45 protein-coding genes and 2 pseudogenes (1 of these 47 running past the window's edge) are annotated in these 57671 nt (G+C 71.7%); 27 read left to right on the plus strand and 20 right to left on the minus strand.

Translation table 11 applies throughout. The features are described 5' to 3' along the window. From PUR53_RS33335 to PUR53_RS33345, 3 genes and pseudogenes are all read left to right on the plus strand, one after another. Positions 1-157 (plus strand): annotated as a pseudogene (locus PUR53_RS33335) (serine hydroxymethyltransferase); the annotation flags it as partial. A 110-nt stretch (positions 158-267) separates the two neighbouring features. Further along, entirely contained in the window at positions 268-1635 is a 1368-nt protein-coding gene (locus PUR53_RS33340) for an L-serine ammonia-lyase (RefSeq protein ID WP_329910738.1), read from the plus strand. Between the two features lie 144 nt (positions 1636-1779). After that, positions 1780-2118, plus strand: a complete 339-nt coding sequence (locus tag PUR53_RS33345; protein ID WP_329910739.1) for a hypothetical protein — start codon at positions 1780-1782, stop codon at positions 2116-2118. A gap of 313 nt (positions 2119-2431) precedes the next feature. On the opposite strand, the gene fumC is transcribed toward PUR53_RS33345, so the two are convergent. Both fumC and PUR53_RS33355 read right to left on the minus strand, forming a co-directional pair. After that, the gene (gene fumC / locus PUR53_RS33350; RefSeq protein ID WP_329910740.1) at positions 2432-3916 is read right to left on the minus strand and encodes a class II fumarate hydratase; all 1485 of its coding nucleotides are present in this window, start codon (positions 3914-3916) and stop codon (positions 2432-2434) included. After that, positions 3913-5586 (minus strand): NAD-dependent malic enzyme, encoded by a 1674-nt coding sequence (locus PUR53_RS33355; protein WP_329910741.1) that lies wholly within the window; start codon positions 5584-5586, stop codon positions 3913-3915. The genes fumC and PUR53_RS33355 overlap by 4 nt, the downstream gene beginning before the upstream one ends. 398 nt (positions 5587-5984) lie before the next feature. On the opposite strand from PUR53_RS33355, the pseudogene PUR53_RS33360 reads away from it, so the two are divergent. Continuing rightward, a pseudogene (locus tag PUR53_RS33360) lies at positions 5985-6235 on the plus strand (IS5/IS1182 family transposase); the annotation flags it as partial. A 396-nt stretch (positions 6236-6631) separates the two neighbouring features. Here PUR53_RS33360 and PUR53_RS33370 read toward each other — a convergent pair. Both PUR53_RS33370 and PUR53_RS33375 read right to left on the minus strand, forming a co-directional pair. Then, the gene (locus PUR53_RS33370; protein WP_329910743.1) at positions 6632-7615 is read right to left on the minus strand and encodes a hypothetical protein; all 984 of its coding nucleotides are present in this window, start codon (positions 7613-7615) and stop codon (positions 6632-6634) included. Between the two features lie 103 nt (positions 7616-7718). Next, positions 7719-8174, minus strand: coding sequence for a peptidase inhibitor family I36 protein (locus PUR53_RS33375; RefSeq protein WP_329897945.1), 456 nt, complete (start codon positions 8172-8174; stop codon positions 7719-7721). A 170-nt stretch (positions 8175-8344) separates the two neighbouring features. Between PUR53_RS33375 and PUR53_RS33380 the strand changes: the two genes are divergently transcribed. Then, the gene (locus PUR53_RS33380; protein WP_329910744.1) at positions 8345-9397 is read left to right on the plus strand and encodes a helix-turn-helix domain-containing protein; all 1053 of its coding nucleotides are present in this window, start codon (positions 8345-8347) and stop codon (positions 9395-9397) included. On the opposite strand, the gene PUR53_RS33385 is transcribed toward PUR53_RS33380, so the two are convergent. From PUR53_RS33385 to PUR53_RS33395, 3 genes are all read right to left on the minus strand, one after another. Next, positions 9374-10084 (minus strand): hypothetical protein, encoded by a 711-nt coding sequence (locus PUR53_RS33385; protein WP_329910745.1) that lies wholly within the window; start codon positions 10082-10084, stop codon positions 9374-9376. The genes PUR53_RS33380 and PUR53_RS33385 overlap by 24 nt on opposite strands. A gap of 109 nt (positions 10085-10193) precedes the next feature. Next, the gene (locus tag PUR53_RS33390) at positions 10194-10646 is read right to left on the minus strand and encodes a DoxX family protein (RefSeq protein WP_329910746.1); all 453 of its coding nucleotides are present in this window, start codon (positions 10644-10646) and stop codon (positions 10194-10196) included. A 127-nt stretch (positions 10647-10773) separates the two neighbouring features. Then, positions 10774-14082, minus strand: a complete 3309-nt coding sequence (locus tag PUR53_RS33395; RefSeq protein WP_329910747.1) for a helix-turn-helix transcriptional regulator — start codon at positions 14080-14082, stop codon at positions 10774-10776. 272 nt (positions 14083-14354) lie between these two features. Here PUR53_RS33395 and PUR53_RS33400 point away from each other — a divergent pair, with 272 nt between their 5' ends. The 3 genes from PUR53_RS33400 (at position 14355) to PUR53_RS33410 (ending at position 17950) form a co-directional block, all read left to right on the plus strand. Further along, positions 14355-15080: a helix-turn-helix transcriptional regulator gene (locus PUR53_RS33400; RefSeq protein WP_443078139.1), complete on the plus strand. Its 726-nt coding sequence runs from the start codon at positions 14355-14357 to the stop codon at positions 15078-15080. A gap of 138 nt (positions 15081-15218) precedes the next feature. Beyond that, complete coding sequence (locus PUR53_RS33405; RefSeq protein WP_329897950.1) at positions 15219-15875, plus strand: DUF4255 domain-containing protein; 657 nt, start codon at positions 15219-15221, stop codon at positions 15873-15875. Further along, positions 15872-17950, plus strand: coding sequence for an ATP-binding protein (locus tag PUR53_RS33410; protein ID WP_329910748.1), 2079 nt, complete (start codon positions 15872-15874; stop codon positions 17948-17950). The genes PUR53_RS33405 and PUR53_RS33410 overlap by 4 nt, the downstream gene beginning before the upstream one ends. 4 nt (positions 17951-17954) lie before the next feature. On the opposite strand, the gene PUR53_RS33415 is transcribed toward PUR53_RS33410, so the two are convergent. The 3 genes from PUR53_RS33415 to PUR53_RS48380 all read right to left on the minus strand — a co-directional run bounded on the left by PUR53_RS33415 (position 17955) and on the right by PUR53_RS48380 (position 23050). Next, positions 17955-19376 carry a ricin-type beta-trefoil lectin domain protein gene (locus PUR53_RS33415; RefSeq protein ID WP_329910749.1) on the minus strand — a complete coding sequence of 474 codons (1422 nt, stop codon included), beginning with the start codon at positions 19374-19376 and terminating at the stop codon, positions 17955-17957. Between the two features lie 96 nt (positions 19377-19472). Beyond that, complete coding sequence (locus PUR53_RS33420; protein WP_329897953.1) at positions 19473-20924, minus strand: hydrolase; 1452 nt, start codon at positions 20922-20924, stop codon at positions 19473-19475. Positions 20925-21025: 101 nt separating this feature from the next. Beyond that, complete coding sequence (locus PUR53_RS48380) at positions 21026-23050, minus strand: eCIS core domain-containing protein (RefSeq protein WP_443080389.1); 2025 nt, start codon at positions 23048-23050, stop codon at positions 21026-21028. A 235-nt stretch (positions 23051-23285) separates the two neighbouring features. On the opposite strand from PUR53_RS48380, the gene PUR53_RS33430 reads away from it, so the two are divergent. The 4 genes from PUR53_RS33430 to PUR53_RS33445 all read left to right on the plus strand — a co-directional run bounded on the left by PUR53_RS33430 (position 23286) and on the right by PUR53_RS33445 (position 26110). Next, positions 23286-24863 (plus strand): phage tail sheath subtilisin-like domain-containing protein, encoded by a 1578-nt coding sequence (locus PUR53_RS33430; protein WP_329897954.1) that lies wholly within the window; start codon positions 23286-23288, stop codon positions 24861-24863. Between the two features lie 76 nt (positions 24864-24939). After that, positions 24940-25383 carry a phage tail protein gene (locus PUR53_RS33435; protein ID WP_033526822.1) on the plus strand — a complete coding sequence of 148 codons (444 nt, stop codon included), beginning with the start codon at positions 24940-24942 and terminating at the stop codon, positions 25381-25383. Beyond that, positions 25383-25955 (plus strand): hypothetical protein, encoded by a 573-nt coding sequence (locus tag PUR53_RS33440; protein WP_329897955.1) that lies wholly within the window; start codon positions 25383-25385, stop codon positions 25953-25955. The genes PUR53_RS33435 and PUR53_RS33440 overlap by 1 nt, the downstream gene beginning before the upstream one ends. Further along, positions 25952-26110, plus strand: a complete 159-nt coding sequence (locus PUR53_RS33445) for a DUF6760 family protein (RefSeq protein WP_086786782.1) — start codon at positions 25952-25954, stop codon at positions 26108-26110. The genes PUR53_RS33440 and PUR53_RS33445 overlap by 4 nt, the downstream gene beginning before the upstream one ends. A gap of 1086 nt (positions 26111-27196) precedes the next feature. On the opposite strand, the gene PUR53_RS33450 is transcribed toward PUR53_RS33445, so the two are convergent. Next, the gene (locus PUR53_RS33450; protein WP_329910750.1) at positions 27197-27562 is read right to left on the minus strand and encodes a hypothetical protein; all 366 of its coding nucleotides are present in this window, start codon (positions 27560-27562) and stop codon (positions 27197-27199) included. 2245 nt (positions 27563-29807) lie between these two features. Here PUR53_RS33450 and PUR53_RS33455 point away from each other — a divergent pair. The 12 genes from PUR53_RS33455 to PUR53_RS33510 all read left to right on the plus strand — a co-directional run bounded on the left by PUR53_RS33455 (position 29808) and on the right by PUR53_RS33510 (position 45880). Beyond that, complete coding sequence (locus PUR53_RS33455) at positions 29808-29963, plus strand: hypothetical protein (protein WP_329894582.1); 156 nt, start codon at positions 29808-29810, stop codon at positions 29961-29963. Positions 29964-30017: 54 nt separating this feature from the next. Then, on the plus strand, positions 30018-30443 hold the full coding sequence (locus PUR53_RS33460; protein WP_037695699.1) for a phage tail protein: 426 nt from the start codon (positions 30018-30020) through the stop codon (positions 30441-30443). A gap of 16 nt (positions 30444-30459) precedes the next feature. Further along, complete coding sequence (locus PUR53_RS33465; protein WP_329894583.1) at positions 30460-31185, plus strand: CIS tube protein; 726 nt, start codon at positions 30460-30462, stop codon at positions 31183-31185. Next, complete coding sequence (locus tag PUR53_RS33470; protein WP_329894584.1) at positions 31185-33086, plus strand: VgrG-related protein; 1902 nt, start codon at positions 31185-31187, stop codon at positions 33084-33086. Before PUR53_RS33465 ends, PUR53_RS33470 begins: the two co-directional genes overlap by 1 nt. Positions 33087-33171: 85 nt before the next feature. Further along, a complete protein-coding gene (locus PUR53_RS33475; protein WP_045563260.1) occupies positions 33172-33642 on the plus strand; it encodes a GPW/gp25 family protein in 471 nt (156 codons plus the stop codon). Further along, positions 33642-35600, plus strand: coding sequence for a putative baseplate assembly protein (locus tag PUR53_RS33480; RefSeq protein WP_329894585.1), 1959 nt, complete (start codon positions 33642-33644; stop codon positions 35598-35600). The genes PUR53_RS33475 and PUR53_RS33480 overlap by 1 nt, the downstream gene beginning before the upstream one ends. Before the next feature lie 133 nt (positions 35601-35733). Continuing rightward, complete coding sequence (locus tag PUR53_RS33485; protein WP_239757381.1) at positions 35734-36291, plus strand: phage tail protein; 558 nt, start codon at positions 35734-35736, stop codon at positions 36289-36291. Further along, positions 36288-37817: an NADase-type glycan-binding domain-containing protein gene (locus PUR53_RS33490; RefSeq protein WP_329910751.1), complete on the plus strand. Its 1530-nt coding sequence runs from the start codon at positions 36288-36290 to the stop codon at positions 37815-37817. The genes PUR53_RS33485 and PUR53_RS33490 overlap by 4 nt, the downstream gene beginning before the upstream one ends. Before the next feature lie 101 nt (positions 37818-37918). Further along, entirely contained in the window at positions 37919-40117 is a 2199-nt protein-coding gene (locus PUR53_RS33495) for an McrB family protein (protein WP_329894587.1), read from the plus strand. A 29-nt stretch (positions 40118-40146) separates the two neighbouring features. Continuing rightward, complete coding sequence (locus tag PUR53_RS33500; protein WP_329894588.1) at positions 40147-41388, plus strand: McrC family protein; 1242 nt, start codon at positions 40147-40149, stop codon at positions 41386-41388. A gap of 25 nt (positions 41389-41413) precedes the next feature. After that, positions 41414-41971 (plus strand): glycoside hydrolase family 25 protein, encoded by a 558-nt coding sequence (locus PUR53_RS33505; RefSeq protein ID WP_329894589.1) that lies wholly within the window; start codon positions 41414-41416, stop codon positions 41969-41971. A gap of 27 nt (positions 41972-41998) precedes the next feature. Then, the gene (locus PUR53_RS33510; RefSeq protein WP_329910752.1) at positions 41999-45880 is read left to right on the plus strand and encodes a P-loop NTPase fold protein; all 3882 of its coding nucleotides are present in this window, start codon (positions 41999-42001) and stop codon (positions 45878-45880) included. Between the two features lie 28 nt (positions 45881-45908). On the opposite strand, the gene PUR53_RS33515 is transcribed toward PUR53_RS33510, so the two are convergent. Continuing rightward, on the minus strand, positions 45909-46571 hold the full coding sequence (locus tag PUR53_RS33515; RefSeq protein WP_329910753.1) for an NADPH-dependent F420 reductase: 663 nt from the start codon (positions 46569-46571) through the stop codon (positions 45909-45911). A gap of 172 nt (positions 46572-46743) precedes the next feature. Beyond that, positions 46744-46956, minus strand: a complete 213-nt coding sequence (locus PUR53_RS33520) for an EF-hand domain-containing protein (RefSeq protein WP_215449095.1) — start codon at positions 46954-46956, stop codon at positions 46744-46746. Positions 46957-47195: 239 nt separating this feature from the next. Between PUR53_RS33520 and PUR53_RS33525 the strand changes: the two genes are divergently transcribed. Next, positions 47196-47846, plus strand: coding sequence for a GNAT family N-acetyltransferase (locus PUR53_RS33525; RefSeq protein WP_329894592.1), 651 nt, complete (start codon positions 47196-47198; stop codon positions 47844-47846). Between the two features lie 27 nt (positions 47847-47873). Here PUR53_RS33525 and PUR53_RS33530 read toward each other — a convergent pair whose 3' ends face one another. From PUR53_RS33530 to PUR53_RS33555, 6 genes are all read right to left on the minus strand, one after another. After that, a complete protein-coding gene (locus PUR53_RS33530; protein ID WP_443078011.1) occupies positions 47874-48491 on the minus strand; it encodes an ADP-ribosyltransferase in 618 nt (205 codons plus the stop codon). A gap of 140 nt (positions 48492-48631) precedes the next feature. Next, positions 48632-49858: a YncE family protein gene (locus tag PUR53_RS33535; RefSeq protein WP_329894594.1), complete on the minus strand. Its 1227-nt coding sequence runs from the start codon at positions 49856-49858 to the stop codon at positions 48632-48634. Positions 49859-49953: 95 nt separating this feature from the next. Next, positions 49954-50457: an ATP-binding protein gene (locus PUR53_RS33540; protein ID WP_217179687.1), complete on the minus strand. Its 504-nt coding sequence runs from the start codon at positions 50455-50457 to the stop codon at positions 49954-49956. Between the two features lie 316 nt (positions 50458-50773). Further along, the gene (locus PUR53_RS33545; protein ID WP_329894595.1) at positions 50774-51541 is read right to left on the minus strand and encodes an enoyl-CoA hydratase/isomerase family protein; all 768 of its coding nucleotides are present in this window, start codon (positions 51539-51541) and stop codon (positions 50774-50776) included. Positions 51542-51625: 84 nt separating this feature from the next. Then, on the minus strand, positions 51626-52885 hold the full coding sequence (locus PUR53_RS33550) for a L,D-transpeptidase (protein WP_443078012.1): 1260 nt from the start codon (positions 52883-52885) through the stop codon (positions 51626-51628). A gap of 193 nt (positions 52886-53078) precedes the next feature. Further along, on the minus strand, positions 53079-54305 hold the full coding sequence (locus tag PUR53_RS33555; protein ID WP_329894597.1) for a L,D-transpeptidase: 1227 nt from the start codon (positions 54303-54305) through the stop codon (positions 53079-53081). Between the two features lie 150 nt (positions 54306-54455). Here PUR53_RS33555 and glgX point away from each other — a divergent pair, with 150 nt between their 5' ends. Next, a complete protein-coding gene (gene glgX / locus PUR53_RS33560) occupies positions 54456-56711 on the plus strand; it encodes a glycogen debranching protein GlgX (protein WP_329910754.1) in 2256 nt (751 codons plus the stop codon). Between the two features lie 58 nt (positions 56712-56769). Here the strand turns inward: glgX and PUR53_RS33565 are convergent, their stop codons facing one another. Continuing rightward, the gene (locus tag PUR53_RS33565) at positions 56770-57357 is read right to left on the minus strand and encodes a hypothetical protein (protein WP_329910755.1); all 588 of its coding nucleotides are present in this window, start codon (positions 57355-57357) and stop codon (positions 56770-56772) included. A gap of 98 nt (positions 57358-57455) precedes the next feature. On the opposite strand from PUR53_RS33565, the gene PUR53_RS33570 reads away from it, so the two are divergent. Continuing rightward, positions 57456-57671, plus strand: the beginning of a protein-coding gene (locus PUR53_RS33570; protein ID WP_329910756.1) for an ABC transporter ATP-binding protein. The gene runs 1911 nt beyond the window's last position; 216 of the gene's 2127 nt are visible here — the first part of the coding sequence; the start codon lies at positions 57456-57458; the stop codon falls past the right edge of the window.

Genomic DNA, 57671 nt, shown 5'->3' on the forward strand with positions numbered 1-57671 from the left:
CGCCCTGGCCACCCGCGGCTTCACCGCCGAGGACTTCACCGAGGTCGCCGACGTCATCGCCGAGGCCCTCAAGCCGGCCTACGACGCCGAGGCCCTCAAGACCCGGGTCAAGGCACTCGCCGACAAGCACCCGCTGTACCCGGGGCTGGGGAAGTAACCCGGGGTTCACCGGTCCGTAGTCCCGCTTTTCCGGGGTACCGCGCACACTGGGGAGTGAGCGCGGTGCCCCACCCCCTGCACAACCCTCCCCCGTTCTGAGGAGTCACCGTGGCCATCTCGGTCTTCGACCTGTTCTCGATCGGCATCGGCCCGTCCAGCTCCCACACGGTCGGCCCGATGCGGGCCGCCCGGATGTTCGCCCGCCGCCTGCGCAACGAGGAACTGCTCCCGGGCGTCGCCTCGGTGCGCGTCGAGCTGTACGGCTCGCTGGGCGCGACCGGCCACGGCCACGGCACCCCCAAGGCGGTGCTACTGGGTCTGGAGGGCGCCTCACCGCGCACGGTGGACGTCGAGTCGGCCGACGGCCGGGTGGAGGCGATCAGGACATCGGGGCGCATCCGCCTCCTCGACGACCACGAGATCCCCTTCGCCTTCGACGAGGACCTGATCCTGCACCGGCGCGAGACGCTGCCCTACCACGCCAACGGCATGACGATGTGGGCCCACGACGCGGACGGCACCGAACTCCTGTCCAAGACCTACTACTCGGTGGGCGGCGGCTTCGTCGTCGACGAGGAGGCGGTCGGAGCGGACCGCATCAAACTCGACGACACGGTCCTGAAGTACCCCTTCCGCACGGGCGACGAACTGCTGCGCCTGACGCGGGAGACGGGCCTGTCCATCTCCGCGCTGATGCTGGAGAACGAGCGGGCCTGGCGCACGGAGGAAGAGATCCGCTCCGGACTCCTGGACATCTGGGGGGTGATGCAGGCCTGCGTCTCCCGGGGCATGACCCGTGAGGGCATCCTCCCCGGCGGTCTGAAGGTCCGCCGTCGGGCTGCCGTCTCTGCCCGTCAACTGCGCGCCGAGGGCGACCCGTTGGCCCACGCGATGGAGTGGATCACGCTCTACGCGATGGCCGTGAACGAGGAGAACGCCGCCGGCGGCCGCGTGGTCACCGCGCCGACGAACGGCGCGGCCGGCATCATCCCCGCCGTCCTGCACTACTACATCAACTTCGTGCCCGGCGCGGACGAGGACGGCGTCGTGCGGTTCCTGCTCGCGGCCGGCGCGATCGGCATGCTCTTCAAGGAGAACGCCTCCATCTCCGGCGCCGAGGTCGGCTGCCAGGGCGAGGTCGGCTCGGCCTGTTCCATGGCGGCGGGCGCGCTGGCGGAGGTGTTGGGCGGCTCCCCCGAACAGGTCGAGAACGCGGCCGAGATCGGCATGGAACACAACCTCGGCCTCACCTGCGACCCCGTCGGCGGCCTCGTCCAGATCCCCTGCATCGAACGCAACGGCATGGCGGCGGTGAAGGCCGTCACGGCGGCCCGGATGGCGATGCGCGGCGACGGCACCCACAAGGTGTCCCTCGACAAGGTCATCAAGACGATGAAGGACACCGGCGCCGACATGAGTGTCAAGTACAAGGAGACGGCACGGGGCGGCTTGGCTGTGAACATCATCGAGTGCTGAGGAAGTAAGCCCTGAACAGCACGTTCCTGTCTTTCAGTGCGGTCAGGGCCTTCCCTGCCTACACGGCGGAAAGTCCCCCGCCGACCGTCGCCAGAACGTATCAAATCGATCCCCTGATCTCACCTGAGGGGTACAGGTCGATACATGAGTGCTTCGGAGAACTCGCGTCTGGAGCAGCGGCCGGCCCTGCTCTCCCCTCGTGATCTGGCGTCCTTGGTGGCGGAGGGAGAGACGGACGAGCTGTCCCGTGGGGGTGTATCGGCGGGCAGACAGCGGTACGCATCGCCGTGCCGCGCCGGAACACGCCGCCCCACGATCTCGTACCCGCCGACCGTGGCGGCGCAGTACGCCTCGACGCCCTTCGCACTCGGCCGCTACCTGCGCCGAGACGGACGCAGCGGTGTCAGCGAACTCCAGCGCATCGCACGCGAGTTGGGCGCCCTCTCCGTCATCCGCCCCGCCGTAGAGGCGGTGCTCGTCTGATGGCCAACCCCACACGCGACACCACCGCCGGCCGCGTCCACAACGACCTGCGTAACCTGGCCCGCCGCACCGGCCGGTCCACGGACGAGATCATGGTCGGGTACGTCACCCGACCAGAGGCCACGTCGAAAACCCTCACTGAGTGGACCGTCAGCCGGGACCAGCGCTCCCCAGCCCGGCCACGGCCTGCTGGTCGGGGAAAGCCCTTTTCCTGGACTTCGACCAGGACCTCAGTGTTTTCCTCCACCAGCGTCGGCTCGCCCTCGACGAGGACGGCAGGGTCTCGGCGAGGGCGACGCGGAGTCCAGCTGCCTCATCCTTGCCGTTGGGTCAAGCCGACCATGGCGGCTGGATCGACGATGCGGTCGAATGCCTCGGCATCGATGTCACCGGAGGCCAATGCCGCCTCGCGCAGAGTGGTTCCCTCTTCGCTGGCCTTGTGGGCGATCGCGGAGGCTTTGTCGTAGCCGATGACGGGAGAGAGGGCGGTGACCAGCATGAGTGACCGGTCGACGTAGTCGTCGATCTGGCCGCGGCTGAGCTGGGTGCTCTCGATGCAGTACTCACGCAGCTTGGTGCACGCGTCAGCGAGGATGGTGGCTGCGTGCAGGAAGTTGTTGATGATCACCGGTCGCATGGCGTTGAGTTCGAAGTTGCCCTGAGAGCCGGCAAAGGCGATGGCGGTGTCCTCGCACAGCACCTGGATGCAGACCATGACCATCGCCTCGCACTGGGTCGGGTTGACCTTGCCCGGCATGATCGAGGAGCCTGGCTCGTTGGCAGGGAGGATCAGCTCACCCAGCCCGCAGCGGGGGCCGGAGGCCAGCCACCGGATGTCATTGGCGATCTTCATCAGTGGCACGGCAAGGGCCCGCAGCCCGGCGGAGGCGCCGGCCATGGCGTCCAGGCCACCCTGGGCGGCGAACTTGTTGGCGGCCGTGGTGAACGGGTAGCCGGTCGCGGAGGCGATCTCGGCAGCGACCTGTGCGCCGAAGCCGGACGGGGCGTTGAGTCCGGTGCCGACCGCTGTGCCGCCCGCGGCGAGCTCGCACAGACCCTGGGCGGAGTCGGTGACGCGGTCGATGGCTTGGGCCAACTGGTGGGCGTAGCCGGACCACTCCTGCCCGACGGTGAGCGGGACCGCATCCTCCAGGTGGGTGCGGCCGATCTTCACCACATCCTGCCACTGCTCGGCCTTGGCCTCGATGGCCTGTCGCAGCGCCTGCACACTGGGCAGCAGGTGCTCGTGGACCGCCTTGACCGCGGCGATGTGCATGGCGGTGGGGAAGGTGTCGTTGGAGGACTGGCCCATGTTGATGTGGTCGTTGGGGTGGATCGGGGACTTGCTGCCCAGCTCGCCACCTGCCAACTGGATCGCCCGGTTGCTGATCACCTCGTTGACGTTCATGTTGGACTGGGTTCCGGACCCTGTCTGCCACACGTAAAGCGGGAAGTGGTCGTCGAGCTTGCCCGCGATGACCTCGTCGGCGACTTTCTCGATCAGGTCGGCCTTCCAGGCCGGCAGCCGACCGCCACGCCCGTTGACGATCGCGGCAGCCTGCTTCACGTAGCCGTAGGCACGGTAGACGGCCTTGGGCATCCGGTCGTCCCCGATGGAGAAGTGAATCAGGGAACGCTGGGTCTGCGCCCCCCAATAGCGGTCGGCGGGAACGTCGATGGTGCCCATGGAATCGGTCTCTTGCCGGGTGCCGGTCGCGTCCAGGCCGACGGGGATGTCGAGGATCTTCGGGGCCTGGTCCTCTCCGGCCTGATCGCCGCCGTTGTGGTGCGCGGTCATGACGTCACTCCGTCCCCGTAAACCGGTTCCCACATGGCCTCCCGGACGGCCTGGCCGGGGTCGGTCGGCTTGACGGTGGCCACGCCCTCGTCGACCGCAGCCTCGACCACGGCCGTCGCGGTGAGCGCCGAGGACTCCCGGAGGTTTTCCACGGGCGGCAGCAGGCAGTCGCCCGGTCCGGTCGGGTGGACCTGGTCGGCGATGGCCTGCGCGGCGGCGAGCAGCATGCCCGCGGTCACCTCGGACGCCCCGGAGACGATGGTGCCCAGGCCCAGCCCCGGGTACAGCAGCGCGTTGTTGGCCTGCCCGATCTCGTAGGTCACGCCGTCGTGCTCCACGGGCGGGACGGGGATACCGGTGGTCACCAGCGCTTTGCCCCCGGACCAGGCGATGACGTCGGCGGGCATGGCCTCGATGCGGGAGGTGGGGTTGGAGAGCGGGAAGATGATCGGCCGCTCGGTGGCTGCGGTCATGGCCTCGACGACCTCGCGGGTGAACGCCCCGTGCACCGTGGATGTCCCCAGCAGGATGGTCGGCTCGGCCCGCCGGACGGTTTCCAACAGCGAGATGGCGCCGTCGTCTTTGGCCCAGTCCGCGACGTCCGCGGGATCGCGTGCGTACGGCTGCTGGTAGTCCCGCAGGTCGGTCATGTCCTGGGTGAGCAGCCCATGCTTGTCGATCAGCCACACCTGTGCGGTGGCCTGACCAGGATCCGCGCCGTCGCGGATCATCGCCTCGCGCAACTGGTCGGCGATGCCCACCCCCGCCGTGCCGGCACCGAAGACGACCAGCTTCTGGTCCCGCATCGGCACGCCACTGACCTTGATGGCCGACAACGCGGCAGCCAGGGTGATGGCACCGGTCCCTTGCATGTCGTCGTTGAAGATCCGGTAAGTGCCGCCGTAGGTGTCGAGGATCCGCCGGGCGTTACTGGGGCCGAAGTCCTCGAAGTGCAGCAACGCGCCAGGGAACATCGACGACACGGTCTCCAGGTACTTCTCGATGAACGCGTCGTAGTCGGCGCCGCGGACCCTGGGGTGCCGGGTGCCCAGGTAAAGCGGGTCGTTCAGCAGCGCCTCACGGTCCGTGCCGACGTCCAGTGACACGGGGATGACACGCCGCGGGTCGACACCGGCCGCCGCGGTGTAGACCGCGAGTTTGCCCACCGAGATCTGGATCCCGCCTACGCCCCAGTCCCCGATACCCAGGATCTCCTCGGCGTCGGTGCACACGATCAGGTCCACGTCCTGAGGCCCGAGCTGAAGCGTGGCGAAGGACTTCTCGATGTCATCCGGCCGGTCGATGGACAGGAAGACGCCTCGCGGGCGGCGGTACTCGGAGGAGTACTTCTCGATCGCCTCGCCGACCGTGGGGTCGTACACGATCGGCAACAGCTCCACGAGGTGATCAGTGAGCACCTTGTAGTACAAGGTCTCGTTACGGTCGTGCAACTGCTCCAAGTACACGTTCTTGGCCAGGTCGGTGTCTTGTGCCTGCAACTGCTGGTAAGCGCGCTTGGCCTGCTGCTCCAGCGTCAACACCCCAGACGGCAACCGCCCGGTCAAGCCCAACTCGTCCCGCTCCGCCTGCGTAAACGCCACGCCCCGGTTACGGAATGGATCCACCAGGCCGCCTGGAGTAGTAGGGGTCCGCACTTTCCTCTCGCTCACAGAGCTCTCCAATTTGCGTGTGCATGGAATTCTGTGTCGGGCCCGAACGGGCCGCCCCAGCCCTGTGCCGACGTGTCGGCGCACCGGTGAGCAGCCTGTGGCCGACCCGCCGGCCGGTTGTTGCTGGAAACCACAGCACCGAATGCCCCAGGCCGCTCCCGGCAAACCGATATAAGTTTCGTAATCGGAAACCGGCCGCACAGTAATTTACCGTGCAGGAGTTTCACGGGATCCTGCCGAATCGGTCTCAAAACTTTCATAATTGACAGTGAGGGTTTTCGACGCGGCCTCTGGTCGGGTGACGTCGGCGGTGTGGGTGAGGGGGTGCGCGACGCACAGGGCTCCCGCGCCGTCGAGGGAGGTGTTCGAAGTCTCAACCCAGCGGCGCAGGAGCCCTGTTGGTACCCTGTCCTGCCGCACTCGACCTGCCGCATGCGCTGGTCGCTCTTGTGTACCTGCGCCGCCACGACAGCCTGGCGCGGATCACGCAACAGCTTCGGGATATCCGCCGGCACCGCCCACGCCGACCACTCGGCCGAGCACCGCCGCCACGGGGTGAACGTTTAGGCCGTCACCGACCCGGCCGGCAAGGCGCCGTGGATCTCGCCCACGCCACCGGGACGCACCCCACGACCTTCATGCCCGGCGCCGGTAGGCGCGGCTTGGCCGCGATGGATGCATGGCTGGACCAAGATCAACTGAGGATTATCCCCGAGAAATCCCCAGGAGCCGAGTGGAACAAGAAAACCCCCTTGAATCCTCAGGTCAAGGACCTGGCAGCCGCTAGCGCCGACATGAGCGTCAAGTACAAGGAGACCGCGCGGGGCGGGCTCGCGGTGAACATCATCGAGTGCTGAGGGGGCGCGTGGTCCTCAGCAGCGCCAACTGCTGGAGGAGACGCGCTGCGTGCTCGGCGGATTCACGAGTGCCGACCCCAGGGACAGGGAGACCTTGGATCCGGTTGGCGGCGCCACGGCTTCGGTGTCGGCTGCGGCCGACCCGGTCGCCGGGCCGCCCAGCGAAACGAGCGCCCCAGGGCTTCCTCTCACTCGGTCAGCTTGCGGGCCTGTGTGGCAGCGGCCTTCCAAATGTCGGCGAGTTGGCGGAGATCGCGTTTGTCGGTGGCGGGCAGGGATTTCGCGTACTGCCTTCTGAGAGAAAGGACGGTGTTCGGGACGTGCGTCTGCCGGGCGCAGGTGCCGTCGTCCGTCGCCACCTCGATCTCCCGCTTTCGCATGTCCTGGGTGGCGCCCCGCTCCCCGTACTCGTCCCTGAGTTTCCGGTACGCGTCCTCGGGATCCTTGTAGGAGTATCCCTTCGCGGCCATGCACTCTTTCCATTTCCGCATGACGGCCGCGTACGCGGGATCCGCTGTCACACGGTCCGTGAGCGAGTTGTTGAGGATCTGCGGAACATGTTCGGAGGCCGCCCAGTCGTCCAGACTTCCGTACAGTTTCTCCCGGCTCACCGCCTCGCACCCTTTACCCGAAAAAGTGATCTTCTGGTCGTCCGGGAGCCGCATCTCACGGCGGTCGGAGGCATTTCCGCGCAGCGCGTGCACATACTTTTCCGCTTCCGCCTCGGGCAACCGGGCCACATAGGCGTCATTCTCCATCCCTGGCGGGAGGGGCTCGCCGCCCTCCCGCTGCTCTCCGGATCCCGGAGAATCCACAAACTGTGCGTAGAGGCCGTACCCTCGGCTCCGCCGCTCGTCCATGCCGAGCAGTTGATCCTCGAAGGACATGGGTGCGGACGCGGATGTCCCGGCCCGGTACGGGAAACCCTTGTCCGCCATGCAGACCGTGATGAGTTCCGATTCGGCCCTGCGCAGCGCGCGTTCGCCCTGGACGTAGGAGCCGGATCGGGTGAGCAGATCGAGCTCGGCCGAGGTGAGGCCGATCGTCCCGCCCTCGTCGTCCGTGGCGTCCGCGGCGTCCGGCGCGGACACTCCACATGCCGTGAGCAGGAGAAATCCCGCCAGCGCGCAGGAAATCGAAACGCCACCACCAGATCTCTGGCCGCGTGCCATCCGGGTGCCCCTCAGTAAGTGGTCGGTGCGGGCTCGCAGGTGAGCAGGGGCTGGTGTCCGTGAATCGGCGCTCCCGGACGCCAGCCCCTCGTGATCGACCGGCTCAGCAGCTCCAGTTGTTGGACGATATGGCGTTGTTCATCGTGGAGCTCAGAGCCGTCTGGCCCGCACCGCGGCCGAGCGTGAGCCGGGACCCGCCGTAGTTCGCGGTGGTCCACAGAACGGCGCTACAGCTGGTCCCGTTGTTGTAGACCGAGGAGGCGCAGTCGTTCCAGGTGCCGGTCGGACAGCTGGAGTGCGAGAACGCGGTCCAGTTCGCGTTCGACCCGGACAGTCTTCCCGGGCCGTCCGAGTAATTGGTGCCGTTCCAGAAGCACACGTTCGTCGCCGTGCATCCGGGCGGTGCCGCGGTGATCGCGTTCTCGCCGGCCGGTGCCGCGGTCGAGACGTAAGCGGTGCTCTTGACCGAATCGCTCGCCGAACTGGCCGTGGCCGTGCCCGCCAGCCCGCCCACCGGCAGAATCACTCCCGCCGCGATGGCCAGAATCCGCTTGGTCACCTTGTTCAATTGATCTTCCCCTCGCAGTGGGCCGATATCCGTGCGTGCCTGATCGAGCCACAATGCGCGTCCACGGCTCGATCCTCGTGTTCCACCATTGCGGAGAAGTTGACACCGAGCCATGCTGTTGCGGCTGACCGCAAAAGCTGAGCTCATCGGGGGAGAACGAGATGCTCCGCATACATTTCAGCGACGCCGATCTGGCCAGAACTCGCTTGTCCGCGACTCCTAATCCGTTCTGGGAGATCGTCGCCAGCCTGCACCGTTTCCAGACCCGGCGGGGCCGCTGGGCCTACGCGGAGTGGTTCCGCACCGTCCGCCACCGGCTGCGGGAGAAGAAACTCGATCGTGCTCTGCACACCGTGCTGCTGCCGCTGCTCCCGAGGGCCTCCTACTTCCCGGATTTCCTCACCCCGTTCGAGGCGTCCGACGGTTTCGACGCCGGGCTGGAGGCCGTTCTGGCCACGCCGGCGAGCCGTGTCCTGGAGGAAATGGACATGCTCGACCGCGTCGTCGGAGCCCCGTCATGGGCCCCGCGATTAGCCGAGGCACGGCCTCGCCAGGAGCTCGTGCGGGTGCTGCGCGCCTACTACGAGGTCGCCGTCGCCCCGTACGGGGAACAGATGCAGTCCCGCATCGAGACCGAGCGGGCGATGCGGTGCCGCGGGCTGCTGGACGGCGGTGTCGAGGGCATGCTGGCCGGTCTCGGCCCCACCATGTGCTGGGAGGCCCCCGTCCTGCGCGTCGACTACCACCCCGCCGTGGACCGCGATCTGCACCTGGACGGCCGCGGCATGCTCTTCGTCCCGTCGTACTTCTGCTGGCAACGCCCGGTCGGTCTCGCCGACCCCGAGCTGCCGCAGGTGCTGATGTACCCGCTGCTGCACGAGCAGCCGTCGGCCTCGTCACCGCAGGTACGGCGCGTCCTGGACGACTCCCCCGAGGCGTCCCTGACCACCCTGCTCGGGCAGACCCGTGCCACCGCCCTGTGGGCCTCGGCGGCCGGGGCCACGACCGGGGAGATCGCACGGGCCGCCGGGGTGTCCGCGTCGTCGGCCAGCCGACACGCCAGCGCGCTGCGGGACGCGGGCCTGATCACCAGCAGTCGGCACGCGACGACGGTGCTGCACACCCTCACCCCGGTCGGCGCGTCCGTGCTCCGCGCCTGTGCGCGCGGGGCGTCGGCGGCTCAGGGCGACTCACGGACAGGCGGGGGGCTCTGACGCGGGCAGGAGAGGCCCGCAGGGGTGTTCGGTCGGCTCGGTGGGGGCCGGCCGGGCGCGCAGGGCGGGGTCGAGCAGGGCGGGGGCGTCCGGGGCGGGGTTTCCGTCGTCGCCGGGGACGGTCGCCGCGAGGAAGTCGGTCTCGATCGGCGTCAGGGCCGCGATCAGGGTGTCGAGCGGGTAGGTGTCGACGAAGCGTGCCCCGGTCGGGGTGACGAGCATGACCGCGTGGGGCTCGTCGCCGGGCATCGGGAGGCCGGGGTGGACGTCGCCGCCCCAGTACAGGACCGGTGCCTCGGTGCCGGGCCGGGCGAGGCGGCCCGCCCCGGCCGGCATCAGCAGCGACGTCAGGGTGCCGGTCTCGTCGCCGTGGTGGTCATAGGGACAGACCTCCAGCGCTTCGTCACGGTGGCGCAGCAGTGTGAAGCCCTGGGCGGCGCGGGGTGCGAGCAGGGCCAGCGGGGTCTTCGTCCGGTCGGTGCGGAGGCCGGCCAGGGCCGACGGACAGTGGGCGGCGACCCCGGTCAGGTCCCAGTCCGGTTCGGCGCCGTCGAGCGCCCAACCCGCGTACATCGCCGACGGGTTCGCGATGACGTCGAGGTCCGGCAGCGGGGTGCGCAGCCAGGTGTCGAAGCCGTCGCGCGACATCGGTGTCCGGGTCGCGAGCATGAACGAACGAGCGCCCATCGGGTGCCTCCTCGCGGCGGCGGGGCAGTGGCGGCAGCGAGGGTCCGTCGCACGATAGCCCCGCTCGCGGGCCCTGTTGCGGGACGCGCCTGTGCGGCGAACGTGGGGGTCAGGGCGCCGTCGCCCGGGGTGGCTCGGCGGCGCGGTGGGTGGGCGCCTCGCGGTTGGTGAGGCCCGCAAGGGAGAGGGCGCCGGGGCCGGCGAAGACCAGGAGGAGGAAGCCCCAGCAGAACAGGACGGGGGCGAGGCCGCCGTTCTGGAGGGGGAAGAGGCCGTCCTTCTGGTGTTCGGTGAAGTAGGCGAAGGCCATGATGCCGGAGCTGAGGAACGCGGCGCCGCGCGTCGCCACGCCGAGGAGGACGAGGATGCCGCAGGCCAGCTCGATGACCCCGGCGTACCAGAAGGGCCAGTCGCCGACCGGGCTCGCCTTGCGGTCCAGGATTCCGAAGACCGTGGCCGCGCCCTCGCTGGCGAACAGCACGCCCAGGACGATGCGGAACAGGCCCAGGACGAGGGGCTGGCGTGACGTCAGCCAGTCGTTCAGGCGCGGCGGGCTGCTCATGGGTACTCCTCGGGTGTGTCGGCTACGCGTGGGTGCTCCCGGTTTTCCTACGCATCCGACGAGCCTCCGGTTCAGGGAACTCGGTGCCGATTTCGGCACGAACGACGGACGAACCCTCCCCGGGCGGTCAGGGGGTGTCCCCGCTGCCGGCGAGGGCCGCGCCGAGTTCTGATCTGCGGCGGATGCCGAGCTTGCGGTAGGTGCTGGTCAGGTGGGTCTCGACGGTGCGGCGGGCCAGGTGGAGGAGCTCTCCTATCTCGGTGTTCGTGCGGTTCTGGGCGGCGAGTTCGGCGATACGGCGCTCGCCGGCGGTCAGGGCGGCCGGGCCGGTGAGGGGAGTCGTGGCGCGGCGGGCCCCGCCCTCGCGCAGCGCCGACTCCGCGATCGCGCGCAGGCGGTGCGCGCCCAGGCGTTCGGCGCGTTCGGCCGCCTCCCGGAAGGCGTCACGGGCCCGCGCCCGTTCCCCGGCGGCGGCGAGCCCCCGCCCCTGGGCCAGGAGCGCCGGTATCAACTCCACCTCGACCGGCGCACCACCGCCCGACTCCGTCGCCGGGCCCTCGTCCGGCACCGCTGCCCCCGGGCCGCCGTCCGACGCCGTGCCCCGGCTTGCGCCAGGCGCGGACCCACCGCCGCCCGGCGCGTTCCGGCCGCCGACCGCCCGTACGGATCTGCCCGCGCCCGGCGTCACGCCCCGGCCTGTGGCCGGCCGTACGGACCAGCCGTCGACCGGCGGGGCGGGCCGGTCGCCGTCCGGCAGTGGAGAGCCGCCTCCGGCCGACGGAGCGGCCCGGCCTCCGATCGACGTGACCGCGGACGGTCCGCCCGGCGCCCAGGCGCCCACGGCTCGCGCGGGGCCCCCGCCCAGTGCCCAGCCCCGCATCGCCGTCACCCTCGCGGGCGGGCCGCCCGACGCCGCGGCACCCCACACCGCCGCACCAAGGCCCGACGGCTCGGCAGCCCACACCGTCGGCGTCGCGTGCGCGGCGGGTCGCCCCGTCACCGCGGACCTCCCCGGGGCTTCGGGCACCGCGCGGGCTTCGTCGTCGATGCCGTGGCGCAGGAGGTGGACCGCCCGGTCGGCCAACTGCAGGCCCCGGCGGCCTCGGGTGGCCGTGGCCAGGGTGGTGAGGGCGCGGCCGACGACGCGGGGGGTGTTCCAGACGGTGGCCAGGGAGAGTTCCCGTTCGGCCAGGGCGAGGGCCTCGTGGGGGCGGCCGAGGGCGAGGTGGCACTCGGCGGCGGCGGTGCGCCAAGGGGTGACGACGGGGCTCGCCACGTCCCGTGCCGTCTGGCGCCGGCCGCATTCCAGGAAGTCGTCGAGGGCGGCCGCCGGGTCGCCGGTGGCGGCGCGGAGGAGGCCACGGGCGTAGAGGAAGCGGTTCAACTCCCAGGTGTCGTGGGTGTTCTGGAGGTCGAAGCCGTCGGCCAGGCGGGCGGCCTCGTCGGCGCGGTCGGTCTCCACGAGGGCGATGACCGCGTGGGCCAGCGCGTTGGCGGACTCGGGGCGGCCGGCGACCGCGCGGGTGACCTCGGGGTCGGCGAGGACCTCCGCGTGGGCGCCGCGCGCGGCGATGATGTCGACGCGGACGTTGCGCAGGGCCAGGTGCATGGGGTGCAGCAGGGAGGTCCGCCGGCCGCCGAGGCCTCGGTGGACCAGCCGTTCGGCCTCGTCGAGCCGGTCGGCCCACTGGGCGACCGCGGCGGCCGTGCCCAGCAGGAAGACCTCGTCCGCCGGGTCGACCGGCTGGGAGAGCAGGGCCCGGACCCGGTCCATCGCGGTGGCCGCCGAGGTCAGCCCGGCGGTGGCCTCATAACGCACCAGAAGGGCCTGCCCGGCGGTGCCGACCAGGTGAGGGGTGGTCTTGGCGGTCTCGCGCAGCCAGCGGTAGACCTCCTGCCGTACGCCCTGGTCGTGGTCGGAGAGCAGCGCGGAGGCAGTCTGCACCGTGCGGATCAGGTCCGGGTGGTCCGTCAGGTGCTCGTCGCGCAGCCCGCGCAGCACGTCGACGGCGACGCGGGCCTCGCCGCGCCGCGCCAGGGCGGTGCCGAGGGCGACCGCCGCCTGGACGCGCTCGCGGGGCGGGCCCGGTCGGCGCATCGCCTCGACGAGCCGGGGGATGCCCGCGCCGGACCGTACGGTGGCGTACTCCAGGGAGCCCAGTTCGGTGAGGACCACGGTGCGGCGGGCGGCCGGCATCGGTTCGTCGAGGGCGCGGCGCAGCAGGGCGAGGGCGTCGTCGCTGCGGTCGGCGCGGACGGCGAGGTCGGCGGCGTCGAGCAGGGCACCGGTTGCCCAGGCCTCGCCCACGGGGCCGCAGCGCAGCAGTTGTCCGGCGACGGCCGCGGTGCTGTCGCCGCGGTGCAGCAGCGCCTCGGCGGCCCGGCGGTGGGCGGTCTGCCGGTCGGCGCCGGCCCAGCCGCCGAGCACGGCGTCCCGCAGCAGCGGGTGGGCGTAGCGCGGTCGGCCCTCGGCGTCGGGGCGCAGCAGACCGAGGCCGGTCATCGCGGTGAGCCAGCCGGGGACGCGGGCGGGGTCGACGTCGGCCGTGCGGGCGAGCAGGTCGGCGTCGACGGGCACGGGGGCGTCCGCGTCGTCCAGCGCGGCGAGTGCGCGGGCGACCTCGACGGTCGCGGGCCCGGCGCTGTCGAGCCACCAGGACACGGCGGCGGCGTAGTTGCCCGGGTAGAGCGCGGCGCAGGTGTCCGGAAGGGCACCCGGGACGGCCCCGGGGTCGGTGGTGCGGACGTCGGACAGCAGGGCGCGCAGCAACAGCGGGTTGCCCGCGCCCGCGCGTAAGCAGGCGTCGACCCATTCCGGCGGGGCACCGGCGTGGGCGGAACGGACCAGTCGTGCGGCGGCGTCCGGGCTCAGCGGGGCAAGGGTGCGGGTGTGCACGAGGGCAGGCGAGAGGGCGTGCGCGAGACCGTCCGCCGGGGGGTCGATGTCGTACTGGCCGCGTTCGGTGACCACCAGGAGGACCGGCAGACGGTCGATGCGGCGGACGGCCTCGACGAGCCAGCGGCGGGAGGCGGTGTCGGCGACGTGCACGTCGTCCACGGCGACGAGGAGGGGGGACTCGGCCGCGTAGGAACGCAGCAGGCGCCACAGCCGGGCGGGCCTGCCCCGGTGCGGCGGGGTGCCCGGCGGGTCCGGCGCCTCGCCCGCGACCTGGTCGAACTCCGGCCCCTGTGCCAGGAGTTGGAACACGGTGTCGAACGGTACGGAGCTGTGCTCGGGCGAGCAGCGGGCCCGCAGGACCCGCATGCCGTTCGCCGCCGCGTGGTCGGCGGCGGACTCCAGGAGCGCGGTGCGGCCGGTGCCGGTGGCGCCCCGGAGCAGCACCAGGCGGCCCGAGCCGGTCCGGGCGCGGGCTGCCTCCGCGGTCAGCAGCTCCATGGCCTCACGGCGTTCGAGAAGCGGTTCCGGCGGGCACATCGCTGTCTCCTTCGTGGAAGGTCGTTTTCCGCTTCCGTAGACGGGGCAGAGGCCGTCGAGGTGCACCGTTCGCGGACGCTCGGCGTGAAAACGCCGTGTCCGGTCCCGTGGTGAGTCCCGAGGCGGTCCCGTGGTCGGTCCCCCGGTGATCTCGTGGTGTATCTCGTGGTCCTCCACGATTGCGCAGCGCACACGACACACAGAAGTGTGAATCGAGCCCATCGGCCACTCCCCTCACAGGAGCGGCGATTTCGTGCATACGGGAGAAACGGTTGCGCAGCACATTCCGGACCACGGACACGGCGACGGCCCTGGCGACGGCCACGGCCGCGACCGCGACCGCGACCGCCGTCGCGTCGGAGCCCCAGGAGACCCGGCGCCGCATCCCGGTCGTGGTCCACACCCTCGACCCGCTCTCCCGCGCCGGCGTGCTCAGCCAGCTGCGGGGGCACCCGGTGATCGACCTCGTGGACGACACCGAGGTACGGCCGGGCACCGTGGCCGTGCTCGTCGGTGACACCCCGGACGAGCCGCTGCTCTCCGCGCTGCGCCGGCTGGTGCGCAGCGAGGGGGCGCGTGCCGTGCTGGTGGTGAGCATGATCCGCGAGACGGAGCTGCTCGACGTCATCGAGTGCGGGGTCGGGGCCATCGTGTGGCGCCACGAGGCGACCGCGCACCGGCTGGCGCAGGCGGTGCTCGCGGCCTCGCGCGGGGACGGCGACCTGCCCGCCGATCTGCTCGGCCGGCTGATCAACCAGGTGGGGACGTTGCAGCGCTCGGTGGCCGGGCGCACCGGGGCGCCGCTGTCCGGCCTGGTACCGAGGGAGATCGACGTCCTGCGGCTGGTGGCCGAGGGGATGGACACCGGCGAGATCGCGAGCAAGCTCTCCTACTCCGAACGCACCGTCAAGAACGTGATGCACGGGCTCACCACCCGGCTGCATCTCCGCAACCGGGCGCACGCGGTGGCCTATGCCCTCCGTGAAGGCTACATCTGATCGAACGGGCAGCCGAACCCGCCCACTTGGGCAGCGCACTCTGCCCGCCCGACGTCCCCGGCGCGTCTACAGGCGCGGTGCCCGCGCGGGGCACGATCGGTGCACAGGCATCATCCGACACCGCAGGAGAGCACGACCGTGATCCACGAGGTGGACGAGGTCCTCAAGGGACTGATCGGCGGTGGTGCCCTGGCCGGCTCCGGCATCGACGTCTCCTTCGAGGCCCCGACCCGCGACTGGGCGGCCCGGCGCAACGCGCCCGCCGTCAACACCTATCTGTACGACATCCGTGAGGACGTCTCGCGCCGCCAGCGCGGCCATATGCCGGTCCGCGACGAGCGCGACATCGTCGTACGCCGACGGCAGCCGCCCCGCTGGTTCCGGCTGTCGTACCTGGTGACGGCCTGGACCAAGCAGCCCCAGGACGAACACCGGCTGCTCTCCGCGGTGCTGGCCAACCTGCTGCCGCGCGAGCTGCTGCCCCCGAGCGAACTCCCGGGCGCGCTCGGCGCGCTGGGGCTGTCCGTGCCGCTCTCGGTGGCGGGGCTGCACACCGAGTCGCGGTCCCTCGCCGAGATCTGGTCCGCGCTGGGCGGCGAGCTGAAGCCGTCCCTCGACCTCGTGGTCACCGCGCCGTTCCCGGCCTTCCCCGAGTACGACGCCGGTCCGCCGGTCACCGAGGGGGCGGCGATCCGGGTGCGCGGCATCGACGGCTCCCTGGAGGGCTCGGAGGAACGCGCCCACCGTCCTGGGCAGTTGGCGTCCGCGCCGGTCACCGGGGAGGAGCGGCGGTGACCGTGCACGTCAGCGCGGACGCCGATGGGCTCCTGAGCCGGCTCGCCCGACTGCGGGAACGCGTGGCCGAGTTGGTGGCCGAGCGCGGTGTGGGTGATCCGACGGCGAACGACCCGCTGCGCGGGCTGTACCTGTCCGAGGAGGGCGTACGGCATCTGCTGGAGCCGTCGGCGGGGCCGCACCCGTCCGTCTTCGCCGACCCGGAACCCGGCCGGGGGGCCGCCGCGGACGATCCGTTGGAGGCGCTCGCGGGGCGGCTGGGGCTGACCGAGCTGGACGCGCGGATCCTGCTCATCGCCCTGGCACCCGATCTGGACCGCTCCTACGAGCAGTTGTACGGGTATCTCAACGACGACGTGAGCAGGCGTCGGGCCACCGTCGGGCTCGCGCTCGACCTGTGCGGGCTGCCCGTGCACCTGGCGCGGGCCCGGGCCCGGTTCATGCCCTCGGCACCGCTGAGCGCGCTCGGGCTGCTGACCGTGGAGGACCCCGAACGCCCCTTCCTCGGACGGGGGTTGCGGGTGCCGGACCGGCTGGTCGCCCATCTGCTCGGCGACGACACGCTGGACGCGTCGCTCGTCGGCCACGTCCGTCCGCTCGGGTCGCCGTCGCCGTCGCCGTCGCCGTCGGTGTCGGTGTCGGCGGTGGCGGTGGCGGTGGATCCGCCCGTGCCCGCGCCCGCGTCCGTGGAGGACGGCGGGTTCACGGCGCGGCTGGCCGCCCGGCTCGCCGCTGCTCCGGTGACCGTGCATCTGCGGGAGCACCGTGAGGGCGACGGCCTGCTGCGCGCGGGAGCCGCCCTGCGCGCGGCCGGGGTGGATGCGCTGCACTTCACGCCCCCGGCGGCCGAGGACGAGCTCGCCGCGCTGCTGCCCCGCCTGCTGCGCGAGGCCCGGCTGCGCGGGTGCGCGGTCGTGGTGTCGCCGTTGCCGGAGAAGCCGGGGCCGTTGTTCCGGGCGTTGACGGCGGCCGACGTGACCGTGCTGTTCGTGGGCCCGCAGCCGTACGACCCGCAGTGGTGCGACCGTGATCCGCTGGTCCTCGACGTGCCCCGGCCGCCCGCGGGCGCGGTGGACGCCTGGTCGGCGGCGCTCGGCGCCGGGGCGGACGGGCCGGGTTTCGACCTGGCGGCCACGGTGGCCCCGTACCGGCTCGGCGGTGACCGGATCGAGCGGGCGGCGCGTGCGGCCGTGGACCTCGCGGCGTTCGACGGCACCGAGGTGACCGCGGCCCATCTGCGGCTCGCGGCGCGCCTGCAGTCCGCCTCCGGGCTGGAGCGGCACGCCCGCCGGATCCGCCCCGACGTCGGCTGGGACGACCTCGTGCTGCCCGACAAGCCCCTCGCCCAGCTGCGCGAACTCGCCCTGCGCGCCCGGCATCGCGACCGGGTGCTCGGCGACTGGCGGCTGAGCGCCGGGGGCGGCCGGGGCCGTGGCGTGCTCGGGCTGTTCGCGGGCGAGTCGGGTACCGGCAAGACGCTGTCGGCGGAGGTCGTGGCGGCCGAACTCGGCCTGGACCTCTATGTCGTACAGCTCTCCTCGATCGTCGACAAGTTCGTGGGCGAGACCGAGAAGAACCTGGAGCGGATCTTCAGCGAGGCCGACCGCACCGACGCCGTGCTGCTCTTCGACGAGGCGGACGCGGTGTTCGGCAAGCGCTCGGAGGTCAAGGACGCGCACGACAAGTACGCCAACATGGAGAGCGCCTATCTGCTCCAGCGGCTGGAGTCCTTCGACGGGATCGCCCTGCTGACCACGAATCTGCGGGCCAACATCGACGAGGCGTTCACCCGGCGGCTGGATCTGGTGGTCGACTTCCCGTTCCCGGACGCCGCCCAGCGGCTGGCCCTGTGGCGGCACAGCCTGGCCGCCGTGCCCCGCGCGGACGACACGGATCCGGCGGCGGTCGCCCGCGACTTCGAGCTGGCCGGCGGTTCCATCCGCAGCGCGGTCGTCACCGCCGCCTACGCCGCGGCCGGACGCGGCGGGCCCGTCACCTCCGCCGATCTGCGGGAGGGCGCGGAGCGCGAGTACCGCAAGGCCGGCCGGCTGGTGCCGGGCGAGGGCAACTGGTAGGTGGCTACTTCACGCGCCACTTCTGGTTGGGGGTGCCCGCGCACGTCCACAGCTGGAGGTCCGCGCCGTTGCCGGTGCCGTTGTCCTTCACGTCGACGCACTTGTCGGCCTGCGGGTTGACCAGGTCGCCGTGGACACTGAGCACGAACTGCTGCGCGGGGTTGCCGCTGCACCTGGCCAGCTGGATGACCGCGCCGTCGTCCCGGGAGCCCCACGCCACGTCCATGCACAGGCCGAGGGAGCGGACGGTGCCGTCGCCCCGGAAGTCCCACTTCTGGTTGGCCGAGCCGGCGCAGTCCCAGATCTGGAGGGGGGTGCCGTCCTTGCCCTTGCCGTTCTGCGCGTCCTTGACGTCGACGCAGCGGTTCGAGCCCTGGCCGATGATCGCGAACCCCTTGGCGGCGGACGGCTTCTTCTTCGGCGTCTCCTTGGTGTCCGGTGCCTGGTCCGACCCGGAGCCCGATCCGCCGGAACCGGAACCGGAACCGGAACCGGAGCCGGAGCCCCCGCCCGAACCGGAGCCGGAACCCGGGTCCTCCTCCTCGGGCTGCTCCTCCCGCGCGGGCGCCTCGGGTGTCTCGGAGGGCAGCGGCGCCGCGGAGACGGTGGGCGCGGGGGCCATCGCGGACGGGCTGGCGCTCGGCAGGGCCGTCGTACCGGCCTGCTGGAGGTCGCTCGCGGCGCTGACGACCCTGGGCTGGTAGGCGAACCACAGGGTCACGAAGGTGATCGCCAGCGCCACGGCCACCCCGAGGCAGGTGGCGAGCCAGCCCGGCAGGAACCCCCGCTGGACATAGGTGCCGTCGACGGACTGCGGCGCCACACCCGCCCGTTGGACGGCGAGGGCGTACGGTCTCTCCTCCTTGGACCCGAACCAGATGATCTGCCGGGGCTTCAGCGTGGCCTTCACGAACGCCGCACGGCCGGGCTCGATCTGCACATTGCTCGGATGGATGTCGTACGACAGCTGATCGCCGTTGTCACTGCCGCTGACGGCGGCGGTGACCTTCGTGTTGCCGAGGTTGTCGATGGCGAGCTGCGGGCGGCCCCGCAGGCGTCCCTTCACGGTCGGCGGGACGAGTTCCGCCCGGACCTCCGTGAACGGCGTGATCGTCAGGTTCCCCTCGGGGACGGTCGTCGCCTCCGGGTGCTGCGTCGGGATGATCCGCACCGCGTACGGGTTGGGCCCGGCCGTCGCGTCCGGGGTGCGGGGCGGCGCGAACGTCAGCTCCACCGTGCCCGTCGTCCCCGGGTACAGCCGCAGCGTCTGCGGCTCCACGGTCGTCCACGGCGCCACGTCGCCGACCGGCTCGAACCGGTACTCGTCGACCACGTCACCGGTGTTGCGCAGCCGCAGCCGTACGGTCGTACTGCTCCCCGGGTCCACGGTCGCGGAGGCGGGTTCGAGCGAAGTCCAAAGGCTCACGGAGGGACGCTACGCGACCGCCCGCGTACGGTCAGGAGTCGCCGGGGCAGGACCGGCTGCCCCGACGGACACCCGGCCCCTTCCCCAACGGCCTTGTCACACCGTGAACTTGACGGCTTCCAGCCAGATGCCGTTGTCGAGGGTGCCGCCGAAGATGTAGTGCTCCCCCTCGCCGGGTTTGTCGCAGGCCAGGTTCTGCCAACCCCGGTCCTTCTGGTGGACCGACTGGCAGACCCCGCGGGCGCCCTCGTCGACGTTGATGGTGAAGCCCAGCATGGCGGGGGCGTCCTTCTTGGAGTCACCGATGTAGTTGTCCAGGCCGTCGGGCGCGCCCGACCAGGGCTCGACGTAATGCCCCTGGCCGTTGGTCGAGCCGGGGTTGTGGACGAAGGCCGCGCTGGCGGTGCCGCCCACGCCGGCCACCGCGATGTTGAGCGCGGTGAGCGGCGTGGCTTGGCCGACCGTGCCGGCCGTGTCTCCGTCGCACTCCGGGGCCGTCCAGCCCTTGCCCTTCACGAAGGCGCGGTAGCAGATGTGCCGGCCGCCCGGGTCCGAGGCGGCCAGCTGCCGTACGGCGGTCGCGGCCGTCGGCGCCTTCTTCGGCTTCTCCTCGCCCCCGCCGCCGGATCCGCCGCCCCCGTCGTCACCGCCGCCGCCCCCGCCGTCGGCCTTGGGCTCCTCCGTCTGCGGAGGCGCCGAGGAGACGGCCGGAGGCGAGGGCGTGGGCGGTGCGGGGGCGGACAGGCTCGGCGAGGGCGAGGGCGGCAGCGTGCTGACGGCGGCCTCCCGCAGCTCCGTGGTGGCGCTGACCACCCTGGGCTGGTAGGCGAGCCACAGCGTCAGGAAGGTGATCGCGAGCGCCAGGAAGATGCCGAGGCAGGTGGCGAGCCAGCCGGGCAGGAAGCTCCGCTGCACATAGGTGCCCTCGACGTCGAGCGGTGTCACCCCCGAGCGCTTCACCGCGAAGGTGTAGGGCCGCTCCTCCTTGGACCCGAACCAGATGATCTGCCGGGGCTTCAGCGTGGCCTTCACGAACGCGGCACGGCCGGGCTCGATCTGCACATTGCTCGGATGGATGTCGTACGACAGCTGGTCGCCGTTGTCGCTGCCGCTGACCGACGCGGTGACCTTCGTGTTGCCGAGGTTGTCCACGGCGAGTTTCGGGCGCCCCCGGAACCGCCCCTTGACCGTCGGCGGGACGAGCTCCGCCCGGACCTCCGTGAACGGCGTGATCGTCAGGTTCCCCTCGGGGACGGTCGTCGCCTCCGGGTGCTCGGTCGGCAGGATCCGCACGGCGTACGCGTTCGGTCCGGCCGTCGCGTCCGGCGTGCGCGGCGGCGCGAACGTCAGCTCCACCGATCCCGTCGTCCCCGGGTACAACCGGAGCGTCTGCGGCTCCACGGTCGTCCACGGCGCGATGTCACCGACCGGCTCGAAGCGGTACTCGTCGACCACGTCACCGGTGTTGCGCAGCCGCAGCCGTACGGTCGTACTGCTCCCCGGGTCCACGGTCGCGGAGGCGGGTTCGAGGGAAGTCCAAAGGCTCACCACCGGGACGCTACGGCAGCGCCCCGTGGGCGGGTCAGAGACGCCGGGGCAGCCTTCCCTGCCTCAAGGGGCAGCCTCGGCACCGTTTCACGGCGCGGCGGTCAGCCCTTGCCCTTGACCTTCGTGACGGTGGCGGCGGAGATGTCCACCGAGTTGGGCAGCATCGCCTGCGGGCGCAGCAGGTCGCGCAGCAGGAAGTCCATCAGCTGGGCGCCGCCCATGGCCTTGAGCCGCTGGGCCAACGGCGGGTTGGCCTGCTCGAACCGGATGATCTCCACGATCGCGCGCTCGACCAGCCCGGGGATGATGTCCGAGCCGGCGAGGATGTTCTTGTGGAGGAGTTCGGGCCGTTTGAGCTCCTTCTCCGGCCCGTAGACCATCTCGTCCCCCGGCACCGTGAGCGCGAGCTGCCGCGCGAACATGTGGGCCTGCTGCTCCTCGGGGTCCTGGAGGTGCGAGAAGGCGGTGACCATGTCCGTCAGGGCGTCGCCCTCGACCTGTCCCCGCTTGAACTCACGCACCGGCCGGTGGCCGGCCTGCTTCGCCGCCAACTCCCGCTGACCCGACTTCGCCTTGTGCTCCGGCAGGTCCGGCCGGTTCGCGGGGGCGACGAGCTTGGGGTAGTCGCGCTGGATGAAGTCGCTCAGCATGATCCAGCCCTCGCTCACCAGCCGGTCGATGCCGAGCTCCAACCGGATCTCGCCGAAGCGGGGGGCGCGGTCCGTCTTGCCCCGGGGCTCGATGTAGAAGAAGACGAAGCCGTCGTTGCCGAGGACCAGCTCGTCCACGTTCATGGTGTTGTTCTCGGCGTCGCCCAGCTCCGACTTGGGCTTGAGCTTCTTCTCCGAGGCGAGCATCGCATCGGCCCGCTCCTGCTGGGTGTAGTGGGCGAGGACGCTGTTGCCCAGCTCGTTCTCCAGCTTGGCCCTGACGTCCTTGACCCACGCCTTGCCGCCCGCGCCGCCGATCTCCTTCGTCAGCTCGGCCCGGTTCATCTCCGACATCTCCCGGACGTAACTGGATCCGGACATCCCGAAGTTCACGGTGCTCTGCGCGAACTGCGGGTCCTTCCACATGGTGCCCCGGTCGGTCATGGCCTTGTACGGCGCGGCCGCCGATTCCGGCATCTTCCCGTCGCGCGCGACCTGCCCGCCCACCACGTCCATCTCGGCGCGGACGGCCTCGAGTACCTGCTCCAGGTAGTTGAGGTCGCCGGGGAGCGCGCCCTCACGCAACGGCATGGCGAGCATCTGGAGGTCCGCCAGCTGGGTCAGGCACCGCATCGGGTCGCGGACCGTGGACCGGTCGTAGGCCAGCACGGCCTCCTTCACCGGTGCCACCGCCTCGGAGGCGGGCTTCACCTTGATCCAGCCGGCGAGGCGCCCGGCCAGCGTCTTCGCGGGGGCGTTCGCCACGCTCTCCAGCGTCTCGTGCCCCTTGCGCTGGACCGTGGGCCCGCACTGGACCGTGGGCCCGCGCTGGACCGTAGGCTCGGCCGACGCGCTCGGCGCTTCCGCGCGCGACGGGCCGTCGGTGGCCCGCTGCACGGAGGCGGGCCCGCCCATCACCCGCCGGGCGGTGGCCTCCGCCTCCTTCTCGGCCCAGTCGGAGGGGTCGGAGACGCGCAGGCCGGAACCGTCGTCGGTGCCGGGCACCGCGCCGCGCCGCTGCTGGCGGACGTGGTCCAGTTCATGGGCGAGGGTGTGCTTGTCCCGGCCGTCCCACACCACGTGGGAGCCGGAGGTGTACGCCCGCGCCCCGATCTCCGCCGCGGACCGTTGCGCCACGGTGTCGGTGTGGACGCGTACGCCGCTGAAGTCCTCGCCGTCGAACCGGCTCTCCATCTCGGTGCGCAGCGCGGTGTCCAGGGGCTGCCCGGAGGTGCTCAGAACCTGGTGCACGGCGGAGCGCTGCACCGGGGCGTCGTGGCCGCAGCCCGCGCCGTGCCGGTGGCGCTCCTCCTCGACGGCGCGGGCCACGGCCGCGTTGCCCGCGGCGCGTTGCAGGGCCAGGAGCGTCGCGGTGGGTCCCTGCGGCGGCACGCGGCCGGGCACGCGGGCGGCTCCCGCCCGGCCCCGCTCCCGCCCGGCTCGCTCCCTGTCGGCCGCTCCGTTCTGCGCGCGCACCGGTTCTCCTCGGCTCGACGACAGCTGCTCCGGTCGACCAGGCTCACCGGGCCGGGCCCCGCCCGGAAGGTACTCGGGGGCAGCCAAGGGGGCAGAGGGAGCCTCGATTGCCCCCGGGCGTGCCCCTGCGGGCAACGACACTGCCCCCGTCCCGGCCCTCCGGGACGTTTCGAGCGACGCGCTTCGCGCGTGAGGGTGAGAGGCGACCTGTCTCGTACCCCAAGGAGAGCAGAGCATGCCGTCCTACCTGTCGCCGGGCGTCTACGTCGAGGAGGTGGCCAGCGGCTCGCGTCCCATCGAGGGTGTGGGCACCTCGGTGGCCGCCTTCGTCGGCCTGGCCCCGACCGGTCCGCTGAACGAGCCGACCCTGGTGACCAACTGGTCCCAGTTCGTCGCGGCGTTCGGCGAGTTCACCGACGGTTACTACCTCGCGCACTCGGTGTACGGGTTCTTCAACAACGGCGGCAGCGCCGCGTACGTGGTCCGCGTCGGCGGCACGGCCCAGGACGGCGCGTCCGCCGGCTCTCCGGCCGCCGTGACGGGGTCCGCCGCGCCGGCCGCGCTCCCGCCGGGCGAGCCGAAGCAGCTGGGCACGTTCAGTGTGACCGCCATCGCGGGCGGTTCGCTGAGCGTCGAGGTCGCCGACCCCGAGGGCGAGGGTCCCGCCGAGCGCTTCAAGCTGATCGTCAAGGACGGCGACAAGCCGGTCGAGACCTTCGACGTGACCGCCAAGAAGGGCGGCCGCAACTACGTCGTCACCCAGGTCAAGGAGCGCTCCAAGCTCATCACGGTCACGGAGACGGCGCCGGCCGCGCAGCTCGTCCGCCCCGACAACCAGACCGTCGCCCTCGCGGCCCCCGCCGCCCCGGCCGCCGTCACGCCCACCGGCACCGACGACGCCCACCCCGGCCCGGCCGAGTACCTCGGCGACTCCGCCGACCGCACCGGCTTCGGCGGCCTGGAGGCCGTGGACGAGATCTCCATGGTCGCGGTGCCCGACCTGATGGCCGCCTACCAGCGCGGCGCGATCGACCTGGAGGCCGTCAAGGCCGTCCAGCTCGGTCTGATCGCGCACTGCGAGCTGATGGGCGACCGGGTCGCCGTCATCGACCCGCCGCCCGGCCTCAACGCCCGGCAGATCCGCGTCTGGCGCCAGGAGACCGCGGGCTACGACTCCAAGTACGCGGCCCTCTACTACCCCTGGATCAAGGTCTTCGACCCGGCCAGCGGCCAGTCCCGTGTCATCCCGCCGAGCGGCCACGTCGCCGGTGTCTGGGCCCGCAACGACTTCGAGCGCGGTGTACACAAGGCGCCCGCCAACGAGGTCGTACGCGGCGCGGTGGACCTGGAACTCCAGATCACCCGGGGCGAGCAGGACCTGCTCAACCCCATCGGCGTCAACTGCATCCGTGCCTTCCCGGGCCGCGGCATCCGCGTCTGGGGCGCCCGCACCATGTCGTCCGACCCGGCGTGGCGCTACCTGAACATCCGCCGGTACTTCAACTACCTGGAGGAGTCGATCCTGATCGGCACCCAGTGGGTGGTGTTCGAGCCGAACGACCACGCGCTGTGGGCCCGGATCCGGCGCAACGTCTCCGCGTTCCTCGTCAACGAGTGGCGCCAGGGCGCCCTGTTCGGCCAGCGGCCCGAGGACGCGTACTACGTCAAGTGCGACGAGGAGACCAACCCGCCGGAGTCGGTCGACCTCGGCCGGGTCATCTGCGAGATCGGTATCGCCCCGGTGAAGCCCGCCGAGTTCGTGATCTTCCGGCTGGCCCAGTTCTCCAGCGGCAGCGGGGAGCTGGAGGAGTAGGCCGTCGCCGGTCCGCGCCCCCGTTCTTTCGCTGAAGCCCCTTGCCCCCCTGCCCCCTTAGAAGGACACAGAACAGATGAGTCTCGCGCCGGGTGACGCCCTTACTTCACACAATTTCGGCCTGCAGATCGACGGGGTGATGGTCGAGTACCTCGCGGAGGTCAGCGGCCTCACCCTCGAACAGGACGTCATCACGTACCAGCAGAACTCCGCCCAGGGCCGGCCCGAGGTCAATCTTCTGCCCGGTGTGCAGAAGAACGGGCAGTGCACGGTGGTCCGCGGTATGACCCAGTCGGCCGCGTTCAACACGTGGATCAACGACTCGATCAACGGTCAGATGGGCTCGGCGCGGAAGAACGCGTCGATCATCATGATGGATTATCAGAACAATCCGGTGAAGCGGTACAACATGCGCAACGCCTGGTGCAGCAAGATCGACGCGAGCACCCTCAAGGCGGGTGAGGCGTCCGCGCTCACCGAGACCGTGACCATCGTCTTCGAAGAACTGGTCATCGAGTAATGCGGCGCACGGCTGGCAGGGCGGGCGCGGGCTCGATCGTGGACGTACCGGGTACGGGGGCGGCGGTTCCGGGTTCGGGAGCGGCGGTTCCGGAGCAGGTGGCGGGGCCGGGAGCGGCTGCGGCCGCTCCCGGTTTCGCCCCCATGCCCGCCTCCGCCGCCGCTCCCGCGCCGACCCCGGCCGTCGCGCCGGTGGCGCAGCGGCTGCGGACGGAGTTCCCGTTCGAGCTGCCGCGCGGCTACGTCGACGAGGCGGGGAACGTCCACCGGGAGGGCGTGATGCGTCTCGCCACCGCCCGGGACGAGTTGATCCCGCTCCGCGACGTCCGGGTGCAGGAGAACCCGGCGTATCTGTCGGTCGTGCTGCTCGGCCGGGTCATCACCCGGCTGGGCAATCTGCCGATGGTCCACGACGGGATCGTGGAGAACATGTTCGCCTCCGACCTCGCGTTCCTCCAGGACTTCTACCGGCAGGTCAACGCGGAGGGCCACACCCGTGCGGCCGTGGAGTGCCCCCACTGCTCCGAGCCCTTCGAGGTCGAACTCGGCGGGAGCCGCCTGGGGGAATCGTGACGTACGCGACCGACCGGCTGCACGAGGAGATCGCGTACGTCGCCTTCCACTTCCACTGGAGCTTCGAGGAGATCCTCGACCTCGAACACCACGACCGCCGCCGCTACACCGAACAGATCGCGTCCCTCGTGACACGGGGCGGGTCGGAGGGCTGAACACGTGGGCTTCATGGATCGCCTACGGGGCGCCGCCACGTCGGCGGCGCGCCGGGGCGGGGGTGCGTCGGGCGACGCGGGTGCCGGGGGTGCGTCGGGTGACGTGGGTGCCGTGGGCGCGCCGGGTGACGCGAGTGGCGGGACCGGTTTGGGAGTTGGGGGCGGCTCGGGGGTCGGGCGCGAGGCGAGCGCTGGGGCCGATGCGGGTGCCGGCGGCGGCTCGGGGGTCGGTGCGGCTTCGGTCGGTGTGGGTGTTTCCGGCGGTGGCTGGGAGGGGCTGGGTCCGATTCAGCGGGCCACCGGGGGGCGGGCCGCTGTCGCGGACGCCGGGTTCAGCGGTCGGTTGAGCACCTGGCAGAACCCGTCCTTCACCGGGACCCTGTCCCACGCCGTGCTACCCGGCGCGCCGGGCGGTCTGGTCAGGAACGTCCTCACCACGTCGGCGGTACCCGTCGCCGGCCTGGAACTGCCTTCGCGCACCCTGCCGGTGGCGAACGACGAGCCAGAGGCCCCGGCCTCCGGCTCCGCTTCTTCCCCGTCCACGTCCGCCGGCCCTCTGCCTGTACGGCGAGCCCCGTACGAGGTCACACCGTCGCGCCCGTCCGGCCCCCGGGTCACCCCCGCACCGCCCCACGCCACTCGTCGAACCCCGTTGACCAAGGCACCCGCCGCACCGGCCGTCCAGCGCCGGACACTTCCGACGTCACGACCACAGGTTTCCGGGCCCGCTGGGGCACCAGGGGGTACGAACTCGGGGCCGACGGCTGCGAGCGGTGCCTCGTCCGAACGTCCGGTGCCTGGGCCGACGGCCTCGGGGGCTACGCCGCCGGTGCGTATGGCAGCGGACGGCTCCTCGTCCGGGCACACGGCTTCCGGTGGCTCCGCGTCACCAGGTCCGGCGTCGGGTGCTGCGTCGGGGGGTACGGCATCCACGGGGAGCGGGGCGGACTCGGGTACGGGTCCGGTCGCCGCGTCGGGCAGCACGCCTCGGGCAACGGCGCCTGTCACTACGACTGTCGGGGGCGAGGGCCCTGCGGGCGGCTCAGCCGACACCGCCTCCTCCGTCAACACCACCGCCGCGCCCGGTCACTCGGCGCCCACCATCCAGCGGGCGACACGCGACACCGCCGCCGGTACGACACCGAACGCGGGCCGCGTGTCTGCGAACTCGGGCCGTACGGCGTCGAGTTCCGGTGGTACGGCGTCGAGCTCCGGCAGTACGACGTCGAGCTCCGGTCGTACGGCCTCGAACCCCGCCGACGCGACGACGAACCCCGGACGTACGGCATCGAACCCCACCAGCGCGACGACGAACCCCGGCCGTACGACCGCGGCCTCCGCCGGTACGGTGCCCAACTCCGCCGGCACGGTGCCCAACTCCGCCGGCACGTCAGCGAACCCCCGCCGCACAGCGGGCGACCGGGCCGGTATCGCGCCCCCGTCCAGCGCCACGGCCAACCTCCCCGGGGGAGGCCCCGCATCCCCCGGACGCGGAGAGGCCAGCGTCCAGCGAGCAGCGACCGGCTCCAAGGCCACGCCAGTCAACCCCACCGGCACGGGCACCGGCCCCGGCGCACCCGCACGCGGCAACGACAGCGTCCAACGGACAGTCACCGGCCCCACCACCACGCCAGCCACCCCCGCCAGCACGGGCACCGGAACCGGCGCACCCGCACGCGGCAAATCCAGCGTCCAACCGACAGTCACCAGCCCCACCACCACGCCAGCCACCCCCGCCAGCACGGGCACCGGAACCGGCGTCGCCGGGCGCGACAAAGACAGCCTCCAATCAACAGCGACCGGCCCCAAAGCCAAGCCAGCCAACCCCGCCAGCACAGGGACCGGGCCCGGCGCACCCGCACGCGGCAACGACAGCGTCCAACGGACAGTCACCGGCCCCACCACCACGCCAGCCACCCCCGCCAGCACAGGCGCCCACCCCGCCGCCCGCGCACTCGGCGAAGTCACCACCCAGCGGGCGGTGGCCGGGGACCGTGCCGGGTCTGGTGAGTCCAGCGGTACGGGGGCCGGGCCCGGCGTGCCCGGACGCTTCGAGGGCGCTGTCCAGCGTGCAGCGACCGAGGCCGGCACCACGGCTGCCAACGCCTCCGGTGCGACCACCGGGCCCACAGGCACCCGCACCGCCCCTGCCCACGCCCCGACGCCCCCCCGCCAACAACACACAGACGCCGACGTCCAACCGACAGCGACCGGCTCGCGCACCACCTCAGCCAACCCCACCGGCACCCGCACCACCCCTGCCCACACCCCGGCCACCCCCGGGCACTCCGAGCTCAACGTCCAACGGACAGCGACCGGGGCATCGGACGGCGCTCGCGGAGCAACCGTCCGCCCTGGTGGCACGTCGGCCGACGGCCGCCCGTCCAGTGCCGGTGTCGGTGTCGGTGTCGGTGTCGGCAACCCTGGGGCCACCGCACCCCGGACCACGACGGCTGACGGCATCACTCCCGGCGGCACGGGCACCCCGTCGGCCGACGTCCAGCGCTCAGCGATCCGCCCCAGCGCCACACCGGCCACGCCCGGCCCCGACAACCCCGTCAACTCCCGTACGGCCACCGACCCCTCCCCCGTGCAGCGAGCGACGGTCGCCCCCAGCCGTACCGCAGCCGCCCCGCCCACCCGCAGCGCGGCCGACACCAGCCAGCGAACGACGACCGACCCCCGTGCCACGGCCCCCACCTCCGGTACCGGTACGCCCGTTGGACCCGTCCAGCGGAGCACCCTCGCCCCCACACGGCGCATAGGCCTCGGCACCCCCACCTCGGGCCCCGTGCCGCCCACACCCCCGGCGCCCCCGACGCAGCCCACCGCCACTCCCCCTCCCACCCCCCGTCAGCGACCCCTGCTCGGCGCCCCCCTCACCACCCCTCCCGACGACGCGAAGCCCCTGGCCGGGCGCCCGACCCCCAGCACCCGCCCCTCGCCCGTACAGCGAGCGACGGCACCGCACGGGCCCACACCGGCGGCTCCACCCGTCCCCCTGACCACCCCCGGCCCCGCCCAGGCCCGCCCTGAAGGGGCGCGGGGAACTGCGCGACCAGCCACGTACGGCCCGCAGCCGCCCCACACCCCGACCCGGCACACACCCGAACGAACCAGCGCACCGACGGCCCCCGCGGAGCCGAAGGCCCCGTCCGCCCCATCCACGCCCTCGGCCCTGTCCGCGCCCTCCGCCCTTCCCGCACCCCTCACCGCCGTGCGCCCCCTCACCCCCACCCGTGCCCTCACCTCGGCCCTGCCCGCGCCCACCGCACCCCCCGCAGCCCAGCGTCAGGCCCCCCGGCCCGCCGTACCCCTGCGCCGCCCCGCGACCCCCGGTGCCGGCCCCGCCGTACAACGCCTCACCACGGGCAAGCCCGCCTCCCCCACGACACCCCCGCAGGCACAGCGAGCACCGCAGAAGCCGACCCCCCTCCCCGCCCGCCCGGTGGTACAACGCCAAGCCCCCACGCCACCCGCACCCCCCATCACCCCCCAGGCACCCACCCCGCCCCCTGCCGCACCCACACCCACACCCGCACCCGCACCCGCACCCGCACCCGCACCGATCCAGCGAGCCCCGGAGACCCCCCTCCGCCCCAGCCCCGCCACCACAACCACCGCCACGAGCACAGCCACAGCCACAGCCACCGCTCACCGCACCGCGTCGGCCGACCCCCCGCCCCCCTACTCGGCAGTGGACGGCGCAGCCCCGTTCGACCCCCGGTCCCTCACCGACTTCCAACTGGACGAGCTGACCCACAAACTCATCGGCCGCATCACCCGCCTCGTCCGCACCGAACTCCGCCTCGACCGCGAACGCATCGGCAAACTCCGCGACCCCCGCCACTGACCCCGCCCCTGCCACCACCACCGCAACAGACCCCCGTCCGCAGAAAGGCCCCCGATGCCCCGCGATCTCGACCCGGGCTCCACCATCTTCTTCACCCTGACGATCGACGGCGAGAGCCTCGGTTACTTCAACGGGTGCGAGGGGCTGTCCTCGACGGTGGAGATCGAGCACCGCCAGGAGGGCGGGAACAACGGGTTCGTCTGGCAGTTCCCGTCGCGCGTGACGTTCTCGAACATCCGGCTGACGAGGCCGCTCACCCCGGACACGGCGAAGGTCGCGGCGTGGATCTCGTCCGTGGCGACGGGCGTGAAGCGTCCGACCGCCCAGATCGCGGCGCTGCGCGCGGACGGCTCGGAGGTGGCGCACTGGGGCCTGATCGACGTCCTGCCGGTGAGCTGGCAGGGGCCGTCCCTGGACCCGGCGAACCCGAGCGTGGCGACCGAGGTCCTGGAGATCACGCACCACGGATTCACGGACTGAGGGCGGGGGACGGATCATGGCGAAAGGCAGCAAGGGCGGCGCGGGCAAGAGCCTCGTGCGGGCCACCCTGGCCATCCACGAGCCGCCAGTTGGGACGAGTACGACCCCCGGCGGTCTGATCAGGACGTTCAGCTTCGAGTTCAACCCGGCGGAGCTGACGCTGCGCCAGGGCGCCCAGTGGAAGACCACGATCAGCGCGGCCGTGCGCGACGGAGCCCTGCCGGAGTTCATGGGGCCCGAGGCCCGGCAGATGAACGTCGAGATCTTTCTCGACTCGTCGGCCAAGCCGAGCGGCACCACGGTGCTGAAGAAGGTGGAGTCGCTGCTGTCGTGCTGCGAGGTCACCGCCAAGAGCCTCGCGGCGAAGCAGCCGTCGCCGCCCTGGGTGGTGTTCCAGTGGGGGTCGTTCTCGACGGCCCGCTTCACGGCGTACGTCAGTTCCGTGGACGTCACGTACTCCCTGTTCGGGACGACCGGCGTGCCGATCCGGGCCACCTGCCGGCTGTCGCTGCACGAGATCCCCAGCAACACCAAGGGGCAGAACCCGACGTCGGGCGCGCTGACCGCGCGGAGTGTGCACCGGGTCGTCGCGGGCGACTCGCTGCAGTCGCTGGCGTGGCGGGAGTACGGCAACGCGTCCGCGTGGCGGGCGATCGCGGAGGCCAACGACATCGACGATCCCACCCGGCTGCCCACCGGCATCGAACTCGTCCTGCCGGCCGCCGAGGAGGTCGGTTTCTGATGGTGAAGCCGTCCTTCTCCAACGTCATCCACGTCACCCTCGACGGCGCGAAACTGCCGACGGAGTACGCCGATCTACTGGTCGGCGGCTGGGTCGACCTCGGGGCCGGGGTGCCGGGCGCGTTCCGGCTCACCTTCCGGGACCCGCACGGGCTGCTGCTGGGCAAACTGAACGTCAGGTTCGGCACCAAGGTCGTCATCGCGCCCGTCGCCGACGGACAGGGTGCGGGCACCCCGCTGCTCACCGGCGAGGTCACCGGCATGGAGACCGACTACGACGGCACCGGCACCTTCACCGTCGTGCGCGGCTACGACCCGGGGCACCGGCTGATGCGGGTGCGCAGGGTGGCGGCGTACCGCAATCAGACGGCCTCCGACATCGCCCGCAAGCTGGCCGGGATGAACGGCATCCCGGTCGGGCAGGTGCAGGGCACCAAGACGGTCTACGACTTCATCTCGCAGTCCAACGTGACGGACTGGGACTTCCTGGCGCGGCTCGCCGACGAGAACGAGATGGTGATGTCGCTGGACTCGGAGGGGAAGTTCCAGTTCGTCAAGCCGAAGCCGGCGTCCGGCGCGCCCCCGACGAGCACCCCCGGCGAGAAGAGCCCGTTCGTGCTCCAGGCCGGGGTGGACATCCTGCGCTGCCGGGCCGCCGTCACGGCCGCCGACCAGGTCGGCCGGGTCGAGGCGCGCGGCTGGAACGTCACGACGAAGAAGAAGCTCACGGCGACCACCCCGGCCAACGCCAACCCCGGTATCTCCATCGGCACCACCCCGCAGAAGGCGGCGGGCGCCTTCAAGGCCACGAAGCTGGTGGAGACCGACACGCCGTACGACCTCCAGACCGAGGTCACGCACGCCGCCGGCTCCCTCGCAGACGACATCACCTCGTCCTTCGCCGAGCTGGAGGTCACCGTGCGCGGCAACCCGAAGCTGCGGCCCGGGGTGCCGGTCACGCTCACCGAGGTGGGCACCCCGTTCGAGGGCAAGTACACCTGCACCTCCGTGCGGCACTCCTTCGGCGACGGCAGCCACTACGAGACCTGGGTGACCGTCAGCGGACGGCAGTGGCGCTCCCTGTTCGGCCTGACCTCGGGCGGCACCTCCGCCTCGCCCCGGCTGCCGAGTGTGGCCAACGCCCTGGTCACCGACGTACAGGATCCGCTGAAGCAGGGCCGGGTGAAGCTCCAGTTCCCGTGGCTGGACGACACGTACGTCAGCGACTGGACGCGGACCGTGCAGATGGGCGGCAAGGGCGGCGGCGGGATCTTCCCGCTCGACGTCGGCGACGAGGTGCTGGTCGCCTTCGACCGGGGCGCCCTCGACCACCCGTTCGTGATCGGCGGTCTCTACAACGGCGTCGACAAGCCGACGCCCGTGAAGGACGTGTGGCTGCACGACCCGGTGAAGAAGAAGGCGATCCGGCACACCCTGTCGGACCGCGAGGGCAACCGGGTCGACCTGCTCAGCCAGCAGACCGGCCTGCGCAAGCAGGGCGTACGGATCGCCAGCGGCAACGACCGGCTGATCATCAACCTGGACCGGACGAAGACCGAGATCACGGTGGACAGCAAGGGCGCCGTCAGCATCACGGGCGGCACCTCGGTGTCCGTGAAGGCGGGCACCGATCTGACGCTGAGCGCGCTGCGGTCCGTGACCATCCGCAGCGGCGGCCCCCTCAACCTCCAGGGGCAGGGCATGGTCGGCCTGAGGTCGCTGGGCGGCGCCGTCAACATCAACGCGGTCGGCGCCCTCTCCATGAACGCGGCGGGCGCCGCGACGCTCAGCGCGGCCGGGACCGTGCAGATCAACGCCGTCGGCCAGGCGGCGCTGCGCGCGGCCAACGTCGACATCACGGGCATCGTGCTGGTCAACAAGAAGCCGTACCCGATCCCGTGACGGCCGTCGTCCGCACCTCCCCACGTCCACACATCCACACGTCCGCCGAGCAGTCGTACGTTCCAGAAAGAGGGGTGGCCCGCTGATGGCCGAGCAGTTCGTCGGATCCGGCTGGGCGTTCCCGCTGCGCATCGGGCCCACCGGGGGCATCGCCCTGGTCAGCGGAGAGCGCGAGGTCGAGGAGGCCATCCGGCTCGTCCTGGCCACCGCGCCGGGCGAGCGGCCGATGCGCCCGGAGTTCGGCTGCGCCATCCACGACCTGGTGTTCGCGCCGGTCAACGAGGCCACCGCCGGCCGGATCCAGCACGAGGTGTACGCGAGCCTCGACCGCTGGGAGCCGCGGATCGAGGTGACCGACGTCGAGGTGACGGCGGGCGCCGACCAGGGCGTCCTCTTCATCGACGTCCGCTACTCGATCCGGGGCACCAACAACCCGCGCAGCCTGGTCTTCCCGTTCTACGTCATCCCCTCCCACGACGAGCCGGACCTGGCCCCCGGAGGTTCCGAGGGCTCCGACCGTCCCGACTTTCCCGACCGTCCCGAAAGCGACCGCTGATGGCCCTGCCCTCCCCGAACCTCGACGACCGCCGCTTCCAGCAGTTCGTCGACGACGCCAAGCGCTACATCCAGCAGCGGGCCCCGGAGTGGACCGACCACAACGTCTCCGACCCCGGCGTCACCCTGGTGGAGACGGTCGCCCACATGGCGGACCAGATCGTCTACCGGCTCAACCGGGTGCCGGAGAAGAACCATCTGGCGTTCCTGGACCTGGTGGGCATCACCCTGTTCCCGCCGTCGGCCGCCCGCACGGACGTGACGTTCTGGCTGTCGGCGCCGCAGGAGGAGCCGGTGCCGCTGCCGGTGGGCACCGAGGTCGCGACGGTGCGCACCGAGAGCGAGGAGGCGGTGGTCTTCACCACCGAGCGCGAACTGGACGTCGTGCCCTGCGCGTTGCGGCATCTGGTGACCCAGCGCCCGGGTGAGCCGGTGGCCGACCGGACCTCCGACCTCGCCGAGGGCAAGGACCTGATGTGCTTCGCCGAGTCCCCGCGGCCCGGCGACTGCATGCTGTTCGGGCTGACGGCCGCCGTGCCGCACTGCGCGGTCGTGCTGGAACTGGACAGCGTGGTCGACGGTGTCGGCGTGGACCCCCGCCAGCCGCCGCTGGTCTGGGAGGCGTGGACCGAGGACGGCTGGACGGAGTGCGAGGTCGACCGCGACGGCACGGGCGGCCTGAACCGTCCGGGCGAGGTCGTCCTGCACATGCCCGGCGGGCACACCCTGTCCCGCACCGGCGGCCAGGAGGCCGGCTGGCTGCGCTGCCGGGTCACCGACCCCCTGCCCGGCCAGCCCTTCTACACCACCTCGCCGACCGTCCGCGCCGCCGAGGCCTTCACCATCGGGGGCACCACCAGCGTCGTCCACGCCGAGACCGTGTACGACGAGGCGCTCGGCGAGTCCACCGGCCTGCCCGGACAGCGGCTGCGCCTCGCGCACTTCCCCGTGGTCGGCGACACCCCGCCCGTGCTGCTCCAGACCGCCGAGCACGACGGCTGGACCGACTGGGATGTCGTCCCGTCGTTCGCCGCGTCCACCTCCTACGACCGCCACATCACCCTGGATCCGGCCACCGGCGAGATCGCCTTCGGCCCGGCGGTACGGGAACCCGACGGCAGCCTGCGCCAGTACGGGGCCGTCGCGCCCAAGGGGTCCGTCATCCGCGCGGTGCGCTACCGCACCGGCGGGGGCCGGGCCGGCAACGTGGCCCGGGGCGCCATCCGGGTTTTGCGCACCTCCGTGCCGTACGTCTCCGAGGTCGTCAACCGGGAGGCCGCGCGCGGCGGTGTCGACGCGGAGACCGTGGAGGAGGCGAAGGTCCGGGCGCCGATCACCCTGCGCGCCCAGGAACGCGCGGTGACCCTGCGCGACTACGAGGAGCTCGCCCGCCGCGCGGCCCCCGAGACCGCCCGCATCACCTGCCTGGAGGGCGAGGAGGGTGAGCACGGGGCGTACGCGGTACGGGTGTTGGTGGTGCCCCAGGCGGTGCCGGACCCGGGCGGCCGCCTGCGCTTCGAGCAACTCGTCCCCGGAGACGCCCTGTTGCGCCGTATCACCCGCCACCTGGACGAACGCCGCCTGATCGGCACGCGGTTGGCCGTCGGCCCGCCCTTCTACCAGGGCGTCACGGTCGTCGCCACGCTGCACGCCTTCCGGGGCGTGGACACCGACCGGGTCCGCCGCCAGGCCCACGACGCGCTCTACCGCCACCTCGACCCGCTGACCGGCGGCGCCGACGGCCGGGGCTGGCCCTTCGGCCGCCCCGTCCAGTCCGGCGAGGTCTTCGCCGTCCTCCAGCGCGTCCCCGGCGTCGAACTCGTCGACGACGTCCAGCTCCACCCCGCCGACCCCCTCACCGGCAAACGCGGCGACCCCACCAACCGCATCGACCTCTCACCCCCGTCCCTGGTGTTCTCGTTCGACCACCGGGTCCGCGTGATCGGGGACAAGCAGTGAGGGCCCTCTATCGCGCCGCGCAGCCCCGCATCGGGGCGCAGCCCCGAAAGGGGCGCGGGGAACTGCGCGACCAGCCACGCACAACCCGCAGCCGCCCGACAACAGCAGCCCCCGAGCTACTGGGCGGCCGGATATGAGGGGCTCCATAGACGGCCTCGGCTCCTCGCACCCCATCGGCACCATGCTCCCCGCCGTGTTCGCCGACGACGACCTCGCCCAACGCTTCGTCGGCGGCCTCGACGACGTCCTCGCCCCCATCCTCTCCGTCCTCGACTGCCTGGACTCCTACTTCACGCCGTCCCTGGCCCCCGTGGACTTCACCCGCTGGCTCGCCGGCTGGGTCGGCGCCGAGACGGACGGCACGGAACCGGAGGACCGCCTGCGCGCCGCGGTCGCCGCCGCCGCGTACCTGCACCGGGTACGCGGCACCCGGCGCGGCCTGTCCGAGGCCGTGCGCCTGGTCTTCGGCGTGACCCCGGAGATCACCGAGAGCGGCGCCGCCACCTGGGACGCCCGCCCCCTCGGACCGGTCCCGGGCGAGCCCCGCCCGCGCCTGCACGTGGCCCTGCGCCTGCCCGACCCCACCCCGGCGGACGAACACCGGCTGGACAGCCTCGTCGCCGCCGCCCGCCCCGCCCACATGCCGTACACGGTCCAGGTGACCGCCGCCGAAAGGATCCCCGAGAGATGACCAGCCCGACCCCCGGCACCGGCCGCGCCCAGAGCTGCGCCGAATGCGGAACCCGCGGGGAGCCCGGCCAGTCCTTCTGCGACGCCTGCGGCGCGGTACTCGGCTGGTCCGGCACCGGCGCCGCCAGGAGCGAGGCCGCACCCGCGACGAGCGAGGCTCCGGCCGACGGCACCCGCACGCCGGACGCGCCCCCGAACCACCCCGCCCCCGCCCCCGCGGCCGCCGCCCCGACCCCGGCGGGCGCCGACCGCCCCACCACCGGCGGCGAACCCGGCTGGGACGCCTTCGCCCACCCGGGCGCCGGAACCGGCACGGCCCGCACCGCGCACGACCCGGCCCAGGCGGGAACGGCCCCGGCGGTGACGACCCCGGCCGCCGCCACCGGCGTACGCGACCCGGACCCCGGCACGCCGGCCGGCACGGACGCACCCGCCGCCCCCCACCCGACGACCGCCCCGGCAGCCCCCGCCGCCCCCGAGGCCCGAACCCAGCCCCAACCCCAGGTCCAGGCCCAGCCCCAGGCCCCGGCGGCCCCCCATCCCCACCCCGGCGACGAGGACCCCACCACCCCCCTGCCGACGCACACCTCCCCCGCCCCGGCGGCTGCTCCCTCCCCCTCCCCCTCCCCCTCCGCCGCCGACCGCGCCCGATCCCTCCTGGTCCCGGTGGCCGACCCCGAGCCCCGCGCGCCCGCGGAGCCGGCCGTCGCCCCCGTGCTGCCGGGCCGCCCCGATGTGCAGCGCCCCCAAGTGCGCGCCCCGCAGCCGGAGTTCGGCACCGAGGGCGGTGTGCCCTGCCCGTGGTGCGGGACCCCCACCCGGCCGGACCGGCACTTCTGCGCCCGCTGCGCGATGCCGATGGCCGGCCGTACGGAGGCACCGGCCCGGCTGCCGTGGTGGCGCCGGGTGCTGACCGGCCGCAACACCGAGACCCCGTGGGCCGGCGACCGCCCCCGGCTGCGGCGCGGCTTCGGCCAGATCCTCAGCTGGCTGGTCGGCGCCCTCGTCCTCACCCTGATCGTCACCCTCGCCTTCCAGGCCGACGACGCCTACCAGGCGACCCGTGACCACTTCGCCAAGCGCGCGTCGGTCGTCCCGGACAGCTTCAAGGCGTCCCGCTCGTTCCCCGGCCACAAGCCGCAGCTGGCCTTCGACACGTACAGCAACACGTGGTGGGGCCCGGGTGTCACCCAGTCCGGCGAGGGTGAGTGGATCGAGGCCCGCTTCGAGGAGCCGACGCGGCTGCTCGACGTGGTCATCACCCCGGGCGTCTCCAAGAACGCGGACCAGCGCTCGGAGTCGGCCCGGCCGCACCGTATCGAGGCGAAGATCACCGCCGCCGACGGCTCCGTCTCCACCAAGACCCTCACCCTCGACCAGAGCGCCGGCGGCCAGCGCCGCAAGTTCCGGGTCGGCGCGGCGGAGACCGTCCGGTTCACCCTGCTCTCCGCCTACGGCGCCGACGCCAAGAAGCAGGTCGCGATAGCCGAGATCGAGTTCTTCGGCCGCTCCAGCGGCACCAGCTGAAACCGGCCCGGCCACCGCGCCGACCCGCCCCCGTCACGTGACGAGCGCCAAGGCCCCTCCTAGGGTGGGCACTTCGAACGTGAGAGGGGCGGGCGGTGGGCATGGGAGCGGACCAGCCGGTGGGTGCCGAGGTCGCGGCGGAGGTACGGCGCGTCTTCCATGACGGGCTGCTGAGCGGGAAGTCGGCGTTCGCGCCGGAGACGGACGCCTGGACCGAGGCGACGGCGTCCGATCTGCGCGCCCGTTTCGTGGACCGGCCGGACGAGTCGTCGGACACGTTCCTGGTCAAGCTGAGCCGCCAGCTCGACGGCGCTCCGGCCGCCACCGTCGTCCTGGCGGCCGAACTGCTCTTCGTGAACATGGCCCCGCTCAAGCCCGAGCAGATCGGCCTCAGGAAGAAGCTCCAGATCCTCGGCGAGGTCCTCTCCTGGGCCGGCCTCGCCCACCTGGCGACGCCGGAGCGCATGGAGCGGGGCCTGACGGGGTTCCTGAACGGCGGCCAGGGCTTCCTCAACTACCGCTGGGCGCAGTTCCAGATCCTGGTCCTGCTGGTGGAACGGCTCGCGGGCCTGCCCCTCGCCGAGCGGGACGCCGTACTGCGCGACCCGTGGCGGTTCCGCGAGGAGTGCCTGGACGTCCAGCGCTCCGTCGGCCACAAGAAGGGCCGCGCGCAGATCCACGTCCTGCTCTACTGCCTCTTCCCCGACGTCTTCCAGCCGATCGCCAGCGCCCACCACAAGCAGGAGATCGTCAGGGCGTTCGCCGACGAACTGCCGGAGGTCACCGGCGACGACGACCGCGACCTGCTGGAGCTGCGGAGGATCCTGGACGCGCGCAGCGGGGAGCGGGTGTGGTTCTACGCCGACCCCTGGGTGGGCCGGTGGCGGCACACCGCCGTCGAGCACGAGCAGCGGGGCTGGCTGGTGCGCGGCTTCAACGTCGACGGACGCAACGTTGTGCCGGACTGGCTGGAACGGGGCTACTGCTCGGTGTCCTGGAAGGAGCTGCCGGACATCCCGGCGGGCACGGCCAAGCAGGAGATCCAGCGGACCGTGCTGGAAGGACTCCCCGACGACAGCACCCAGTCGCGCGGACAGTCCGTGTACCAACTGCACGCCTTCCTCACGCTGATACAACCCGGCGACCTGGTGGCCACCGTCACCGCGGACGAGGTCCACGTCGGTACGGTCGAGGGCCCGGCGGTGTACGACACCTCGGACGGCCTCGACAACGCGCGGCGGCTGCCGGTGCGCTGGGCCACCGCCGAGCGGCCGTTGAAGCGCGCGGAGCTGCCCCAGGCTGTGCAGAGCCGTCTGACGCGGCCCCCCACGGTGTACGACATCAGCAGCGTGGCGGCCGAGCTCGCGGAACGCGCCGGCCTGGAGGACAGCGTGGCCGAGCCGCTGATCACGGCCGACGTCACCAAGCCCCTCGAACTGCCGCCCGTGACCGAGGAGTTGGCGGAGCAGCTGCTCATGCCCCTGCCCTGGCTGGCGGAGACCGCCCAGCAGCTCCAGGAGCAGCGCCAGCTCGTGTTCCACGGGCCGCCCGGCACCGGGAAGACCTATCTGGCCCGGGCCCTGGCCCGGCACCTGGCGGGACCGGACCGGGTGGAGCTCGTCCAGTTCCACCCGTCCTACACCTACGAGGACTTCTTCGAGGGCTTCCGCCCGGTACCCGGTGAGGGCGCGGCGGGCGGCTCGGGCTCGGTGGTGTTCGACGTCGTCCCGGGCCCGTTGAAACTGCTGGCCGAGCGGGCGCGGAAGGACCCGGCCAACCCGTACGTCCTGATCGTCGACGAGATCAACCGGGCCAACCTGGCGAAGGTCTTCGGTGAGCTGTACTTTCTGCTGGAGTACCGCGACGAGCCGGTCACCACCCAGTACAGCCCGCACGACCCGTTCCACCTGCCGGGCAATCTGTTCCTCGTCGGCACGATGAACACGGCGGACCGTTCGATCGCCCTCGTCGACGCGGCGATGCGCCGCCGCTTCGCCTTCCGCCGGCTCTCCCCGGAGCGGCAGCCGGTGCACGGTCTCCTCGACCGCTGGCTGCGCCGGCACGGTCTGCCGGAGCTGCCCGCGCGCCTCCTGGACGAGCTCAACCGCCGCCTCGGTGACGCGGACCGTGCCATCGGCCCGTCGTATCTGATGAAGCCCGGCGCGGCCCGCCCCGAGGGTCTCGACCTCATCTGGCGTACGCAGATCCTGCCCCTGCTGGAGGACCAGGAGTACGGCACGGGGGTGGATGTCGAGGAGGAGTACGGTCTGGCCTCCCTGCGCGCGGCGCTGGGCTCATGACGACCGCGCTCCCAGGAGCCGGAAGGTCCGTGGCTCCCTCGCTCCGGCTCACCGTCGACGAGACCGGGCCGGGCACCGTACGGGAGCTGACGGCCGACCAGGTCGCGGGGCTGCTCTCGGCCCCCGGTGCCGTACGGCTGACCCCGGCGGCCGGCGGTCGCTGGCGGGTGGCGGGGAAGCAGAAGGTGGGCCTGGTCCGGCTGCGCACCCCGGCGGGCGAGGCGATCGAACTGCTGCTGCGGCCCAAACTCCCGGTCCGCGACCTGCTGTTCCTGCTCTCCCACTCCCCCACCGACCCCTGGCACGCCGAACCGGAGCAGGTCACCGCGGCCACGGCGGACGAGCTGCTGCCCGCCCTCGCGGACCTCCTCGCCCGTGTCGCGCGCCGCACCCTGCGGTCCGGGGTCCTGCACGGCTATCGCACGGTCGAGGAGGACCTCCCGCTGATCAGGGGCCGGGTCCGGACGGCGGACCAGCTCCGCCGCGTGGGCCTGCCCCTCCCGGTGGCCGTCCGCTACGACGACCACACCCCGGACATCGCGGAGAACCGCGTCCTCCTGGCCGCCCTGCACCTGGCCGCCCGGCTGCCCGGCGTGCCCGCCCGCACCCGCTTCGCCCTGCGCCACCTCTCCGATCACCTGCGCGGGGTCCGTCTCCTCCACCCGGGCGCACCGCTCCCCAGCTGGACCCCGACCCGGCTCAACGCCCGCTACGCCCCGGCGCTCCGCCTCGCGGAACTGCTCCTCGCCCACCGTTCGGTCCAGCCGGAGGGCGGGGCCGCACTCCCCACCGACGGCTTCCTGCTGGACATGCCGGCCGTCTTCGAACGGTTCCTGACCGTGACCCTCACCGCGGCCCTCGCCCGCCACGGCGTGCGCTGCGCCGCGCAGGAGACGCACCACCGGCTGGACGAGGCCGCCCGCGTCCCGTTCCGCCCGGACCTGGTGCTCTACCGGGACGGTCGGCCCGTCTCGGTGGCGGACGCGAAATACGCGTACGTCACCCCCAGCACCCCACCCACGTCCCACCTCTACCAACTGCTCGCCTACTGCACCGCCCTCGGCCTCCCCCACGGCCACCTGGTCTACGCGGCCGCGACCTCCGCCGCCGGCGCCGACCCCGCGCCCCACGCCGTCCGCCGGTCCGGCATCACCGTCACCGCCCACACCCTCGACCTCGCCGTGCCACCCGCCGTGCTCCTCGCGGACGTCACGACCCTGGCCGACCGGATCGCCACCGGGCGGATCACCACCGGCCCCCCACCCGACTGACTCCCCCACCCCTCCCGGAGACCCCATGCTGCGCGGCATCGACGTCAGCTCCTACCAGTCCTCCTCGTACGACACCACCGGCCTCTCCTTCGTCTTCGTCAAGGCCACCGAGGGGCGCACGTACACCAACCCCAAGCTCGCCGCCCAGACCAGGACCGCGCGCGAGGCGGGCCTGGTCGTCGGCTTCTACCACTTCCTCTGGCCGGGCAACCTGACGGCCCAGGCCGAGTACTTCGTCGCCAAGGCTCCGGAGCGGGCGGGCGACATCCTCGCCGTCGACTGGGAGACGACCGGCGAGGGCACCCACGCCACGAACGCCGAGAAGGACCGCTTCCTCCGCACGCTGAAGAAACTCCGCCCGAACCACCGGGTGATCCTCTACTGCAACCGCCACTACTGGCTGACCGTCGACTCCACGTCCTACGCCGCCGACGGCCTCTGGATCGCCGACTACGTCACCGCGGGCAAGCCCCGCATCAAGGCCAAGTGGCGCTTCCACCAGTACACGGACAACCCCCTCGACAAGAACGTGGCGGACTTCCCGACCAGGGCCGCGCTCATGTCATGGGCCACGGGGAGCTGAGCGGCCACCACACGCGAGAATGCCCGCATGAACGTGTGGGACGAAGAGCCGGACTGCGTACGGGAGTTCTATCGCAGGGCGGTCGGGCGAGCGCTCCGGCACGAGGACATCCGGGCCTATCTTTCCCTGAACCGGCCGGAGATCAGCGGCCCGGCATTGCGCGCCGCCATGCTCGGGGACGCCGTCACGGACGCCGTCCTGGACGAGGACGAGCAGTACGAGGGGCTGTGGCGGCTCGGGCAGCGGCTGGACCGAAGCCGTGTCGAGTTCCGTACCGCGGCAGCTCGTTGCTCCGCGCAGAAGTTCACCTTTCTGGGCGTGCTCTGCTTCGTCGCGCTGCTGCGCTCTCTGCTGTCCCACACCATGGGGGTGGCCTGGTGGGGCGACGCGCTTCTGCTCTCCGTCGTGTCGCTCGCCGCGCTCGCGGAATTCCGTGCGGAAGCGCGCAGGGACAACTTCACACGTCAACTGTGGGCGGCGTACCTGTATGTCCGGTGGTGCCTTCGGGCGGCGCGGACGTATCCGTATCTGAACCTGTGGAGTCGCTCCAGGCTGAGCCGTCGCATGGTGCCGCATCTGAGGCGTGAGATCACCAACCTCCTGGGTCCGGAACACGACAGCCTGCTGGTCACCCGGCACCACCGAGGTCTGGTGCACGCCCACGACCCCGGTTTCTGGGTGTCGGGCCGGGCCGAGGAATCGTTGCGTCACAAGCTCAACCAGATGAACGGTGGGGCCATCGCGCTCTGCGGCCCTCGGGGAGTGGGAAAGTCGACGCTGCTGAGAAAAGCCTGCGAGGGCCGCCTCGAAGGCGCGCCGACAATGAACCAGTTTCACGTGATCGTGCAGACTCCGGCCAACTACCGCCCGGAGGAATTCCTGCTCAGCCTGTTCCAGCAGGTCTGCCGCGACTTCCTCGATCGTTTCGGTCAGGGCGCTCACGCACCCTTTCTGCTGCGGATACGCCCCACCGGCGTCGTCCGACGTCTCGTACGGTTCCTGTGGAGTCTCAGCATGGTCTCGGCGGGGCTGTTCCTGCTCGCCATCGGCCTCGAGAGCTGGGCCAGAGGCACGTATCGCTGGGCCGAGTCCGAGGGAAGGGCCGCGACGGTCCACTGGCTGGACCGGCTTCAGGGCGCCTACCACTTCGCCTGGCAGGAGCATCCGGGAATCACCCGTGCGGTTCTCGTGGGCCTGGGAGTTCTGATCATCGCGCGGAGCCTGCCGCGCCCCCTGTTCGCGAGCCAGGAGCGAAAGCATCTCGTGCGCGCCTGCCACAACTACCTTCATCTGTTGCGGCACATGCAGACGTCGGGAACGACCCACACTGCCGGGCTCACCGCCATGAGCGCTCTCACTCTCGGTCTGGCCCGCACCAATGGTGCCGCGTCCCGGGCTCTGACCTATCCGGAACTCGTCATGGAGTTCCGTGAACTGCTCACCCAGATCAGCGAGTACACCCTCCGCGAGAACAGCCACGAGGTCTTCATCGGCATAGACGAACTGGATCGGCTCGGCTCGACGGAACAGGCCCGGGCCTTCCTCGCCGAGATCAAGGCGATCTTCGCGATACCCAACGTGTATTTCCTGCTGTCCGTGTCGGAGGACGTCGGAGCGGCCTTCATCCGCCGGGGCCTGCCCGTCCGAGACGTCACCGACAGTTCTCTGGAAGACGTCCTCCATCTTGAGCCGCGCAGCCTGGAGGAAGCGAGGGAACTGCTCCAGACACGGGTCGCGGGTTTCACGGATCCGTTCGTCGCCCTCGCGTACGCCCTTTCCGGCGGGCTTCCCCGCGAACTGATCCGCTTCACTCGCAAGGTCGTCGAGATCCGGCACCGCACGGACAGGACGGATCTCCGCGGCGTCGCCGGAAGTCTTCTCCTGGAAGAGGTCACCGAGACCCTCTCCAGCTTCCGTTTCGTCCTCGGGTCCCAGCCCCATGACGCCGCCTGGGGAGAACTCCTGCACGATCTGCGCGGAACCGTGGACAGACTGCGTCTGATTCCCCCCGGCGCGGACGTACGGCGAACACTCCACCGGGAACTGCACCGCCTCGCGTCGCAGGACGCGCCGGCGGACGACAGCCTGCGGGCACAGTGGGCTGAACTCTCCGCGTACATGCTCTTCGCCATGACCATGGTCGACGTGTTCGTCCCGCGACGCTCGGACGACGAGACCGGCCCCAACCGTCTGCTGACCGACACCGAACGCCTGCAACAACTCGGCGCCGCTCGGCTTGAACTGGGTGTCTCGGCCGGCAGCGCGCGGCTCGCCCTGGAACGCCTCCGCACGGCCTGGCAGCTCCACCGCGTCCGGCCCCATGGCACGAGCACGGCGGCGGGTCACCCTGAAGCACTCACGCCGGACGACGGCGAGAGGCCGCCCGCCCGGCAGGGCCCTCCGCCCATGAGCGACCGGCAATACCGCAGGATGCGTCACGCTCAGCACCTCGGCCGGAGAGAACTCCGCCAGCTCCTCGGTCACCAGGCATTCACCGTGCGCGGACTGAGCCGACGGTACGAGAACTTTCCCCAGCCCGACGGCCGGCACGGCGACCGGGACAGACCCGGCAGCCTCCTGTGGCGCGCCTCGGAGGTCTACGTCTGGGCAGCGCGGACCCCGGCCTTCACCCACCGGGGCGCCCTTCTCCGCAGGCCCCTGCGCGACGCTCCCCAGCCCGGTCACTGGCACGGCAGCACGCGGACCCCGTACGGCCCGGCCATCGACTGGGTGACCGATCTCGGAATCATCCGCATCGTGCACACCACCGAGCGGGGGGCCGCCTCGGCCGTGGCCGCTTCCCTCTCCAAGGAGCGGGACACCCACGGCATCGTCGCCGTGTGCTCCCTGTACGGGGACCTGGGCCTCACCGGCCCGGCCCTCTGGGCCGCCGACACGGCCCAGCCCTACATCGAGTACGAGGCGGACTGGGGCGTCGTCAGCACCCTGGCGGGGCAGCCCCTCCCCTGGTGGCCCTCCCTGCTGCGGCTGCCCGAACTGGTCACCGAGTGGCGGCCGGGCGCGGAGCCCGTCGTCGTCCGCGTCCCCGCCGACGAGGACGAGACGACACTGCGGCGAGCCGCGCGGAACACCTCGCTCCCCGCCGAAGCCCGCGCGGCGCTCGACGACCTGGCCAACGCCATGCGCAACCAACGCGTCAGCAGCGTCGAAGGGACCGTCAGCCTCTACGGCCGGAACAGCGACGCCGAGCGCACGGTCGTCGCCGCGCACCCCGACGTCACAGGTCACCCCCTCCCCGAGACCGAGGACCGAGCGCTCCTCTCAGCGGGCTGGAAGGCGGTCGGCGACAGCTACGAGCCCGATGCGGCCGCCGCTCTGCAGGCGGCCCGTGCCTACGATCCGGAGCTGCTGCCGTACGGTACCGTCACCGAGGTCGAGCGGCCCGATCCGACGGTCGAACGGTGGATCGAGCGCCTTGTCGAGTGCGACCCGACCGCGGCACACGTCACGCTCGCTCATGCCCGCAGCACGGAAGCGGAGGCCTTCTTCGTCGACCCGTTGACCGGCATGCCCGCCCTTCGAACCGGCGGCGACGCGTCCGAGCGAGGCAGATGGCGGTTCTACGCCCCGCTGTCGCTGCCCGCGAGCGGACAACTGGCCTCCGTCGTGCTGCGGGACACCGCCTGGATCACGACCGACGCAGGACTTGTCCTTCCCGCGCCCTGCACCGCGCCCCACAACTTCTGGTGGGGCGACGGATGGGGCGACCGCCCCACCGAGCTCGCGTACGTGACGTCCCTGCTCCTCGACGACCTGCGGGCCGTCCCGGACTTCCACGAACAGTGGGCGGCCCCGCGCGGCCTCGTCACCCTGTTCAACGAGGAACACGCTCCGGGCACCGAACTCAGCCGGGCGACCTTGCTGCACGCCCGGCTGACCTCGGAGTGACGGCGCCGCGCCGGTCCATGGAGCTGGGCTAGCCCCGGAAGTCCGCCGTCCGCTCCGGTGACGCCTCGGCCAGGGCCTTGGTCACGGCCTCCGCTCCGGCCTGGAGGCCGTAGACGGGGGTGTCGGGCTGCTGGCGCCAGGAGTCGTCGATGCCGCCCGCGTCGACGGTGTCGAAGCCGAGGTCGTCGATGAGGGAGCGCACCTTCTTCTTGGCCGCCTCGTCGTCGCCTGCGACGGGGAGGGCCATGCGGTCGGGGGCGCCGGCGGGGCGGTGTCGGTCGAGGATGTCCTGGGCGTAGGTGCCGTTGAAGGCCTTGATGACGGGGTGGCCCAGGTGCTGTTCGGTCCAGCGGCTCTCGGTGAGGCCGTCGTCCTCGATGGCGGCGATCCTGCCGTCGCGCTGCCTCGGGTAGTAGTTGCCGGTGTCGATGACGGCGACCCCGTCGGCCGCCTCGTCGAACAGGCCGGACGGCAGGTCGGGGACCGCCTTCAGGGGGACCGTGACCACGACGACCTCGGCGCCGCGTGCCGCCTCCGCCACCGGGACCGGGGTCGCGCCCGTCTCCTCGGCCAGCGCGGTGAGGGTGTGCGGTCCCCGGGAGTTGGCGACGGAGACGTTGTGGCCGAGGGCGGTGAGCCGCCGGGTGAGGTTGCCGCCGATGTTGCCCGCGCCGATGATGCCGATCTTCATGTCAGGCCGCCCTTGTGTGCGAGGAGAGTGGAGATCTTCGGGGTTGCATGTTTCATGCACGTGCATGCATTACCCGGGCCAACCTCGGCCCGTCCTCCGCTATTCCCGCCCCGGCACGACGAAGGGGCGCCCTCCGTCGTGTGTGACGGAGAACGCCCCTCGGCCGCTCGGCTCACTTGCTCAGGTGGGCCCAGAACTCGTCGAACGACAGGAGCTTGTCGCCGTTGAGGTCGCGGGTGCGGATGATGACCTCCGCCACGGACTCGGTGACGTTCCAGTCTCCCTGCTGGGCCAGGGCGGTCTTGAACTCGGCGGCGGTGATGAACCCGTCACCGTCCGCGTCGATCCGCTGGAACTCCTTGCGCGCTGCCTCGATGTCCGCCACCGATCCGCCCCTTCTTGGTGCCCTGCCCGGTCCGGGCAGTCCTGCCGACAGTCCTACTGACGCAGGTCAGATTAACCGGCCTCCCGAGCGCGCGGTGCGGCGACCACCCACGCGACGGCTCGGCATGGGCCGTCGGCGAGCTGCCCGATGCTGAAAGGTTCGGTGCCGTTCTCGATCACGTCTGCGAGTGTGGGCCTTCCAGTGGGTGGAGACTCAAGGACAGGGGCGGAAGCACGGAGATGGAGAGTCTGCGGGACATTCTTGACGCGGCGGCCGAGGGGGTTTTCCCGCCTGCGGACGGCGGTACGACGGTCGTCGCCCAGCACTCTCCCCGGGACGCGGGGGTCCTGTGTTTCACGGCGCACTCCGTGGTGTTCACGGACGAGGATCCGGAGTGGGTGCGCGAGAGTCTCGCCGCGACGGAGTGCGACGCGCTGTCCGCGAGCATGAACCCGCGGTTCCTGGCGGCCCTCATGGAACGGACGGGCCGTACGTCCGAGACCATCGACGCGATGCTGGTCGCCTCGCCCCTGCCCGGCGAACCGCCGCTCCCGCTGCGGGAGATCATGGACGCCGGCCACCCGCGCGTCGTGTACGCGCGCCGGCGCCGTGACGACGTACGGGTCTGGACGGTGGACGGCGGTGTCCTGACGACGGGCCGGGGGATCGCCGGGCGGCTGGAGGTCTCGGTCGAGGTGGACGAGGGCGAACGGCAGCGGGGGCTGGGCCGGGCGCTGGTGCGTGCCGCACGCCATCTCGTCGCCGAGCCGCTGTGGGCGCAGATCGCGCCGGGGAACGCCCGCAGCGTGCGGGCGTTCCAGTGGGCGGGCTACCGGCCGGTGGGCTCGGAGATCCTGCTCATCCCCCGACAGTCGCGCGGGGACCGGTGACCGCGCGGGGCCGGTGGGGCGGCGGTGTCAGTGCCAGGGCTCGTAGTGCGGGTTGCTCTCGCACTCGCTCATCTTCTCCGTCTTGGTCTTCTTGTCGACCGGGCAGACGCCGATGATGAACTCCGTGCGGATGCCGCCGGGGAAGGCGACCTCGACCTGGTCGGCCCACTTGTGCCGGTCGCCGATGGTCTTGTTGACGTCGACGCCGCCGGGGGCGTCGATGTAGTAGTTGTAGCCGGACTTGTACCAGGTCTTGTAGAGGTCGTGGTCGTAGGTCGTGGAGACGTACGGCGAGGGCTGGTTGACCAGGACGTACTGTTCGATGTCGTACTGCCCGTCGATGACGTCCTTGGGGTGGAAGCCCTGCTCGAAGACGACGGCCGGGCCCCGGCTGTCGCTGCGGTAGAGGGTGCCGCAGCTCTTGCGCCAGACCGGCTCGGGGGTGATGCGGTCGACGTCCACGCGGCGGTCGGCGGCGGCGTGCGCCGGGTCCTCGAACTGGGGGCAGGTGGGGGCGGCGGCCTTGGCCGAGGTGAGGTCCACGGCGGGGCTCTGTGCCGGAGCGGTCGCGGCGGAGGTCGCGAGGACGGCAGAGAGGGACAGGACGACGGCGGCGGCCCGGCGCCGCGCACGAGAAGTGATCATGCCGATCACGATCTCGGCTGCGCGGCGCCGGGCCGGGGACCCTCACTCGTATGGAGGCGTGTCAGCCCACCCGGTTGTCATGTGTCACCGGAAGGTACCGGGGTGAGACCGCGGGACCGCCAGACCGCGGGTCGCCTGCGTCACCGGAAGATCCCCGTGTGACCGAGGGAGTAGCGGCCGGGCTGCGGGTAGACCGCGAGACCGTGCGGGCCGCTGCCGACGGGGATGCGGGCGAGCTGTTCCCCGGTGCGGGTGTCGATGGCGTACACCTCGGAGTCGTAGCGGCCGGAGAGCCACAGGACCTTGCCGTCGGCGGAGACACCGCCCATGTCGGGGCTGCCGCCGTCGGGCAGGTGCCACTTCTTGGTCAGCTTGTCCTGCGTGAAGTCGAAGACCGACACCGTGCCCTCGCCACGGTTGGAGACGTACATCTCGCGGGAGTCGCGGCCGACGTAGAGGCCGTGGGTGCCCTTGCCGGTGGGCAGCAGTTCCGGCTCGTCGAAGGTGTCGCCGTCCAGGACCCACATGCCGTGGGCCATCATGTCGGCGATGTAGAACCGCTTGCCGTCCGGTGAGATCTTCACGTCCTGCGGCATGGCCCCCTCGAACGGCAGCTTCTGCTGCCCGATCACCTTCATCTTCGCGGTGTCGACCTTGAGCAGTTCGCCGCTGAACTCGCAGGACACGATGAAGTAGGTGCCGTCGAGGGAGAAGTCGGCGTGATTGACGCCGTAGCAGGAGACCGGTTCGGTCCTGATCCGCTTCATGGTGTGCGGGTCGCGGAAGACGAGTTCGCGGTCGAGGGAGGCCATGACCACGGCGTACTCGCCGTTGGGGGTGAAGTACAGGTTGTACGGGTCGTGCACCTCGACCGGCTTGCCCGCCTTGCCCGTTCTCGGGTCGATGGGGGTGAGGGTGTGGCCCCGGTTGTTGTTGACCCACAGGGTCTTCAGGTCCCAGGACGGGACGACGTGCTGGGGCTGGCGGCCCACCGGGATCGTCTCGATGATCTCGTAGGTCTTCGGGTCGATGACGGAGACGGTGTCGGACTCGCTGTTGGGCACGTACACCCGGGACGGGAAGTCCTTGACCACCGGGGAGAGCCGGTTCGGGCGGTCGGCGGCGTAGACGTCCCGGGGGTCCAGCACGGGCGGCATGCCGCGCAGTCCCCGGACCGCCGTCCGCTGCTTCTTCTTCCGCTCGGCGGCCTCGGCTTCAGCGGCGGCCCGGTCGGCCCGGACGCGCTGCTCCTGCTCGGTGGTCCCGGTCCCGGAGCCGCACGCGGCCACGGCGGCGAGGACGGCGGCCGCGAGAAGGGCGCGCTGCACGAGGTTGTGCTGCTTGAGGGGGGTGCGGGGCGTGGTCACGCGACCTTTATAGGGAGGTTCACCATGAATCCGGGCTATTCGTCCGATCGGCGGAGGTGCGCGTGGCGACGGGGCGGGAGTCCGTCAGGTGGGCCCTAGCGGTCCGCGACCCTCATCTCGAACCAGGTCGTCTTGCCTCGCGGCAGCAGGTCCACGCCCCACCGGTCCGAGAGTTTGTCCACCAGGAACAGGCCCCGTCCACTGATGTCCATCTCCTGCACCGGCATCAGACAGGGCAGCCCGCGCGAGGGATCGCGGACCTCGACGCGGATCCAGCCCGGGCGGCGGCGCATGCGGAGTCCGAAGACGCGGGCGCCGGTGTGCCGTACGGCGTTGCCCACGAGTTCGGAGACGAGTAAGACCGCGTCCTCGGTCATCTTCGGCGACAGTCGCCACTGGCGCAGGACGACGACCTGGGCGAGCCGCCGCGCGGTGGCCGCGGACTCGGGACGGGACGGGAGCGGAACCTCTGCCTCGGTGGGATTGCCGAACAACTCCAGTGCCTTCTGCGCCCGTTCGTCCTCGATCGCAGGTGACCAACGCGCCGCGGTCGCACTCCCGTGCCGCCGCGGCTGTTCGATACCCTCCAGCCCCGCCATGCCCCCATCATGGCCGTCCCGGGCGCCCCGCGGGGCCGTTCCGCAGGAATACAACCCCCGGAACCAACCATTCCGGGGGTTTCGTTCGGCATATGCCAGCGGCAGTAGGCCGCCCCTCACAGCCCGCCTGACCTGCGTGAACCGGCTGAACTTCGGTCAGCGGCAGGTTGCTTGGGCACACCTCTCTTAAGGCTGGCTTAAGGCTCGGACAATCCGCCCCTTCGGGGGACGCGGGTAAGACACCGCGTCAACTGCAAGCCCATCAGCGGAACTTGTGGACCGGATTCGGCACGCGCCGACCGTGACCGCGTGGCCGTCAGACGAACTTGGCCTTGCCCGGCCCCTCCTCCACGAAGCTCCGCATCCCGCGCTCGCGGTCCTCCGTGGCGAACAGCCCCGCGAACCAGTTCCGCTCGATCGCGAGCCCGGTCTCCAGGTCGGTCTCCAGGCCCGCGTCGATCGACTCCTTGGCGGCCCGCAGCGCGATCGCCGGCCCCCGCGCCAGCCGCGCGGCCCACTCGTGCGCGGCGCTGTAGACCTCGTCGGCCGGGACGACCCGGTCCACCAGGCCGAGCGCGAGAGCCTCGTCCGCCTTGACCATCCGGCCGGTGAAGATCAGGTCCTTGGCCTTGGAGGGGCCGATGAGGCGGGACAGCCGCTGGGTGCCGCCCGCGCCCGGGATCACCCCGAGCAGGATCTCCGGCTGGCCGAGCTTCGCGTTCTCCCCGGCGATCCGGTAGTCCGCGCACAGCGCCAGCTCGCAACCGCCGCCCAGCGCATAGCCCGTGACGGCCGCGACGACTGGCTTGGGGATACGGGCGACGGCGCTGAAGGAGTCCTGCAGGGGCCGGGCCCGCGCGACCATCGCCGCGTGGTCCATGGCCTGCATCTCCTTGATGTCCGCGCCGGCCGCGAACACCTTCTCCCCTCCGTAGAGGACGACGGCGCGGACGTCGTCCCGGTCCGTCGCCTCCTCGGCGAGTTCCTTGAGGCGGTCCTGGGTGGCGATGTCCAGGGCGTTCATCGGGGGGCGGTCCAGACGGATGGTGCCCACGCCTTCGGCGACTTCGAGATGCACGGTCATGCAGGCAGGTTAACGGGGCCTAACGACAACGGCTCCGGTGTGCTGTGTCACAGCGCACCGGAGCCGTACGTCGAGCGGAGAGGGCTACGCCTTCCACTTGTCCCAGGACATGTTCCAGCCGTTGTAGCCGTTGTCCGGGTCGACGATCCGGTCGTTGGAGTTCTTGACGACCACGACGTCACCGATCATCGAGTTGTCGAAGAACCAGGCGCCCGGCGCCTTGCGGTCCCAGCCGCCGCGGGTGTCGCGCAGGCCGATGCAGCCATGGCTGGCGTTGTAGTTGCCGAAGGCGTCGCCGCCCCAGTAGTTGCCGTGGATGAAGGTGCCGGAGTTGGTCAGCCGCATGGCGTCCGGCACGTCCTTGATGTCGTACTCGCCGCCGTAGCCGACGGTCTCGCCGTTCATCCGGGTCACGCTCAGGCGCTCGCTGATGACCATCTGGCCGTTCCACGTCTCCATGCCGGGCTTGCCGGTGGTGACCGGGATGGTCTTGATGACCTTGCCGTCGCGCTCGACCTTCATGGTGAGCTTCTTGACGTCGACCGTGGAGACCTGGCTGCGGCCGATGGTGAAGGAGATCTTCTTGTTCTGCTCGCCGTAGACGCCGTCACGGCCCTCGACGCCGTCGAGGTTGAGGTCGACGGTGACCTTGGTGCCGGCCTTCCAGTACTTCTCCGGGCGGAAGTCGATGCGGTCGTTGCCGAACCAGTGGCCCTCGACGTCGACGGCCGGCTCGGTCTTGATGGTGATGGCCTTCTCGACGTCCTTCGGCGCGGTGATGCCCCGGGTGAAGCGGACCGAGAACGGCATCCCGACGCCGACCTTCGAGCCGTCCTCGGGGGTGAAGATGCCGACGAAGGTGTTCTTCGGGGTCAGTGTGGTGAAGGAGGAGTCCTCGGCGGCCTCACGCCCCTCGGAGTCCTTCGCGACGGCGTGCACCTTGTACTCGGTGGCCGAGTTGAGGTGGATGGACGGCTTCCAGCTGGAGCCGTCCTCGGCTATCTCCCCGGCGATCTTCTCGCCCTTGTCGTTCTCGACCGTGACCTCGGACAGCTTGCCCTTGGTGGCGGTCACCTCGAGGGCGCCGCTGGTGGCCACGGAATCGGCGCCGTTCTTCGGGGCGATGGAGACCACCGCCTCCGAGGCCCCGGTGGCCGCCGCCTTGTCGGAGGCGGTCTTGTCGGAGCCCTTGCCCTTGTCGCCGCCGGAGCCGGAGCCCGAGTCCCCGCCCCCGCCGCACGCGGTGACGGCGAGCAGCATCAGGACCGGCAGCATGGCCAGGGCCCCCTTGCGCCGCCGAGTCCGCGCGCCAACCGACGCCCCCGATATCGGTCGCCCGTTCAACTCTCTGTTCTCCCCTCGCACGGCCTGATCAGGCCCGCACCCCTACGCGCAGCGTGCGCGTACGCACGTACATTAACCAGATGATCGGGATGATTTGGCCTCGGTGAATGTCACCGTTCAGTCCCAACTCGGATCATCACGCGCGATCCCCCTGCCGGTGCCGGGCGAGGTGTCATGTCGCCGCTATGTCGGTCTACTTCACCGCGGCACCCGCTTTCCATTCCTTCCACCCCATGTTCCACCCTCCGAGGCCATTGTCCGGAGCGACCTTTTTGTCGTTGCTGTTGACGACCTCGACGACGTCCCCGACGAGGCTGCGGTCGAAGAACCAGCCCGCGGGGGTGCCGGAATCGCCGCCCTTCACATCGCGCAGGCCGACACAGCCGTGGCTGACGTTGGCGCGGCCGAAGGCGTCCGGGGCCCAGTAGTTGCCGTGCAGGAACGTGCCGGAGGTGGTCAGGCGCATGGCGTGCGGGACGTCCGGGATGTCGTACTCGCTCTTGCCGTTCGCCTTCCTGAAGCCCACGGTGGCCCCGTTCATCCGGGTCACCTCCAGCATCTCAGTGACGACCATCTTCCCGTTGTACGTCGTGGTCCTGGGCGCCCCGGCGGTGATGGGCAGCGTGGCGAGCACGCCGTCGCCGCGTTCCACGCGCATGGTGTGCCGGGCCGCGTCGACCACGCTGACCTGGTGGCGTCCGACGGTGAACGAGAACGTCCGGTCCTGCTGGCCGTAGACGCCGGGCGCGCCCTCCACGTCCCGCAGCCGCAGGGCGACGGTGACCCGGGTGCCGGGCCTCCAGTACGTCTCGGGGCGGAAGTCGACGCGTCCCGCGCCGAACCAGTGCGGGCGGACCTCGACGGCGGGCTCGGCGGTCACCTCGACCGCGCGTTCCACGGCCGCACGGTTCTCGATGACCCGGTTGAACTCCAGGGAGACGATCATCCCGGTGCCGACGGTGGCCCGGTTCTCGGGCTTGGCGTACGCGATGAAGCGCTCGTCGGGGACGTGCGTGGTGAAGGTGACGTGGCGTGCCGAGCGCCGGCCGTGGCCGTCGAGGGCGACGGCGTCGACGGTGTACCGGGCGGCCAGCGCGAGCTTCGGTGAGCCGGTGGGGCGCCAGGTGAGCCCGTCGGCGGAGAGCCGGCCCGGCACGGGTGACTCCTGCGCGTCCTGGGACTTCACCACCTTGACGGACTCCAGGCGCCCACTGGGCACCCGTACTTCGAAGCGCTGCTCCGGGCGCACGCCCTTGCTGCCGTCCTCCGGTGTGACCCGGATCGTGTCGTCGGGTGCCTTTCCGCTGGTGAGCGGCGGTCCGGCGGTGCATCCGGCGACCCCGGCGAGCAGTCCGGCCCAGGTGAGCGCGGCGGCCAGGGCGGCCCCGGCGCGGCGCGCGTGCGTCTGTGCGTGGTTCACGTGCGGCCCAACGACGGCGCACGCCCCCGGGAAACGTGAGTGCGAGGCGTGCTCTGGGCAGAACCCTTGGGAGGACGACGCGATGGGGAGCGGTGACGGGACATCTCGCTCCCCTTCTCCGTCGCCCCACCGAGCCGCGGGAGGCCTGAGGTGTCGAGCGCAGCCGAGCAGGAGGAAGTACAGGGGACGCGGGGAGTGCCGGCCGCGCGGCCCGCCACCGTGCTGAACGGCGGCCGGCGTGACGGGGCCGCGCCGGAGATCCGGCCCGTGTGGCCGGGTGCCTCGACACCGCTGGGGGCCCGGTTCCGGGTGGGCCCCGACGGGGTCGCCGGCACCAACTTCGCGCTGTGGGCGGGCGGGGCGGAGTCCGTCGAGCTGTGTCTGTTCTCGGAGGCGGGCGAGGAGACCCGGCTGAGGCTGACCGAGCTGACCCACGAGATCTGGCACGGTTTCGTGCCGGGCGTCCTGCCGGGGCAGCGGTACGGCTACCGCGTGCACGGCCGCTGGGACCCGTGGACCGGCGCCCGCTGGAACCCGGCGAAGCTGCTCCTCGACCCGTACGCGCGTGCCGTGGACGGCGAGTTCGGGCTGCCGCCGGAGGTGTACGGGCACGTCCGGGACTGGCCCGAGCAGCATGTCGCCGACACCGTGCGCGACGAACGGGACTCGGCGCCGCACGTCCCCAAGGGAGTCGTGGTCCACGATGACGACGACTGGGCGGACGACCGCCGCCCGAAGACCCCGTGGGCGGACTCCGTCATCTACGAGCTGCACGTCCGCGGCTTCACGATGACCCATCCCGGCATCCCGGAGGAGCTGCGCGGCACCTACGCCGGTCTGGCGCACCCCGCCGCGATCGAGCACCTGGTGAAGCTGGGCGTGACGGCGGTGGAGCTGCTGCCCGTGCACCAGTTCGCCCACGAGGACCATCTGCTGCGCCGGGGCATGCGCAACTACTGGGGCTACAACTCGATCGGCTACTTCGCCCCGCACGCGGCGTACGCCTCGTCGGGCACGACCGGGCAGCAGGTCGGGGAGTTCAAGCGGATGGTGCGGGCGCTGCACGCGGCCGGTATCGAGGTCGTGCTCGACGTGGTCTACAACCACACCGCCGAGGCCGACGAGCGCGGCCCGAGCCTGTCGCTGCGCGGCATCGACAACCGGGGCTACTACCGCCTGCAGGGCGACGCGCGCCGCTACGCGGACTACTCGGGCTGCGGCAACACCCTGCACGTGGTCCAGCCGCATGTCCTGCGCCTGATCACGGACTCGCTGCGCTACTGGGTGACGGAGATGGGCGTCGACGGTTTCCGCTTCGACCTGGCGGCGGCCCTCGCCCGCTCGATGCACGACGTCGACATGCTCTCGCCGTTCCTCGCGGTCATCGCGCAGGACCCGGTGCTGCGGCGGGTGAAGCTGATCGCGGAGCCGTGGGACGTGGGCTCCGGCGGCTACCAGGTCGGGGCGTTCCCGCCGCTGTGGACGGAGTGGAACGACCGCTACCGGGGCGCGGTCCGGGACTTCTGGCGGGGCGCGCTGCCGGATGTACGGGACCTCGGCTACCGCCTGTCGGGGTCGAGCGACCTGTACGCCTGGGGCGGCCGCAGGCCCTACGCCTCGGTCAACTTCATCACCGCGCACGACGGTTTCACGCTGCGCGACCTGGTGTCGTACGAGCGCAAGCACAACGAGGCGAACGGGGAGGGGAACCGGGACGGCTCGGACGACAACCGGTCCTGGAACTGCGGCACCGAGGGCGAGACGGACGACGAACGCGTACGGGCGCTGCGGCGACGCCAGTTGCGGAACCTGGTGACGACGCTGCTGCTGTCCACGGGCGTGCCGATGCTGGTCGCCGGCGACGAACTGGGCCGCACGCAGGGGGGCAACAACAACGCGTACTGCCAGGACAACGAGATCAGCTGGCTCGACTGGAGCCTGCTGGAGGACCCCGCCTGGAAGGCGCTGTTCGACCTCACGTCCCGGCTGATCGCGCTCCGCCACGCCCACCCGGTGCTGCGCCGCCGGGCCTTCTTCTCCGGCCGCGCCCACTCGGCCGACGGCCTGCGTGACCTCGCCTGGTTCACGGCACGCGGCACCGAGATGACCGAACGGGACTGGTACGCGCCCACCGCGACGCTGGGCATGTATCTGTCCGGACGGGACATCCCCGGCCGGGACGCCCGGGGCGCCGCCGTCCTGGACGACAGCTTCCTCACCGTCCTGCACGCCGGCGACCGCCCGGTGAGCTTCGTCCTGCCGGGAACGCCGTGGGCCGGCCGCTACGAGGTGGTCGTCGACACGTCCCGGGAGGAACAGCGGGAGGGTCCGGGGGCGGTCCACCGGGCGGGCGAGACGGTGACGGTACCGGCGCGGTGCGTACTGCTGCTGCGGGTGATGGGCTGAGGACGCCCCCGCCGCTCCCGGGTCCCGAGCGCGGCGGGGGTGTTTCGCGGGCGCCTGCCTACTGGTGGGCGGGCACGGCCCAGGTGGCCTTGTAGCGCCGGTCGGCGGTGGAGACCGACTTCACCGACTGCGGCCCGGTCGTGGGGACGAAGCGGATGTACGCGGTGTCCCAGCTGTTGCCCGTCGTCTGGGTCTCGGGACACCCGCCCGCGCAGGTCGAGATCACGGTGCCCGTGGCGGGGTCGTTCCCGACGCTCTTGATGAGCGTGCGTCCGGTGATCTCCACCCGGTTCGCGTAGTCGGTGCACCAGTGCTTTGCGGCGTCGCCGGTGACGTACCGCGGCAGAGGCCAGGTGCCCTGGGAATCGGCGTAGCAGTCGGCGGCGCCGCTCTTGGAGAACTGGACGATGCCGGCGTTGGCGCCGACCCAGAGCCGGTCGGGGTTGCCGTGGACCGGGGTGAGCTCGTGGCCGTACGCCTTGTGGTCACCGGTCTGCCGCGGGAGCGGCCAGGCCTCTCCCAGGCCGTCGCCCCGGACCAGGCGGCCGTCGACGTAGTCGTAGCGCACCAGGAGTTCGTCGCCGACGGCCCACACCGACTTGGTCGCGGACGACGGCTCGGCCCCCTGACAACCCGTTGCCCCCACAACGGCACCGCACCCGCGGGTCCTAGGACTCACGACCGAACGCGGTCCGGCCAAAACTCGGTGGGCGTTGTCGGTGGCTGTCCGTAGGCTCGCTGCTGATGCCCACGACACGTGCAACCGCAGAGGAACCCGACCGGACCGAGGAATCGGGCGCGGCCTCCGAGCCCGTGGAACCCGAGCGGATCGAGCCGCCCGGGAAGGCTGCGGGGCGGTCCGCCGTACGTACGCTGCTGCGGCTGTGGCCGTATGTGCGGCCCGTGCGGGTACGGCTGTCCTTCGCCGCGTTCGTCGCGATCGTCGCCTCCCTCGTGGGC

It is taken from the genome of Streptomyces sp. SP18BB07 (assembly GCF_036322545.1).
Lineage (GTDB): Bacteria > Actinomycetota > Actinomycetes > Streptomycetales > Streptomycetaceae > Streptomyces > Streptomyces deccanensis.

What these genes read in the sequence shown, in the direction of transcription:
- PUR53_RS33430 (WP_329897954.1), top strand. Translation starts at nt 23,286, where the DNA reads ATGCCGTCCTACCTGTCGCCGGGCGTCTACGTCGAGGAGGTGGCCAGC.
- PUR53_RS33530 (WP_443078011.1), bottom strand. Translation starts at nt 48,491, where the DNA reads ATGATCACTTCTCGTGCGCGGCGCCGGGCCGCCGCCGTCGTCCTGTCC.
- PUR53_RS33390 (WP_329910746.1), bottom strand. Translation starts at nt 10,646, where the DNA reads ATGAGCAGCCCGCCGCGCCTGAACGACTGGCTGACGTCACGCCAGCCC.
- PUR53_RS33505 (WP_329894589.1), top strand. Translation starts at nt 41,414, where the DNA reads ATGCTGCGCGGCATCGACGTCAGCTCCTACCAGTCCTCCTCGTACGAC.
- PUR53_RS33480 (WP_329894585.1), top strand. Translation starts at nt 33,642, where the DNA reads ATGGCCCTGCCCTCCCCGAACCTCGACGACCGCCGCTTCCAGCAGTTC.
- fumC (WP_329910740.1), bottom strand. Translation starts at nt 3,916, where the DNA reads ATGACCGCGCACCACAACGGCGGCGATCAGGCCGGAGAGGACCAGGCC.
- PUR53_RS33485 (WP_239757381.1), top strand. Translation starts at nt 35,734, where the DNA reads ATGAGGGGCTCCATAGACGGCCTCGGCTCCTCGCACCCCATCGGCACC.
- PUR53_RS33345 (WP_329910739.1), top strand. Translation starts at nt 1,780, where the DNA reads ATGAGTGCTTCGGAGAACTCGCGTCTGGAGCAGCGGCCGGCCCTGCTC.
- PUR53_RS33510 (WP_329910752.1), top strand. Translation starts at nt 41,999, where the DNA reads ATGAACGTGTGGGACGAAGAGCCGGACTGCGTACGGGAGTTCTATCGC.
- PUR53_RS33440 (WP_329897955.1), top strand. Translation starts at nt 25,383, where the DNA reads ATGCGGCGCACGGCTGGCAGGGCGGGCGCGGGCTCGATCGTGGACGTA.
- PUR53_RS33515 (WP_329910753.1), bottom strand. Translation starts at nt 46,571, where the DNA reads ATGAAGATCGGCATCATCGGCGCGGGCAACATCGGCGGCAACCTCACC.
- PUR53_RS33470 (WP_329894584.1), top strand. Translation starts at nt 31,185, where the DNA reads ATGGTGAAGCCGTCCTTCTCCAACGTCATCCACGTCACCCTCGACGGC.
- PUR53_RS33540 (WP_217179687.1), bottom strand. Translation starts at nt 50,457, where the DNA reads ATGGCGGGGCTGGAGGGTATCGAACAGCCGCGGCGGCACGGGAGTGCG.
- PUR53_RS33490 (WP_329910751.1), top strand. Translation starts at nt 36,288, where the DNA reads ATGACCAGCCCGACCCCCGGCACCGGCCGCGCCCAGAGCTGCGCCGAA.
- PUR53_RS33370 (WP_329910743.1), bottom strand. Translation starts at nt 7,615, where the DNA reads ATGGCACGCGGCCAGAGATCTGGTGGTGGCGTTTCGATTTCCTGCGCG.
- PUR53_RS33495 (WP_329894587.1), top strand. Translation starts at nt 37,919, where the DNA reads ATGGGAGCGGACCAGCCGGTGGGTGCCGAGGTCGCGGCGGAGGTACGG.
- PUR53_RS33460 (WP_037695699.1), top strand. Translation starts at nt 30,018, where the DNA reads ATGCCCCGCGATCTCGACCCGGGCTCCACCATCTTCTTCACCCTGACG.
- PUR53_RS33475 (WP_045563260.1), top strand. Translation starts at nt 33,172, where the DNA reads ATGGCCGAGCAGTTCGTCGGATCCGGCTGGGCGTTCCCGCTGCGCATC.
- PUR53_RS33525 (WP_329894592.1), top strand. Translation starts at nt 47,196, where the DNA reads ATGGAGAGTCTGCGGGACATTCTTGACGCGGCGGCCGAGGGGGTTTTC.
- PUR53_RS33380 (WP_329910744.1), top strand. Translation starts at nt 8,345, where the DNA reads ATGCTCCGCATACATTTCAGCGACGCCGATCTGGCCAGAACTCGCTTG.
- PUR53_RS33385 (WP_329910745.1), bottom strand. Translation starts at nt 10,084, where the DNA reads ATGGGCGCTCGTTCGTTCATGCTCGCGACCCGGACACCGATGTCGCGC.
- PUR53_RS33545 (WP_329894595.1), bottom strand. Translation starts at nt 51,541, where the DNA reads ATGACCGTGCATCTCGAAGTCGCCGAAGGCGTGGGCACCATCCGTCTG.
- PUR53_RS33395 (WP_329910747.1), bottom strand. Translation starts at nt 14,082, where the DNA reads ATGTGCCCGCCGGAACCGCTTCTCGAACGCCGTGAGGCCATGGAGCTG.
- PUR53_RS33435 (WP_033526822.1), top strand. Translation starts at nt 24,940, where the DNA reads ATGAGTCTCGCGCCGGGTGACGCCCTTACTTCACACAATTTCGGCCTG.
- PUR53_RS33465 (WP_329894583.1), top strand. Translation starts at nt 30,460, where the DNA reads ATGGCGAAAGGCAGCAAGGGCGGCGCGGGCAAGAGCCTCGTGCGGGCC.